Origin of the sequence: Pyxidicoccus fallax (assembly GCF_012933655.1) — a bacterium.
Classification (GTDB): Bacteria; Myxococcota; Myxococcia; order Myxococcales; family Myxococcaceae; genus Myxococcus; species Myxococcus fallax.
Map to the genome: position 1 here is coordinate 1 of NZ_JABBJJ010000066.1, position 43,734 is coordinate 43,734.

Annotated in this window: 9 protein-coding genes; all 9 read right to left on the bottom strand. The window is 72.9% G+C overall.

The window, feature by feature from the left end; translation table 11 throughout:
- On the bottom strand, positions 1 to 796 hold a 796-nt coding region (locus tag HG543_RS16215; RefSeq protein ID WP_169345679.1), incomplete at its 3' end, for a hypothetical protein.
- 27 nt (positions 797 to 823) lie between these two features.
- Positions 824 to 1,294: a Crp/Fnr family transcriptional regulator gene (locus tag HG543_RS16220; protein WP_169345680.1), complete on the bottom strand. Its 471-nt coding sequence runs from the start codon at positions 1,292 to 1,294 to the stop codon at positions 824 to 826.
- 38 nt (positions 1,295 to 1,332) lie between these two features.
- Positions 1,333 to 1,848 (bottom strand): gamma carbonic anhydrase family protein, encoded by a 516-nt coding sequence (locus tag HG543_RS16225; RefSeq protein ID WP_169345681.1) that lies wholly within the window; start codon positions 1,846 to 1,848, stop codon positions 1,333 to 1,335.
- Positions 1,849 to 1,892: 44 nt separating this feature from the next.
- Positions 1,893 to 3,281 carry a tRNA (N6-isopentenyl adenosine(37)-C2)-methylthiotransferase MiaB gene (gene miaB, locus HG543_RS16230; protein WP_169345682.1) on the bottom strand — a complete coding sequence of 463 codons (1,389 nt, stop codon included), beginning with the start codon at positions 3,279 to 3,281 and terminating at the stop codon, positions 1,893 to 1,895.
- Between the two features lie 73 nt (positions 3,282 to 3,354).
- The gene (locus HG543_RS16235; RefSeq protein WP_169345683.1) at positions 3,355 to 3,876 is read right to left on the bottom strand and encodes a hypothetical protein; all 522 of its coding nucleotides are present in this window, start codon (positions 3,874 to 3,876) and stop codon (positions 3,355 to 3,357) included.
- 183 nt (positions 3,877 to 4,059) lie between these two features.
- On the bottom strand, positions 4,060 to 5,220 hold the full coding sequence (locus HG543_RS16240; RefSeq protein WP_169345684.1) for an acyl-CoA dehydrogenase family protein: 1,161 nt from the start codon (positions 5,218 to 5,220) through the stop codon (positions 4,060 to 4,062).
- A 32-nt stretch (positions 5,221 to 5,252) separates the two neighbouring features.
- Positions 5,253 to 16,895 (bottom strand): type I polyketide synthase, encoded by an 11,643-nt coding sequence (locus tag HG543_RS16245; RefSeq protein WP_169345685.1) that lies wholly within the window; start codon positions 16,893 to 16,895, stop codon positions 5,253 to 5,255.
- 4 nt (positions 16,896 to 16,899) lie between these two features.
- Positions 16,900 to 32,919 (bottom strand): non-ribosomal peptide synthetase/type I polyketide synthase, encoded by a 16,020-nt coding sequence (locus HG543_RS16250; protein ID WP_169345686.1) that lies wholly within the window; start codon positions 32,917 to 32,919, stop codon positions 16,900 to 16,902.
- The gene (locus HG543_RS16255) at positions 32,916 to 43,718 is read right to left on the bottom strand and encodes a type I polyketide synthase (RefSeq protein WP_169345687.1); all 10,803 of its coding nucleotides are present in this window, start codon (positions 43,716 to 43,718) and stop codon (positions 32,916 to 32,918) included. The genes HG543_RS16250 and HG543_RS16255 overlap by 4 nt, the downstream gene beginning before the upstream one ends.
- Positions 43,719 to 43,734 lie beyond the last annotated feature (16 nt).

Genomic DNA, 43,734 nt, shown 5'->3' on the forward strand with positions numbered 1-43,734 from the left:
CCGCCACCCGGGCCTCGCGCAGCGCCGCCGCCCCGCCCGTCCACCGACTCTCCAAGCGTGGACCCATGCGGGACGAAAGCACCGCTCGTGCGAACTCCCGGACCACCGGCTCCATTTCGGGCCTCTGGGTAGCAGGACCCACCACCAACACCCACCCGCGCTCCGTCTCCACCCGCCGGATGCTGCCCTCGGCGTCGAGCAGATTAACCACCACTCGCAGGGCGGGCTTGCCTTCCGGCAGTCCCAGGAGTCGGGCCGCCTGTTGAATGGGCGCATCCAACATTGGCAGCCAGGCCCTCTGTTCCGCGCGGTACAGGTCCAGGGTGTCCGCGCGCAGCTCCGCCACCGGCCACTCCGCCTCCACCTGGGCCAGCAGCGCCTCCAGTCCGTCCAGGCTCCGGGCCGCCCCGGACGCCTGCGGGCCGCCGAGCAGCCGCGCCAGGTAGGCCTCCAGCGGCACGGGGTGGGCGTCGAAGAAGGCCTGGGCCCGGGCGAGCACCGCGGGAGAGGCCGTCACCAGCGCCTCGCGCACGCGGGTGCGGGCCGGGCCGTAGCGGTATGCGGGCACCGGGTGCTCGCGGTACCGCGGGCCCGCGTCGTACCCGAGCCGGTTCAGCAGGGCGAACAGGGTGAAGACGCGGACATCCGCGCGGACCTCCAGCCCCGCCGCGGTGTACACGCTGGAGAACCAGTCCTCCGCCGGGGCCGACGCCACGGGGGCCGGAGCGCGCGTCTGCGCGTACACGGGCCCGGAAGCTCCGAGCAGGCTGAAGATGGCCAGGAGGTGGGCACGCATTCCGTGCCCGACGCTAGCACGACCCCGTCAGACGGCCGGCGCCTTTCCAACCAGCGTGCGCAGCATGTCCCGGTTGTCGCGCGCCTTCTGCCCGAAGTAGCTGACGATGCCCATCAGCAGCTTCACGCAGGCCTGCGGCTTGGAAGCCAGAAGCTTCTGGAAATCCGAGGCTCGAATCTCCAGGGCGGACACGTCGGTGACGGCGGTGGCGGTGCACAGCCGCTCGCCCTTCTGGACGAGGGCCAGCTCGCCGAGGGGCTCTCCGGCGCCCACCTCGCCCAGGGGCACGTCCTCGCCCGAGGCGCTCCTGGCGCTCAGGCGCACGGTGCCCTCGCCGACGATGAGGAGCGACTCGCCCGTCTTGCCCTCGGCGAACAGAGTGGTTCCCTTGGGGAAGGCCCGAGCCACCGCCACTCCGGCGAAGATCTGGATGCCGGTATCGGTGAACCCCTTGAAGATCGGGCACGCCTTGAGCGTGGTCGCGGGCACGAGAGCCATGCGGGGAACTCCTAACACGGGGCGCGGGACCCCGCGAGTCACCGGCGGACGCGGTGCTCCGCGGCAAGCTGCACGTACCCCTCGGCGGACTTGCGGAGGAACGCCCGCTCCTCCTCGGTGATGGGCCGCTTCACCTTGGCGGGCGAGCCCACCACCAGGGAGCCCGGAGGCACCTTCGTCCCGGGTGTCAGCAATGCCCCGGCGCCGATGATGCACTCGTCCCCCACCTCGACGCCGTCCATGAGGATGGCGCCCATGCCGACGAGCACCCGGTTCCCCACCACGCAGCCGTGGAGGATGACGCGGTGACCCACGGTGACGTCATCGCCCACGTGGGTGGAGTGCTTGTCGGTGGTGACGTGGATGACGGTGAGGTCCTGGATGTTGGTGCGCTGGCCGATGCGGATGGGATTGACGTCCCCGCGCACCACGGCGTTGAACCAGACGGAGGAGTCCTCGCCCAGCTCCACGTCGCCGATGACCTGGGCGGAGTCCTCCACGAAGCAGCTCGGGTGTACGCGGGGGAGCCCCCCGCGGAACGGCCTCAACGCCATGAGTAGACCTCCTGCGCGACGACGGGACGGCGGAGGCGGACGACTCAGGCCTCCGCGACGACGTGGAACGGCGAGGCGGCGGGAGCCACCGGCAGCGGCTCCACGGTGGGCAGCGACAGCACGGACACCTGGTTGCCGGCGAGCTGGTTGGGCGTGGCGCGCTCCACCTTCACCTTGACGATGGCGCCCGCGGGGGCGTCGCCGTCGAAGTTGACGGTGCGGTTCTCCGGCGTGCGGCCGAAGCGCTTGGTGGCGTCGTAGCGCGAGTGGCCCTCCACCAGCACCTCCACCTCGGAGCCCACCAGCGCGGCGGTGATCTCCCCGCTGATCTTCCGCTGCAGCTTCTGCAGGCGCTCCAGGCGGGCGATCTTCACCTCGTGCGGCACGGGGCCCCACTCGTTCTCACGCAGGGCCGCGCCCGTCTTGGGACGGGGGCTGAAGACGAAGGAGAACTGGTTGTCGTAGCGGACCTGCTCGGTCAGCTTCATCGTCATCTCGAACTCTTCCTCGGTCTCTCCGGGGAAGCCCACGATGATGTCGGTGGTGACGGCGATGCCCGGCCGCGCGGCGCGCAGCTTCTCCAGCCGCTCCAGGTACTGCACCACGGTGTAGTCGCGGCGCATCATCTTCAGGATGCGGTCGCTGCCGCACTGCACGGGCAGGTGGAAGTGCGGAGCAATCTTGGGCTGGGTGCGGAAGGCTTCGATCAGCTCGTCGGACAGGTCATGCGGGTGGCTGGTGGTGAAGCGCACGCGCTCGATGCCCGGCACCTCGGCGGTGCGCAGGAGCAGCTGGGCGAAGGAGATGCCGCCCGCGTACGAGTTCACGTTCTGGCCGATGAGCGTCACCTCGCGCACGCCCACCTTGGCCAGGTCGGCGACTTCCACGAGCACATCCGGGAAGGCGCGGCTGACCTCGCGGCCGCGGGTGTGGGGGACGACGCAGAACGAGCAGACGTTGTCGCAGCCCTTCATCACCGTGACGAACTCGGTGACCTTGCCGCGGGACGTCTCCGGGTCGGCGCGGGGGAAGACGTACTCCTCCGAGTGGACGAAGGCGGCCTCCACCACGCGCGCGCGGTCCTCGGAGACGCGGCCGATGATGTCCGGCAGCTTCGCGATGTTGTCGGGGCCGAAGACGAAGTCCAGGTACGGCACCTTCTTGAGGAGCTTGTCCTTCTCCTGCTGCGCCACGCACCCGCCCACGCCGATGAGCGCGCCCCGGCTGGCCTTCACCGGCTTGTAGCGGCCCAGGGCGGACAGCATCTTGTCCTCGGCCTTCTCGCGGATGGCGCAGGTGTTGAGGATGATGAGGTCCGCGTTGTCGGGCACCGGAGTCGGCTCGTAGGACATCTTCGCCAGCACCTCGCTCATGCGGAGCGAGTCGTTGACGTTCATCTGGCAGCCGAAGGTGTGGATGAAGTAGCGCTTCATGGGGGAACCCTGAGGAAGAACGTGCCCTTATGCGATGGCCGGGGCCGGAATGCAACCCGACGGACGGCCCGGCTCATCCCCGACTGAGCAGGCGCGTCAGGCGGGTGTGGAGGTCCAGCAGCTCCGGCTCGCGGGAGCGCAGCAGGGCCAGGGTGTCCGCGCCGTAGCGGCGGGCCAGGGCCTCGGTGGCGGTCTCCTGCTTCGTCAGCTCCTCGCGGAGCTTCTCGCGCAGCTCCTCCACCGTGGCGCCCGTCTGGCCCTCGATCTGGCGGAGCTTGTCCTGAAGCTTCTGGGCGGCCCAGCGCCGGCCGCTGAAGGCACGGAGGATGGCGGTGCCCTGCTCCGCCTTCTTGGAGTCCAGGCCGGAGGCCGTCAGGGCCTCGGAGTGGGCGCGGACGAGCGCCTCCGTGCCCTTCCCCGCCTCGGCGTGGGAGACGTAGGTACGCAGGTAGCGGACCAGGGAGTCGAGCAGGGCCCCGTCCACCGGCAGGTACGCCATGCGCAGCGTGCGGTCGTCGGCGGCGTCCAACTGGGTGGAGCGCTCGAAGTTGGGGACGTCCTGATAGCCAGCGTCGTCGAAGAGGGAGGGTGCCATGGGAGTTCGTTCCTGCCGCTTCTAACAGCCACGAAGCGCGGTTGTACGCCCTACCTGGACTCGAAGGCCCGGCGCGTCAAGCACGGATTTTCCCGCGAGTAATCCCTATTCCACACTCCGGGTGCGACCTCCGGACACCCGGAAGGGGCGAGCACGGGCCACGTGCCCGCCCCCTTTCCGCGCTCAGGCGCCCTTCTTCGCCATGCCCGGCAGCACGTGCCGGTGGAAGAGGAGGTCACGCAGGACGTCGTCACCGCCCTCGACGATGGAGACGTAGCGCATGTCCCGCACGAGCTTCCCGATGAGCGAGTCCTCGGTGTAGCCGAGCCCGCCGAACATCTCCGAGCCCACGCTGGCGATCTTCCAGCCGAGCTGGCCGCAGATCATCTTCGCGACGATGACCGACTTCAGCGACCCGGCGGACAGCATCGCGTCCGGCTCGTTGGCGAGCGCGTCGTACTGCCGCGCGGCCGTCTTGCAGGCGCCGCGCATGACCTCGATCTCCATCTCCATCTGACCGAGCTTCGCCGCGAAGACGTCGTTGCGCAGGAGGGTCCCCTCCTTCAGCGCCTTGTCCTTCGCGTACTCCAGGCACAGGTCGCGGATCCGCCGGGAGATGCCGATGGCCGTCGCGGCGATCAACGTCCGGCTGGGGTTCAGCCCCACCTCCAGGATGCGCACGCCATTGGGCTCGAGCGCCGCGTCCAGCGGTACGCGGCAGTCCTGGAAGCTGACCTGGTAGTTGGCGGAGCCGCGCACGCCAATCACCGGCCAGCGGCGCTCGACCTTCACGCCGGGCAGCGACTTGGGGTTGCGCAGCAGCAGCGCCTTGAAGCCGGCCGTCTCGTCCGGCGCCTTGGCGATGACCATCCACCAGTCCGCGAAGCCCGCGTTGGTGGAGAAGTACTTCTCCCCGTTGATGACGTAGGTGTTGCCGGCGCGCTTCGCGGTCGTCGAGAGGTTGAGCAGCTCGCTGCCCGCGACGCGCTCGCTGCCGAGCGTGGCCGAGGTGATGCCGGCCTCGCCCATGGGACGCAGGAAGCGCTCCTTCTGCTCGGGGCTGCCGAACAGCGAGACGGCGCTGGAGCCGATGACGGCGATGAAGAGCGTGAAGGCCAGGCCCGCGTCGCCGTAGGCCAGCTCCTCGACGATGTCGACGCTCTCCTCGAGCGAGAGGCCGTGCCCACCGTAGGCCTTGGGCACCCACCAGTTGGCGAGCCCCAGGTCCTGGAACTCGGTGTAGCCGCGCACCGGCGGGTTGGGCAGCGAGTCGTACACCTTCTCGTTGCCGAGGACCCGCTCCTTCACGAACTGCTTCACCTGCGTGATGACTGGACTGGTCATGGTTTCTTCGAGGCCGTGATGCCCGGCCATCCTCAAGGTTGGGACATGCGGTGGGAGTGGCTGAGGCCGCTGACGGCCGCCTCGGCACCCGCCGGAACCATCCGCATCGCGAGCAGCTCATGGAGGTGCGTGTCGACGAGCTGCATGATCTCGGCGTTGCGCTCCACGATGAAGTCGTGATCTCCGGAGAGCAGGTGCAGGCGGAAGCGGCCCGAGGTGTGCTGCTCCAGTGCCTGGACGTGCTGCAGGCTGACGAGCGAGTCGTCCGGGCTGGCGATGGCGACGATGGGCGCGGTGACCTTCGAGTGCGGCTCCGCCGAGCCGGCGGGCACCAGGCCCATGGTGTCGGCGATGCTCCGGTCCGCGCGGCCGTCGGAGTGGATCTGCTCGGCGGGCCGAGCGTACCCCGCGACGTTGCGCATGAAGAGCTTCGCCGCCAGCTCGCCCACGATGGTGTCGTCGGCGGACTGCAGGAGGGCCACGCTGCCGCCCACCATGAACAGGGCCAGCGGATCCGGCGCCCCGGAGCGGGTGGCGAGCTCCACGGCCGCGCCCATGACGTACCGGACGCCCAGGCTCATGCCGACGAGCGCGTACGGCACGTCGGAGAGCCCCTGGATGAGCGCCGCGGCCTCCTGGACGTAGCGCCGGCCCGGAGCCTCCTCGGAAGCGAGGCTGCGGTCGTGCCACAGGGCGACGACCTCCACGTCACCCCACTCCGGCCGCTCCGCCCAGGCGCGGAAGGCCTCGGGGGAGCCGCCCACGCCGTGGAAGCAGAAGAGCCGGGCCCTGGGCTTCACGACGGGACGGGGACGGATGACGTGGACGAACGACTTGCCCTTGGCCTCCGGCTCGCCGTTCGCGTCGACCTTCACGAGGCCTGCCTCGTCGAGCAGCCAGCGCGTGATGGCCCGCACCGTCGGGTAGCTCCACCCCAGGGCCGCCGGCGTGGCGACGTCCAGCGTGGCCTCGATGCGGTTGCGCAGCTCCAGGCCCATCAGCGAGTCCATGCCCAGGCTCCGGAGCGGAGCGTCGACATCCACCCGGGCCTCGGGCAGGCGCAGCACCCGGGCCACCTGGGCGCGAAGCACGTCGTGCAGCAGCTCCACCCGGGCCTCCGGCTCGGCGGCGGCGAGGCGCTGGAGGACAGCGGGGTCTCCGGCACGCCGGCTTGCTCCCGCGCGACGGGCCGCCAGCAGCCGTGACAGCACGCGCGAGGACGTCAGCGCCGGATAGAACTCCACCCACTTCGGCACGTCGATGGGCAGCACCGCGGTCTGCGTGCGGTCAGCCTCGATGAGGCGGCCGAGGGCGGACAGGCCCTCGGCGGGAGTCATGCTGCGGATGCCGCGAGACGCGAAGCGCGCGCCGCGGTTCTCCTGCGCCGCGGCCTGACCCACGTCGGAGAACGCACCCCAGTCGATGCTCAGCGCCGGGAGGCCCTTCGCCCTGCGGTGATGCGCGAGGGCATCCTGGAAGGCGTTGGCCGCGGCGTAGTTGCCCTGACCCGGCGAGCCCATGAAGCCCGCCGCCGAGGCGTACATGACGAAGAAGTCCAGCGGCGTCCCGAGCGTCAGCTCGTGCAGGTGCAGGGAGCCCAGGACCTTCGGCGCCATGACCGTGCGCATCCGCGCGGGGGTCTGCTGCGCCAGCAGTCCGTCATCGAGCACGACCGCCGCGTGGATGATTCCGCGCAGCGGCAGCCCCGACGCGGCCACCTCGGCGAGGACGCGCTCGACCTGCGCGCGCTCCGCCACGTCCGCGCGGGCCACCGTCACGCGGGCGCCCTTCTCCCTCAGCGCGGCCACGGCCGCCTGCTGGGCGGGGCTCTCCGCGCCGGAGCGGCCCACCAACACCAGGTGCCCCGCGCCCTGCTCCACCAGCCAGCCGGCTAGGCTGAGCCCCAGTCCACCGAGGCCGCCGGTCACCAGATAGCTGCCGTCCGCGCGGATGGGCACGCGAGGCCGGGCCGGGACGAGGACCTGGGCGGATGCATCATCGAGCGTGAGCGCCACCTGCTCCACGAGGTGCCCCTGCTCCAGCTTCCGGAACGCATCAGCGGCCCGGGAGATGGGGAAGGACTCCTCCGGCAGTGGCCGCAGCACGCCCTGGGCGAGCAGCTCCGACACCTCCTTCAGCAGGGCCGCGAACCGCGAGGGACGCCGCTCGGCCAGCCCCCCGAGGTCGACGGTGCTGAAGGTGCTGCCCTTCTCGAGCAGGGCGGGACTCAGCGACGGGGTCGCCCCCAGCGCGATGAAGCGGCCATCGGCGGCCAGGGCCGGGAGGCTCGCGCCCGTGGCTCCGCCCGACAGGACGATGTCCGCGCCCTCGCCCTGGGTCGCCGCGAGCACCTGCTCGGCGAGGTCCGGGGCGTTCGCGTCCATCACCTTCATGACGCCCTGCTCTCGCAGCCACGCACGCCAGGCGTCGGTGGCCGCGGTGGCGAGCACCTCCGCGCCGAGGTGACGCGCGACCTGCACGGCGGCCAGAGCCGCGCCACCCGAAGCCGCGTGGATGAGGACCCGCTCGCCCGCCCGGAGATGACCCAGGTGGACGAGGCCGTACCACGCCGTCAGGAACGCGGACGTCTGCGCCGCGGCCTGGGCGGCGCTCAACGTCGCGGGACGCGGCGCCACCCGCCGGGCATCGACGGTGACGTGGGTGCCGAGGCTGAACGGCGCGACGGCGACCACCTCCTGGCCCACCGCGAGAGCCTCCACGCCCTCACCCACGGCGACGACCCGGCCGGCGAAGCCGCCGCCCCTCGCCACCGTCTCCTTGCGGACGTCGACGGCGTCGAGCCCCGCCGCCTCGACGGCGAGTTCGACCTCGCCCCGAGCCGGCGCGCGCCGCTCCGTGGCCCGGAGGACCAGGTGGTCCAGCTCACCGGGCGCGTCGTTCTCCAGCCGGAAGGGCTGGTTGCCCGCGGGCGCGAGCTGCTCCCGGGCCGTCTCCTCCAGGGGCTTGTGGATGATTCGCGCCACGTGCCGCGTCCCGGCGCGGAAGGCAATCTCCTCCTCGGCGTCGTCGCCGAGGAGCTCGGCCACGAGCCCTTCGACCTCCTCCTCGGGCCGCGCCGGATCCAGGTCGACCCGGGCGCAGCGCAGCTCCGCGTGCTCCGCGCCGATGGTGCGGGCCAGGCCGAGCAGCGGCGACTGCGTCACGCTGACCTCGCCCGCGGAGACCGCCTGCGCTCCCCGGGTGACGAGCCACAGCCGCGGGGCATTGCTCGCGCCCATGGCCGCCAGGGCATGCACCGTGGCGAGCACGCTGTCATAGCCGCGCACCAGTCCGGCCTCGACCGTCCCGACGTCGAGCCCGGAGCCCACGTCGAGGCTCCCCAGGTGCACCACGGCCGTCGGGGCCTTCCCGTCGAAGGCCTCGGCCAGCTTCAGGTCTCCGGTCTGGTGGACGACCGCGTGGCCCGCGGCCTCCAGCGCGCCGCGCAGCGACACGCCGAGCCCACCGCCCGAGCCGAGCAGCAGCCAGCGACCCGCCTTCGCCTTCGCCGCGGGAATCGCGGAGGGCTCCCAGACGAGCTCCAGGTACTTGTCGTCGTCCTCGCGCCGGGTCGCCGTCTGCGCCAGCCGCTGCACCACCAGCCCGGTGATTTCGGCGACCACCGCGCCCGTGCCGTCCACGATGCGCACGTCGACGCTCCGCCGGTCGGGGACCTGGGGTCCCGGGCTCAGGCGTGCATGGCTCCACAGCTCACCCGACGGACGCTTCCACAGCCGCAACGCGCCCACCTCCGCGAGCACCCACGGGGTCTTCTCCGTGGTGGCCGCGACGGCGCCGCCCATCGCCTGGAAGCAGGCGTCCAGCAGTGCCGGATGGATGCGGTACGCCGCCGCCGAGCCGGCCGCCTCGGGCAGCCGCACCCGGCCCAGTGCCTCACCCTCCCCTGGCCACAGCTCGGTGAGGCCCTGGAAGGCGGGCCCGAAGCCGAGCCCCGGCTCACTGAGGGCGGCGTAGATGGTCGCAGCGGGGATGCTGGCTCCGAGCCGGGCGCGGAGTGCTTCCACGTCCAGCGTCTCCGGAGCCTCGGCGTCCTGGACGCGTCGCACGGCCGCGCGGGCGTGCACCCGGAAGGACATGGCGTCCGAGCCCGGCACCTGGCTGGCCACCTGGAAGCGCAGCCGTCCGGGCTGCTCCTCGGTGGTCACCACCTGCACCGGCACCGGAGCGTCGCCCGGGAAGGCCAGCGCCTCGGCGAACACCGCGTGGGTGACCTCGATGGGCCCGTCACCCAGGGCCTCGGCCCCGGACGACAGCGCCATCTCCAGGTACCCCGTCCCCGGGAAGATCACCGCGCCCTGCACCCGGTGGTCTCCGAGCCACGGCAGGCGCTTCGGCTCCACGGTCGTCTCCCACAGGCGCGTGCCCGCCTGCGTCGAGACCGCCACGCCCTCGCCCAGGAGCGGATGACCGCCCGCGTGAGCACGGCGGCCGCCGCGCACGGGCGCCTCGTCCGGCGTCTCGATCCAGTACCGCTCACGCTGCCAGGCGTACGTCGGCAGCGCCACGCGACGGCCACCGGCCGGGAACTGCCGCTCCCACGCCACCGGGTAGCCCTGCGTCCACAGCGCGCCCAGCGCCTCCAGCAGCGCGCCACGCTCCTCCTGCCCACGACGGAGCGAGCCCACCACCGCGCCGTCGCGCTCGGACGCGCGCCGCATCTCCTCCACCGACGTCGTCAGGATGGGATGCGGGCTCATCTCGATGAAGAGCCCGTGCCCGCCCTTCAGCAGCTCCTGCACCGCGTCCGCGAAGCGCACCGGCTGGCGGAGGTTGTCCGTCCAGTAGTTCGCCAACAGCTCCTCGCCCTTGACCAGCTCGCCCGTCACCGTCGAGCGCATCGCCACCGTTGCCTTCTTCGGCGACAGCTTGCTCAGCGCCGCCAGCAGATCCTCGCGCAGCGGCTCCACCTGCGGACTGTGGCTCGCCACGTCCACCTTCACGCGCCGGCAGAAGACCTGCTTCGCCTCCAGCGCCGCCAGCACCTCGGCCAGCGCCTTCGGGTCTCCGGCAATCACCGTCGAGCGCGGGCTGTTGCTCACCGCCACGCTCAGCCGGTCCTCGTAGCCGCTCAGCGCTGCTTCCGCCTCGGGGCGCGACAGCTCCACCACGGCCATCTCGCCCTGGCCGCTGATGCGCCGCAGCAGCACGCTGCGGCGGCAGATGATGGCCACCGCGTCTTCCAGCGACAGCGCGCCGGCCACGTACGCCGCCGCCACCTCGCCCATGCTGTGGCCCACCACCGCGTCGGGCTCCACGCCCCACGCGCGCCACAGCGCCGCCAGCGCCACCTCCACCGCGAAGAGCACCGGCTGCACCACGTCGATGCGGCCCAGCTGCGACGTCGCCTCGTCCGCCGCCAGCTCCTTCAGCAGCGACCAGCCGGCCTCGGCCTGGATGGCCTTGTCGCAGGCCTCCAGCGCCTCGCGGAAGGCGGGCTCTTCCGCCAGGAGCTTGCGGCCCATGCCCAGCCACTGCGAGCCCTGGCCCGGGAAGACGAACACCACCTTGGGCACGCTACCGCTCGGCAGTCGGCCCTGCACCGCGCCCGCCAGCATCTGCCCCTTCGCGGCGGACTCCAGCGCCTCGCGCAGTCCCTCGCGCGAGCTGGCCACCACCGCGAGCCGCTGCTCCATCGCGGCGCGCGTCGTGGCCAGGTTGAAGGCGACATCGCCCAGGCCCTGCTCCGGGTTCGCCTCCACGTGCGCCGCCAGCCGCGCGGCCTGCGCCTCCAGCGCACCCTGGCTGTTGGCCGACAGCACGAACAGCTCCGCCGAGCGCTCCGGCGCGGACGGCACGGGCTGCGGCGCCGGTGCCTCCTCCACGATGACGTGCGCGTTCGTCCCGCTCAGACCGAACGCGCTCACGCCCGCGCGACGCGGACGCCCGCCCTTCGGCCAGGGCACCGCCTGCCGGGGGATGGCCACCGGCAGGGCCTCCCACGGCACGTGCGGGTTCAGCTCGCCGAACGCCGGCTGCGGAGGAATCTGCTCATGGCCGAGCGCGAGGACCGTCTTGAGCAGACCGGTCATGCCCGCCGCCGCCTCCAGGTGTCCGACGTTCGCCTTCACGGCACCCAGCCAGAGCGGCCGGTCCGAGGGGCGGCCCTGCCCGTACACCGCGCCCAGCGCCTGCACTTCAATCGGGTCGCCCAGCACCGTCCCGGTGCCGTGGCACTCCACGAAGTCGACCTCGGCCGGAGGCACCCCGGCCTGCGCCAGCGCGGTCCGCTCCACCGCCTGCTGCGCCGGGCCGCTGGGCACCGTCAGTCCGCTCGCGGGGCCGTCGTGGTTGATGGCCGTGCCGCGAATCACCGCCAGGATGCGGTCGCCGTCGCGCTGCGCGTCACTCAGGCGCTTGAGCACCATCACGACGCAGCCCTCGGCGCGCACGAAGCCGTCGGCCTCGGCGGAGAAGGTCTTGCACTTCCCGTCCGGCGCGAGCACGCGCATGCGCGACGCCGCCACGAAGGCCTCCGGCGAGAACAGCCCGTTGACGCCGGCCACCAGGGCCTGCTCGCACTCGCCCATCCGCAGGCTCAGGCAGCCCGTGTGGAAGGCGACGAGCGACGACGAGCACGCCGTGTCCACGACGAAGGCCGGGCCATGCAGGCCCAGGAAGAAGGACAGCCGTCCCGCCGCGACGCTGCCCAGGTTGCCGGTGGCGCCATACAGGCCATGCGAGTCATCCCGCAGCCGCCACGCGTACTCGTTGGGGCCCACGCCCGCGAAGACGCCCGTCTGGCTTTCGCGCAGCTTCGTCGGGTCCAGTCCCGCGTGCTCCAGCGCCTCCCAGCTCACCTCCAGCAGCAGCCGGTGCTGCGGGTCCAGCGCGATGGCCTCGCGGGGCGAGATGCGGAAGAAGGCCGCATCCAGGCCCGGGACCTCGCGGAGGAAGCCGCCCTTGTTCATGTAGGTACGGCCGCTCGCCTCCGGGTCGGGGTCGTACCAATCCTCCTTCTTCCAGCGCTCGGCCGGCGCCTCGTCCGTGACGATGGCGCCCGAGGTCATGAGCCGCCAGAACGACTCCAGGTCCTCGGCCCCACCCGGCAGCCGGCAGGAGGCGCCCACGATGGCGATGGGCTCCTCGTGCGCCACGGTCCGGGAGGTCTGCACCTCCACCCGGTCCTCCAGGTGCAGCACGTCCGTCACCAGGTGCTTGACCAGCCGGTCCACCGTCGGGTGGTCGAAGGCCAGCGTCGACGACAGCGACACACCCAGGCTCTGCTGCAGGCGGTTGCGGATCTGCACCGCCATCAGCGAGTCCAGGCCCTGGGCCTGGAAGCCGCGCCCCACGTCCAGCTCGTTCGGATCCGTGAAGCCGAGCACCCCAGCCACGCTCCCGCGCACGAGCTCCTGCAGGGCCACGCGGGCCTCCGCGACGGACATGCCTCGGAAGCTCCGCTCCACCTTCTCCGCCGGTGCCGCCGACGCGGAGGTCGACGCGCCGCTCTCCGCGGAGGCGAGGGTGTTGAGCAGGTTGCGCCGCCCACGGGCCGCGTACACCGGCGCGAAGCGCGTCCAGTCCATCCGCGTCACCGTGCGCTGCACGGCGCCGGTGGCCCAGAGCTGCTCGAGCGCGGTCAGCGCGTTCGCGGTGGACATCGGCAGCACGCCAATCTCGTCCATGCGCTCGCGGAACTCCGCGCTCGCCATGCCACCGTCGGCCCACAGGCCCCACGCGATGCTCATCGCCGGCAGCGACTGAGCGCGGCGGTGATACGCCAGCCCGTCCACGAAGGCGTTGGCCGCGGCGTAGGCACCCTGGCCATAGCCACCCCACACCGCCGCGCCGGACGAGAACAGCACGAACAGGTCCAGGGACTTCTCGCGCACCAGTCGGTGCAGCAGCCAGCCACCCGTGACCTTCGAGCGGAGCACCGACTCCAGCTCGCGCTCGCCCGTCTCCAGCATCGGAATCGCGGGACCGATGCCGGCGGCGTGCACGACTCCGCGCAGCGCGGGGTCCATCTCCGAGATGAGCGCGGTCATGGCGTCCACATCCGCCGCGTCCACCGCCTTCACCGTCACCCGCGCGCCCTGCTCTTCCAGCGCCTGGATGGCGGTGATGCGGGCCCGCACGTCCGCGGGCTGCTCCTCGCTCCAGGTGGCCCGCTCGGGGAGCCCGTTCCGGCTGGTCAGCACCAGGTGCCGAGCGCCCCGCTCCACGAGCCAGCGCGCCACGAGCAGACCCACGGCGCCCAGGCCGCCCGTCACGAGGTAGCTGCCCTCCGCCGACAGCGAGACCGGCGCGGCCTCCTTCTCCGGCGGCCTGCGGACGAGCCGCGCGGCATGCCGACGCCCACCGCGGAAGGCGAGCTGGTCCTCCGAGTCCGGCGCCAGCAGCTCCGTCACCACCGAGTCCACGTCGGCCGGATTGCCGGCGGGGTCCAGGTCGATGAGCCCGCCCCAGCTATTGGGGTGCTCCAGCGCCGCGACGCGGCCCATGCCCCACAGCGCGGCCTGCGTGGGCGAGACCGCCGTCTCACTGCCCACGGCGCAGCCACCGCGAGTCACCACCCACAGGCGCGGCTGCTCGGGCCGCGAGGCGAAGGCCTTCAGCAGGCCAACCACCGGCGCCACGGCCTTCTGCGTCACCGACTCGATTTCACCGGGCGACGCCGAGTCCTCCACCCGGGCATCCAGGCCGCCCAGGTAGACGACACCGCGCAGGTCCGCGTGGCCCTCGACGGCGCGATTCGCCTGCTCGGTGACGGCCTCGATTCCCTCCGGGGCCTGCATCACCGTGCACGACTGCCCACGCGACCTCAGCGCCGCGGCCACGGACGTCCCATCCGTCCCCGCGTCCGTCAGCACCAGCCAGTGGCCGTCGCTGGTGGGCGAGGCGTCGGCACGCGCCACCTCGGGCCACTCGATGCGGTAGTACCAGTCCGCCGCGGTGACGGCCGCCGGACGGGCCTGTCCGGGCCGGGGTTCGAGCCAGTACCGCTCGCGCTGCCAGGGGTACGTCGGCAGCGGCACGCGCTGGCACGTCTCCGGGAACAGCTTCTTCCAGTCCAGCGCCCGGCCCTGCACCCACAGCGCGCCGAGGCTCTCCAGCATCGCCGGACGCTCCGGCTGCCCACGGCGCAGCGAGCCGACCGCCGCACCCGGCTTCTCGGCCGACTGGAGCATCTCCTCCATCACCGGCACCAGCACCGGGTGCGGGCTCATCTCCACGAACAGCCCGTGCCCCTCCTCCAGGAGGGCCTGCACCGTGGTGGCGAAGCGCACCGGCTGGCGGAGGTTGTCCGCCCAGTACCCGGCCAGCAGCTCCGGCCCGGCCACCCGCGCGCCCGTCACCGTCGAGCGCATGGGGATGGCCACCTGCCGCGGCTGGAGCGCGGAGAGCGCCGCCAGGAGGTCGTCGCGCAGCGGCTCCACCTGCGGGCTGTGGCTCGCCACGTCCACCTTCACGCGGCGGCAGAAGACCTTCTTCGCCTCCAGCGCGGCCAGCACCTCGGCCAGGGCCGCGGGCTCACCCGCGATGACGGTGGATCGCGGGCTGTTGCTCACCGCCACGCTCAGCCGCCCCTCGTAGCCGGCGAGCGCGGCCTCCGCGTCCGAGTGCGACAGCTCGACCACGGCCATCTCGCCCTGGCCGCTGAGACGCCGCATGAGACGGCTGCGGCGGCAGATGATGGCCACCGCGTCTTCCAGCGACAGCGCGCCCGCGACGTGGGCCGCGGCGACCTCGCCCATGCTGTGGCCGACCACCGCGTCCGGCTCCACGCCCCACGCGCGCCACAGCGCCGTGAGCGCGACGGACATCGCGAAGAGCGCCGGCTGCACCACGTCGATGCGGCCGAGGTTCGACGCGGCCTCCTCGGCCTGGAGCTCCGCGAGCAGGGACCAGCCGGCCTCCGCCTGGATGGCCTTGTCACACGCCTCCAGCGCCTCGCGGAAGACGGGCTCCTCGGCCAGCAGCTTGCGGCCCATGCCCAGCCACTGCGAGCCCTGGCCCGGGAAGACGAACACCACCTTGGGCGCCACGGACGAAGCCGCGCGGCCACGCACCGCGCGGGCCGGCGTCTGCCCCTGCGCCGCCACGTCGAGCGCCTTGAGCAGCTCCTCGCGCGAGCCCGACACCAGCGTCAGCCGGTGCTCCATGGTGCTGCGCGTGGTCGCCAGGCTGAAGGCCACGTCCGACAGCCCCTGCTCCGGATGGGCGTCGAGGTGAGCGCGCAGCTTCGCGGCCTGCGCATCCAGCGCCGCCGCGCTCTTGCCGGAGAGCACGAGCAGCTCCGCCGAGCGCCCTGGGGCCGCCGCCATGGCCGGAGCCGCGGGCGCCTCCTCCAGCACCACGTGGGCATTGGTCCCGCTGATGCCGAACGAGCTCACGCCCGCCAGGCGCGGCCGCTCCGTCCTCGGCCAGGGCTGGTTCTCCGTCGCCAGCGCCAGCGCCGTCCCCTCCAGGCGGATGCGCGGGTTGAGCGTGCGGAAGTTGAGGTTCCTCGGGATGCGCTCGTTGCGGAGCGACAGCACGGCCTTGATGACGCCCGCCACGCCGGCCGCGCCCTCCAGGTGGCCGATGTTGGTCTTCAGCGCGCCCAGCACGCAGTGGCTTCCATCCGCGCGGACGGGGCCCAGCACCGCGCGAAGCGCCTCGACCTCGATGGGGTCACCCAGCGACGTGCCCGTGCCGTGGGTCTCCACGTAGCCGATGTCCGAGGCCTCCGCCCGGGCATTCTTCAGCGCCTCGCGCACCAGCGCCTCCTGCGCGAGTACGTTGGGCGCCGTCAGTCCCGTCGAGCGGCCATCCTGGTTGATGGCCGAGCCGCGAATCAGCGCGAGGATCGGGTCCCCATCGCGCTGGGCGTCGCTCAGGCGCTTGAGGACGACCACGCCGCAGCCCTCGCCTCGGACGTAGCCATTGGCCGAGGCGTCGAAGGTCCGGCACCGCCCGTCCGGCGACAGCGCCTGGGTGCGCGCCATGGCGTCCATCGAGTCGGGCGACAGGAGGATGTTGACGCCCGCCGCCAGCGCCAGGTCGCTCTCGCGCGAGCGCAGGCTGCGGCACGCGAGGTGGACGGCGACCAGCGACGACGAGCAGGCGGTGTCGACGGTGAGGCACGCGCCGCGCAGTCCCAGCGTGTAGGCCAGGCGGCCGGCGGCGACGCTGAGCATGTTGCCGGTGGTGCTGTATGCGTCGCGCTCCTCGCGGGGCTGCGGCCCGACGGTGCTGAAGAGGTACTCGGAGGAGTTGGCGCCGACGAAGACGCCGGTGCGGCTTCCGTCCAGGGACATGGGCGGGACGCGGGCGTGCTCCAGCGCTTCCCAGGTCACCTCCAGCAGCAGGCGGTGCTGCGGGTCGAGCGGCCGCGCCTCACGCGGCGAGATGCCGAAGAAGGCCGCGTCGAAGCGGTCCACCGGCTCGGTCAGCAGCCCCGCCCAGCGAGGCATGTCGTCGCCCGGCTGGACGCCGACCAGCGACCAGCGCGGCTCCAGCGACGTGACGGCGTCGCGGCCGGAGTCGAGCAGCTCCCAGAAGGACTCCGGCGTGTTGGCGCCGCCGGGGAAGCGGCAGCCCATACCGACGATGGCGATGGGCTCGGTCTGCTCCTGCTCCAGCGTGTCGAGCTCGGCTCGGGTCTCGCGAAGGACCTGCGCGGCCTCGCGCAGGCGCTCCAACAGCATGGTCTCACGTTGCGTCGTCATCGAATTACTTCCTCTTCCTCTTCGCGAGAGCGAACTCTTCATCCAGCAGCGCGAGCAGTCCGGCCTCGTCGAGCTGCGCGACTTCCTGAGCTATCTGCGTGGGCGCCTTCTCCGGCTCCGGTGCCGGTGGAGGCGTCACTTCGGCGGCCCCGGGGCCGCCCACGAGTCGAACCAGGTGCTCACTGAGCGCCGCCACCGTGGGGTAGGTCCACAGCAGCGTCGCCGGCACGGTGATGCCGAGCGCGGCCTCGATGCGGTTGCGCAGCTCGAGCCCCATCAGCGAGTCCATGCCGAGGCTCGTCAGCGGCGCGCCCATGTCGAGCCGGGCCTCCGGCAGGCGCAGCACCTGCGCGACGTGCGCGCCGATGCAGTCCTGCACCAGCGCCACCTTCGTGCGAGGGTCCGCCGCGGCCAGCCGCTGGAGCAGGTCGCGGTTCCCCTCCCCCCTGCCCGTGCGCGAACGCTGCGCCGCGGCCAGGCGCGACAACCTGCGCGAGGACGCCGCCGCCGGGAAGAACTCCACCCACCGCCGGATGTCGAGCGGCACCACGGCGACCTGCGCGCGCTCGCTGTCCAGCAGCCGCGCCAGCGCCGTGAGTCCCTCGCCGGGACTCAGGCCGCGGACGCCGCGGCTCTCCTGCGCCGCGGCCATACCCACCTCGGCGAAGGTGCCCCAGTCGATGCCGAGCGCCGGCAGCCCCTGTGCCCGGCGGTGGTGCGCCAGCGCGTCCAGGAACGCGTTGGCCGCGGACGCCGTGCCCTGCTGTGGCGAGCCCAGCAGGCCCGCGCCGGAGGCGTACAGGACGAAGAAGTCCAGCCGCGCCTGGCGCGTCAGCTCGTGCAGGTGCAGTGCGCCACGGACCTTGGGCGCCATCACCTTGCGCAGCCGCGACTGCGTCTGCTGCGCCAGCGGTCCGTCATCCGCCACACCGGCGGCGTGGAGGACTCCGCGCAGCGGCATTCCAGACGCGGCGATGTCGGCCAGGACGCGCTCGAGCTGTGCCCGCTCGGCCACGTCCGCCTTCGCCACCGTCACCTTCGCGCCCAGCGCCTTCAGCGCCGCGATGGCGGCCTGCTGCCCCGGCGTGGACGCGCCGGTGCGCCCCACGAGGACCAGGTGACCGGCGCCCTGCTGTGCCAGCCAGCCGGCCGCGCCCAGGCCCAGGCCTCCCAGGCCACCGGTGACGAGGTAGCTGCCATCGCTCCGGATGGACGCGCCCGATACGGCCGGGACGCGGATGCGCACCTCCGCCCCGTCCACCGTCAGCACCACCTTCCCCAGGTGCTGCGCCTGCACCATCTTCCGGAAGGCCTCGGGGGCCTGGGAGATGGGCAGCGAGGTGATGGGCGGCGCGGTGAAGACCTTCGCCTCGAAGAGGCGGGAGACCTCCTCGAACAGCGCGCGCACGCGGGCGGGCTGCTTGAGCAGCATGCCCCGCAGGTCCACCAGCGAGAACGACAGGTTCCTCAGGAACGGAGGCAGGCCGAGCTGGCTGTCCCGCTTGCCCAGTTCCACGAAGCGGCCGTCGTCGCGCAGCAACTCGAAGCTCCGGTCGATGAGCTCGCCGGAGAGCGAGTTGAGCACCACGTCGACGCCCTCGCCTCCCGTCCATTCGCGCACGTCCGTGACGAACCGGTCCGAGCGCGAGTCACTCACGTACTTGATGCCCAGCGACTCCAGGTACGCGCGCTTCTCGGGCGTGCCCGCCGTGGCGTAGACCTCGGCGCCCACGTGCTGGGCCCAGCGCACCGCCGCCAGCCCCACGCCACCGGTGGCCGCATGGATGAGCACGCGCTCACCCTTCTGCAGCCGCGCCACGCGCGCCAGCGCGTACCAGGCCGTCACGCAGGCAATGGGCATCGCCGCGGCCTCGACCGCGGACAGCCCCGACGGACGCGGCAGCACCTGCACCGCCGAAGTCGTCACATGCGAGGCCACGGCGCCGTTCGCCAGGGCGATGACGGGCTGCCCCACGGACAGCCCCGTCACACCCTCGCCCACGGCGACGATGCGGCCGGCGCACTCGCCCCCGAGCACCGTCGGGCCCCGCGCGTCGTCGCGGACCACGCCCGTGGCCAGCAGCACGTCGAGGAAGCCGAGCCCCGCCGCCTCGACGGCGATCTCCACCTCGCCCGGGCCCGGAGGCCGGCGCTCGGTGGCGCGGAGCACCAGATGTTCGAGCACGCCCGGCTCGTCGCTCTCCAGCCGGAAGGCACGCTGCCCCGCCGGTTCGAGCTTCTCGCGGCGCGTGCCCTCGGGCGCCTTCTGGACGAGCCGTGCCACGCGCCGCTCACCGCCGCGGAAGGCAATCTCGTCCTCGGCGTCGTCGGCCAGCAGCTCGGCCACGAGCGCATCGACCTCTCCATTGGGAAGCGACGGGTCGAGGTCGACGCTCGCGCAGCGCAGGTCCATGTGCTCCATGGCGAGGGTGCGGCACAGGCCCAGCACGGGCGCCTGCGCCACGGAGACCTCACCGGCGCCCACCGCCTGCGCCCCGCGCGTCAGCACCCACAGCCGAGGCGCATCGCGGAAGCCCGCGCTCGTCACCGCCTGCACCGTGGCGAGCACGCTGTCGCCACCGCGCACCAGCGCCGCCTCCACCGTCGCGAGGTCGAGCCCACGACCCGCGTCGAGGCTGCCGAGGTGCACCACCGCCGTCGGCGCCTGCCCGCCGAACGCATTCGCCATCACCGAGCGGAGGCCCGTGCTGCTGGCCTCGTCGACAGGCGCGAGCTTGACGGCGTGACCCGCGGCCTCCAGCGCCGAACGCAGCGCCTCTCCGAACGCACCGCCGCCCAGGAGCAGCCAGCGGCCCGCCGTCAGCCGGGGCTTGCCGACAGCGGCACGCTCCCAGTCCAGCTCCAGGAACGTGTTGTCCTCCTCGCGCCGGACCGCGACCTCTGACCGCCGCTGGACGACCAGCCCGGAGAGCTCGGCGACCACCGCGCCCGTGGCATCCACGATGCGCAGGTCCACACCGCGACGGTCCACGGTCTCCGTGCCGCCGTCGACACGCCGTGCGTGGCACCACAGCTCACCGGACGGGCGCTGCCACAGCCGCAGCGAGCCCACCTCCACCGGCATCCAGGTGGCCCCTTCGCCCTCGCTGGCGAAGATGCCACCCGTCACGTGGAAGCACGCATCCAGCAGCGCCGGATGCAGCCGGTACGCCGTGCCCGAGCCCGCCGCCTCGGGCAGCTGCACCCGGCCCAGGGCCTCGCCCTCGCCGCGCCACAGCTCGGTCATGCCCTGGAAGGCGGGGCCGTACTCGAGCCCCGTCGCGCTCAGCTTCGCGTACGTCTCCGTCGCCGCGACACCGGCGCCGAGACGGGCGCGCAGGGCGGCCACGTCCAGCTTCGCGGGGGCCTCCGCGCCCTGGGCGCGTCGCAGCGCGCCGCGAGCACGCACCCGGAAGGACGTCGCGCCCGAGCCCGAAGCCCGACTGGCCACCTGGAACCGCAGCCGTCCGGACTGCTCCTCCGTGGTCACCACCTGCACCTGGACCGCCGCGTCGCTCGCGAGGGTCAGGGCATCGGCGAACACCACGTTGGCGAGCTCGAGCGGACCGTCGCCCAGCGCCTCGGCGCCGGACGACAGCGCCATCTCCAGATAGGCCGTGCCCGGGAGCACCACCGCGCCCTGGACCCGGTGGTCTCCGAGCCACGGCAGCCGCTGTACGTCCAGCGTCGTCTCCCACAGGCGCGTGCCCGCTTGCGTCGAGATCGTCAGGCCCTCGCCCAGGAGCGGATGTCCGCCCGCATGGCCCCGGCGACCCGCGCCCGTGACGACGCTGACCTGGGCCTCGACCCAGTACCGCTCGCGCTGCCACGCGTAGGTCGGCAGTGCCACGCGCCGGCATCCGGCCGGGAACTGTCGCTCCCACGCCACCGAGTAGCCCTGCGTCCACAGCGCGCCCAGCGTCTCCAGCAGCGCGCTCCGCTCGTCCTGCCCGCGACGCAGCGACCCCAGGGCCGCGCCGTCCTTCCCGGATGCCCGGCGGATCTCCTCCACCGGCATCGTCAGGATGGGGTGCGGGCTCATCTCGATGAAGAGCCCGTGACCGCCATCGAGCAGCTCCTTCACCGCGTCGCCGAAGCGCACCGGCTGACGGAGGTTGTCCGCCCAGTAGCTCGCCACCAGCTCCCCGCCCTCCAGCAGCTCGCCCGTCACCGTCGAGAGCATCGCGACGGTCGCCTGCTTCGGAGCCAGCTGGCGCAGCGCGGCCAGCAGGTCCTCACGCAACGGGTCCACCTGCGGGCTGTGGCTCGCCACGTCCACCTTCACCCGCCGGCAGAAGACCTTCTTCGCCTCCAGCAGGGTCAGGACTTCGGCCAGGGCCGTGCTGTCGCCGGCAAGCACCGTCGAGCGCGGGCTGTTGCTCACCGCCACGCTCAGCCGGTCCTCGTACCCCACCAGCGCCGCCTCGGCCTCGGCGCGCGACAGCTCCACCACGGCCATCTCACCCTGGCCGCTGATGCGGCGCAGCAGCACGCTGCGACGGCAGATGATGGCCACCGCGTCTTCCAGCGACAGCGCGCCGGCCACGTACGCCGCCGCCACCTCGCCCATGCTGTGGCCCACCACCGCGTCCGGCTCCACGCCCCACGCGCGCCACAGCGCCGCCAGCGCCACCTCCACCGCGAAGAGCACCGGCTGCACCACGTCGATGCGGCCCAGCTGGGAGGTGCTCTCGTCCGCCGCCAGCTCCTTCAGCAGCGACCAGCCCACCTCCGCCTGGATGGCCTTGTCACACGCCTCCAGTGCTTCACGGAAGGCGGGCTCCTCGGCCAGCAGCTTGCGGCCCATGCCCAGCCACTGCGAGCCCTGGCCCGGGAAGACGAACACCACCTTCGGCACGCCACCGATGGGCAACCGTCCACGCACCGCTCCGACGGGCGTCTGTCCCTTCGCGACCGCTTCCAGCGCGGCGCGCAGCCCGTCACGCGAGCCGGCCACCACGGCGAGCCGCTGGTCCATCGGCGCACGCGTCGTGGCGAGGCTGAAGGCCACGTCGCCCAGGCCCTGCTCCGGATTCGCCTCCACGCGCTTCGCCAGCTGCGCCGCCTGTGCCTCCAGCGCCCCCTGGCTCTTGCCCGACAGCACGAACAGCTCCGTCGCGCGCGCGGGTGCCGCGGGTGCCGACGGCGCCATGGGCGCCTCCTCCAGCACCGCGTGCGCGTTCGTTCCGCTGATGCCGAACGAGCTGACGCCCGCGCGCCTCGGCGTGCCGTTGCGCGGCCACTCCACCGGCTCGGCCGCCACCTTCACCGGCAGCTCCGCCCACGGAATGTGCGGGCTCGGCGCGTCGAAGTGCAGGCTCTTCGGGATGCGCCCGTGCCGCAGCGACAGCACCACCTTGATGATGCCCGCGACACCCGCCGCCGACTGGGTGTGGCCGATGTTGGACTTCACCGAGCCGATGACCACCGGCTTGTCGGCGGCACGCCCCGGCGCCAGCGCCGCGCCCAGGGCCTGCACTTCAATCGGGTCGCCCAGCTTCGTGCCCGTGCCGTGGCACTCGACGTAGTCCACGTCGGCCGGAGTCAGTCCCGCCTGCTCCAGCGCGCGGCGGATGACCGCCTGCTGCGACGGGCCATTCGGTGCCGTCAGGCCATTGCTGCGACCGTCCTGGTTCACCGCCGTGCCGCGAATCACCGCGAGGATGGGGTCGCCATCCCGCTGCGCATCGCTCAGCCGCTTGAGGACGATCATGCCGCAGCCTTCGCTCCAGCCCGCGCCGTCGGCGCTCGCCGCGAAGGGCTTGCAGCGTCCGTCCGGCGCCAGCCCGCGCAGCCGGCTGAACTCGACGAAGGACGCGGGCGTCAGCATCACCGCCACGCCGCCGGCCAGCGCCGTGGAGCACTCGCCGTTGCGCAGCGCCTGGCAGGCCAGGTGCACCGTCACCAGCGACGACGAGCACGCCGTGTCCACCGTCAGGCTCGGGCCCTTCAGTCCGAGCACGTACGAGATGCGTCCCGACGCCACGCTCGCCGCCGCGCCACTGCCCACGTAGCCATCGAGCGCCTCGAGGCCCCCGCCGCCGAGCGTGGCGTACTCCCGGTAGATGTGGCCGACGAACACGCCGGTGTCGCTGCCCATCAGCTTCTCGGGCGACAGGCCCGCGCGCTCCAGTGCTTCCCAGCTCGTTTCCAGCAGCAGGCGCTGCTGCGGGTCCATCGCCGTCGCCTCGCGCGGCGAGATGCCGAAGAACGCGGGGTCGAACTGGTCGATGTCCGAAAGGAAGCCGCCCGAGCGCGTCGCCATCTTTCCGGGCGCATCCGGGTTCGGGTCGTACAGCGCGTCCACGTCCCAGCGCGTGCGCGGCACCTCGGTGATGGCGTCGAGGCCCTCATCGAGCAGCCGCCAGTACGACTCCGGGTCGCTGACACCGCCGGGGAAGCGGCAGCCCATGCCGATGATGGCGATGGGCTCGTCGGAGGACGCCCTCGGAGCCGCGGTGACCGGACGAGGCGCCTCGGCCTCCTTCACCACGAGGATGTCCTGGAGCAGCCACTGGGTGAGCGCGTCGACGGTCGGATAGTCGAACGCCAGCGTCGCCGGCAGCGAAGCACCGACCCGGCGGCCGAGCGCGTTGCGCAGCTCCACCGCCATGAGCGAGTCGAGCCCCAGCTCCTGCATTGGCCTGTCAGCCGGCACCGTGTCGAGCGACAGCACGCGGGCGACCTCGGCCCTCACGGCGGCCCTCACCTCCTCGGCGCGGCGTGCCGGCGGCAGCCCCGCGAGGCGCGCCGACCACGTCTCCTTGGTGCTTCCCGTGCCCTGCGGCGCCGACGCGCGCACCAGCGCCCGCCAGAGCGGAGGCACCGCCGAGCCCGACGTCAGGGCCCGACCGGTGGCCTCCAGGTCCAGCCGTACGACCGCGAGCTGCTCCTCGGACCGCGACAGCGCCTGGCCCAGCAGCGCCACGCCCTCGGCGGCCGTCAGCGCCTGGATGCCCTTGCGCGCCAGGCGAGCCTGGTTGCCCGACGCCATGCCGCCCTCGGCCCACGCGCCCCAGGCCAGGCTCTGCGCCGGCAGCCCGCGCGAACGGCGGTGCGCCGCCAGCGCGTCCAGGAACGTGTTCGCCGCCGCGTAGTTGCTCTGTCCCGCCGCGCCGAGCAGCCCGGAGACCGACGAGAACATCACGAAGAACGCGAGGTCCGCCGACGCCGTCAGCTCGTGCAGGTTCCACGTGCCGTCCACCTTCGGGGCCAGCACCCGCGCGAAGCGCTCCGCGTTCTGCTCCGCCAGCACGCCGTCATCCAGCACGCCCGCCGCATGGATGACGCCGCGCAGCGGCAGCTCCGCCGGAAGCGCCCGCAGCACCGCCGCGAGCCCCTGCCGGTCCGCCACGTCCACCGCGGCCACCGTCACGCGGGCGCCGAGCTTCTCCAGCTCCGCCACCGCCTCGGCCGCGCCCGGCGTCTCCAGGCCGCGACGCCCGGTGAGCACCAGATGCGCGGCGCCCTCGGTCGCCAGCCACTTCGCCACGTGCAGGCCGAGCGCGCCCAGCCCTCCCGTGACCAGCACGGAGCCGTTCGCGGGAGGCCGGCTCGGGCGCGGCGGCATGAGCGCGAGCTTGCCCACGTGCTTCGCCTGTCCCATGAACCGGAAGGCGGTCTCCGCTTCGGTGATGGGGAAGGTCTTCACCGGGTGCGGGCGCAGGTGGCCCGCGGCGAAGGCGGCGGAGATCGCCGCCAACATCTCGCCGATGCGGACCGGACCGGCGTCCGCCATGTCGAAGACCTGGTAGCTCACGCCCGGGTACTTCGCGGCGACCGCGGCCGGGTCGCGCAGGTCGGTCTTGCCCATCTCGAGCATGCGACCGCCGGCCGACAGCAGCGACAGGCTGGCGTCCACGAACTCGCCGGCCAGCGCGTTCAGCACCACGTCCACGCCCTTGCCGCCACTGGCCTGCCGCAGCGCACTGGCGAACTCCACCGTGCGCGAGCTGGCGAGCTGTGTCACGCCCAGCGAGCGCACCACGTCCCACTTCGAGGGGCTGGCGGTGGCCACCACCTCGGCGCCCAGCATCCGGCCAATCTGCACGGCCGCCATGCCCACGCCGCCGGCCGCCGCATGCACCAGCAGGCGCTCGCCGGGCTTCAGCGCGCCCAGGTCGTGCAGCGCGTACCACGCGGTCAGGAAGGCGATGGGAATCGTCGCGGCCTGTTCGAAGGACAGGCCCGCGGGCACGGGCGCGACGAGCCGCGCGTCCACCGTCACGAACCGCCGGAACGTCCCGGGGGCCATGGCCATCACCGCGTCGCCCACGGAGAGTCCCTGGACGCCCTCGCCGATGGCCACCACCTCGCCGGCGCACTCGCTGCCGAGCGGCCCGGCCTCGCCCGGGTACATGCCGAGCGCGTTGAGGACATCGCGGAAGTTGAGGCCCGAGGCGCGGACCTCGAGCTGCACCTCGCCCGGTGCCGGAGCCCGGCATTCCGCGGGCGCCAGGTGCAGCGCATCGAGCGTGCCCTTCCGGCGGGTCTGGAGCTGGTAGTCCTCGGTGCCGGGCATGGCATCGTCGGCCGACTTCGCGCGGACCAGCCGCGCGGCGTGGCGGCGCCCCCCGCGCCAGGCGACCTGGTTCTCATCGCTGCCCGAGCCGAACTCACGCACCAGCGCATCGACCGCGCCGGCGCCCGGCGTCACATCCACCAGCGTGCAGCCCAGCTCCGGGTGCTCCTGCGACACGGTGCGGCCCAGGCCCCACGCCGTCGCCGTCGCGACGTCCACGGCTTCGTCGGACTCGACCGCCACCGCGCCCGGCGTCACCCACCACAGCCGGACCGGCTTTCCGCCTCGCAGCGCCTGCACCACCGCGAGCCCTTCGGCCGCGACCCGCTGCGCCGCCACGGGCGCGGCCTCTCCGGTCCGGCCCTGCCACAAGCACACGACTCCGGCGACGGCGGACTCGGCCGCCAGCGCCGCCGCCACCCCCGAGGGCGGAACGACGACGCCGCGCCCCAGCCGTGCCACCAGCTCCGAGGCGAGGCTCGACTCCGGCGAGGCGACGACCACCCAGCTGCCCTCGGCGCGGACCGGCGGCGCCTCGGCCAGCGGCGTCTCGCGCCACTCCAGGCGGTAGAAGGCCTCGACGGGCGCATCGCGCTTCACCCGGCGCAGCGCTTCCTTGTCGGCCTGACGGAAGCGCAGCTCCTTCACCTCCGCGACCACGGTTCCGGAGGCATCGGTCAGTGTGACGTCCGCCATCACGCCCGCGCCGCGCTGCAGGCGGACATGCACCCAGGCTGCTTCCGCGCCCGGCTGGTGGACGAAGAAGCCGCCAATCTCGAACGGCAGGAACAGCTCTTCCTTCTCCGAGGCAGGCGTCGCCGCCGCCACGGCCTGCAACGCGGCGTCGAGCAGCGCGGGGTGCACCCCGTAGCCCTCCGCCCGTGCGCTCTCCGGCAGGACAATCTCGGCGAGCGCCTCGCTCTCACCGCGCCACAGCGAGCGCATGCCCTGGAAGGCCGGGCCGTACGCCAGGCCCCGCTGGGCGATGGTCGCGTACGTCGCGGCCACGTCCAGTGCCTCGGCACAGCGGGCCCGCGCACCGGCGAGGTCCAGCGGAGACGCCACGGTCTCCTTCGAGGACACCGTCGCCGTCGCGTGCTGGGTCCAGCCCGTGCCCGAGCCGCCCTCGGCGGGCCGGCTGTACACGGCGGCGTTCAGCACGCCTTCCGTCTCGGTGAGCACCACCTGGAGGCGCCGGGCCCCCTTCTCCGCGAGCATCAACGGCGCCTGCAGCACGAGGCCCGTGACGTGCACCGGGCCGGTCGCCTCATGCGAGGCCGCCGCGCGCACCAGCTCCGCGATGGCCGCTCCCGGCACCACCGTCTGTCCCGCGACCCGGTGGTCTCCCAGCCACCCCTGCGTGTCCAGTCCCACCACGGACTCGAACACCGCCCGCGTCCCGGCGACCGGCAGCTTCACTCCCAGCAGCGGATGGCCCGTCGGCTCTCCAGCCTGCGCCACCGAGGCCTCGGACGACACCACCTGGAAGCGCTCGCGCTGCCACGAATACGTCGGCAGCCGCACCCGCTGGCCGCCCGACGGGAACACACTCGCCCAGCGCGGCGCGCCTCCCGTGGCCCAGAAGCCGGCGAGCCCCTCGAGGATGCTCGCCGCCTCGTCACGCCCGCTGCGCAGCGATGCCACCACCTCCGGCTTCGCCTCCGGCAGGCACGCGGGCACCATTCCCAGCAGCGTCGCCTTCGGGCCCACTTCCACGAAGACGCCCGCGCCCGCCTCGTCCAGCGCCTTCACTCCATCCGCGAAGCGCACCGCCTCGCGCACGTGGCGCACCCAGTACGCCGCCGTCCCCACCTCCCCGCCCGCCAGCTTCCCGCTGACGTTGCTCACCAAGGGCAGCGTCGCCGCCTGGTACTTCACCTTCTCCGCCACCTGCTGGAAGCCCGCCAACATCGGGGCCATGAGTGGCGAGTGGAACGCGTGCGACACCGTCAGCGCCTTCGTGCGCACCCCGCGCCCGGAGAACTCCGCCGCGATGGCCTTCACCGCCTCCGCTTCTCCCGCGATGACCACCTGCTTCGGCCCGTTCACCGCCGCGATGGACACCGTCGCTGCGTGCGGCTTCACCGCCGCCGCGACTTCCTCCTCGGCCGCGGCGATGGACACCATGGCTCCACCCGAGGGCAGCGCCTGCATCAGCCGCCCACGCGCGGCCACCAGCCGCACCGCGTCCTCCAGCGAGAAGACTCCCGCCACGTGCGCCGCCACCAGCTCGCCGATGCTGTGGCCCGCCACCAACTCCGGCTCCACGCCCCAGCTGCGCCACAGCGCCCACAGCGCGTACTCCACCGTGAACAGCGCCGGCTGCGTGTAGCCCGTCTGGTCCAGCAGCCCCGCGTCCGCGCTGCCCGGCTCGGCCCACATCACCTCGCGCAGCGGCCGCTCCAGCTTCAGCTCCCCGTCGAACAGCGCCACGCACCGGTCGAACGCCTCGCGGAAGGCAGGCCAGGCCGCGTGCAGGCCCCGGCCCATGCCGGCCACCTGCGCCCCTTGCCCCGTGAACAGGAATGCCACCTTGCCGCGCACCGAGGAGGTCGCGCCGCGCACCACGCCCGTCGGCGTCTCGCCCTTCGCGGCCGCATCCAGCGTCTCGAGCAGCGCCTCGCGCGAGCTGGCCACCACGGCGAGCCGCTGCTCCATCGCGGCGCGCGTCGTGGCCAGGCTGAAGGCCACGTCGCCCAGGCCCTGCTCCGGATTCTCCTTCACGTGCGCGGCCAACCGCGCCGCCTGCGCATCCAGCGCGGAGGCGGTCTTCGCCGACAGCACGAACAGCTCCGCCGCGCGCTCGGGCGCCGACGGGGCTGCCTTCACCTCCGGCGCCTCCTCCACGACCACGTGCGCGTTGGTGCCGCCAATCCCGAACGAGCTCACCCCGGCGCGCCGGGGCGACTTCCCGGTCGACGGCCAGTCGGTGAGCTGGGTGCTCACATAGAACGGGCTGTCCGCCAGCCCGAGGTTCGGGTTGGGGCGCTCGAAGTGGAGGCTCGGGGGAATCTGCCGGTGCTTCAGGCTGAGGACCGCCTTGAGCAGGCCCGCGATGCCCGCTGCGGCGTCCAGGTGCCCGAAGTTGGACTTCACCGTGCCGAGCGCGCAGAAGCCCTTGCGCTGGGTGCTCTGCCGGAACACGCGCGTCAGCGCGGCGACCTCGATGGGGTCGCCCAGCGGAGTCGCCGTGCCGTGCGCCTCCACGTAGCCGATGTCCTCCGGCGTGACGTTCGCCGCGGCGAGCGCCTGGGAGATGACCTCGGCCTGGCCCGCCACGCTCGGCGCGGTGTAGCCGACCTTCGCCGCGCCGTCGTTGTTGATGGCCGAAGCCCGGATGACGGCGTGGATGGTGTCCCCATCCGCCAGCGCGTCCTCCAGGCGCTTGAGCAGGACCACGCCCACGCCGTTACCGAAGAGCGTGCCCTGCGCCTTCTCGTCGAAGGCGCGGCAGTGCCCGTCGGGCGAGAGGATCAACCCCTCCTGGTACGGATAACCGGTGACCAGGGGCAGCGTGATGGAGACGCCGCCCGCGAGCGCCATCTCGCACTCCCCGTCCAGCAGGCTGCGGCACGCGAGGTGCACCGCGACCAGCGACGTCGAGCACGCCGTCTGCACCGTGAGGCTCGGGCCCTTGAGGTCGAGCTTGTAGGACACACGGGTGGCGAGGAAGTCGGCGCCCGTCGAGTAGTACGACTGGAGGAACTCGCCGACGTTGGCCGCGCGAGACTCGTGCATCCGCAGGCCGTTGATGCCGCTGGCACCGGCGAAGACGCCGATGCGCGGGCCGTTCGCCTCGGGGATGGTGCCGGCGCTCTCCAGCGCCTCCCAGGCACACTCCAGGAAGACCCGGTGCTGCGGGTCGATCTGCGCGGCCTCACGGGGGCTGTACTTGAAGAAGGATGCGTCGAACTCGTCCGCCCCGCGCAGCACGCCCTTGGCCTTGACGTAGGTCGGGTCGCTCAGCAGGTGCGGCGCCACGCCGGCCGCGCCGAGTTCCTCCTCGGTGAAGAACGAGGTGCTCTCCACGCCGCCCGCGAGGTTCTTCCAGAACGCGTCGAGGTCCTCCGCGCCGGGGAAGCGGCCGGAGAAGCCGATGATGGCCACGCCGGACTCGGACGTGGAGGCGCGACGGCGGGCACGGACCGGTGCCGCCGAGGTCTCCGACGCCGGAGCGAGATACCGGGCCAGGGAGGCAATCGTCGGATGCTCGAACAGCTCGACGATGGAGACCTCCCGTCCCGTCGCCTTGTGCAGCAGCGCGCTGACCTGCGACAGGAGCAGCGAGTGCCCGCCGACGTCGAAGAAGTTGTCGGTGAGGCCCACCGCCTCCACGCGGAGCACTTCCTTCCAGATGGCCTGGAGGGTGCGCTCCAGCTCGTTCCTCGGAGCCACGGGCGCCTGCACGGCCGAGGGCGCGGCGGAGGCCGGCGCCGGCAGCTTCTGGCGATCCACCTTCCCGTTGGGCGACAGCGGCAGCGCGTCGAGCACCACGAACGCCGACGGCACCATGTGGTCCGGCAGCGTCTGCTTCAGGTGGTCGCGCAGCGAGCCCTCGTCCGTGCTCTTGTCACCGAGCACCACGTACGCGACGAGGCGCCGGTCGCCCGGTACGTCCTCGCGCGCGACGACCACGCACGCCTTCACGGCGGCGTGCGAGCTCAGCGTGGTCTCGATCTCCCCCAGCTCGATCCGGTAGCCGCGGATCTTCACCTGGTGGTCGATGCGCCCGAGGTAGTCGAGCAGGCCATCCGGCCGGTAGCGGCAGAGGTCGCCCGTGCGGTAGAGCCGCTCACCCGGGGTGAACGGGTCGTTGATGAAGCGCTCCGCGGTCAGCTCGGGGCGTCCGCGGTACCCGCGCGCGACGCCGATTCCGCCGATGTACAGCTCGCCCGGCACTCCGACGGGCACCGGCTGGAGGTCGCGGTCCAGCACGTAGACCCGGGTGTTCGCCACGGGCCGGCCGATGGGCACCAGCCCGTCGGTCGGGGTGAGCGGGTGGGCGCACGAGTAGATGGCCGTCTCGGTGGGGCCGTAGCCGTTCAGGACGTAACCGGCGCGCGCGGCGAGCTGGTTGCACAGCTCGGGCGTCACCGCTTCTCCGGCCGTCAAAATCTTGAAGGTCGGCGTGCCCTGCCAGCCGGAGGCGAGGACGATCTGCCACCGGGACGGCGTGGCCTGCATCATCGTGGCGCCGGACTCCTCCAGGCGGCGGCGCAGCGCGCGCGCGTCCATGCCGAGCATCCGCGACGCGACCTCGACCCGCGCGCCGACGAGGAACGGCAGGATGAGCTCGAGCGCCGCGATGTCGAAGGACAGGCTGGTGACCGCGAGCACCCGGTCCTCGGCGGACAGCCGGGTCCGCCGCGCCACGTCCATGAGCAGGTTGAGCACCGAGCGCTGGGTGATTTCAACGCCCTTCGGACGCCCCGTGGAGCCGGACGTGTAGAGGACGTGGACCAGCGTCTCGGGGCTCGACGCCGCCGGGAGGTCCGTCACCGGGCGCGCGGCCAGCTCCGCCGCGTCGGCATCGAAGCGCACGACGTGGGCGGAGTGCGGCGGCATGCGCTCGGCGAGCCGCGCCTCCGTCACGAGCACGCGCGCCTGCGCGTTGTCGACCATGTAGGCCAGGCGGTCCGCCGGATACGTCGGGTCGAGCGGCACGTACGCTCCGCCCGCCTTCAGGATGCCGAAGAGGCCGATGACCATCTCCAGCGAGCGCTCCACGCACAGCCCGACCAGCACCTCCGGCCCCACGCCGAGCGCCCGGAGGTGATGCGCCAGCTGGTTGGCGCGCTCATTCAGCTCGCGATAGGTGAGCTGCCTTCCCTCGAAGACGAGCGCCACTGCGTCCGGCGACTTCTGGACCTGGGCCTCGAACAGCTCGTGGATGCAGCGCTCGCGCGGGAACTCCGCGGCGGTCTCGTTCCACGTCACCAGGAGCTGCCGCCGCTCCGCCTCGGTCAAGAGCGGCAGCTGGGACAGCCGGACCTTCGGGTTGGCGACGAGCCCCTCGGCCAGCACCCGGAAGTGGCCGGCGATGCGCTCGATGGTGGCGGCGTCGAACAGGTCGGTCGCGTACTCGATGGTGGCGGAGAGCGCCCCCTGCGACTCGATCATCGTGAGGCCGAGCTCGAACTTCGCGGTGCCCGCGACGGCGCCGTCGGCCCGCTGCGTCTTCATGGAGCACGTGAGCCCCGGGAGGTTGAAGTCCGGGAAGTGCACGTTCTCGAGCACGAAGCTCGCGCGGAACAGTGGGTTGAGGTCGCGGCCGCGCGAGGCACCGGCGGCGTTCACGATGCGGTCGAAGGGAACTTCCTGGTGCTTGAGCGCGTCCTCCGCCACGCGGCGCAGCCGGTGCATCAGGGTGACGCCATCCGGGTCGCCCGACAGGTCGCAGCGCAGCACCAGCGTGTTGACGAAGAAGCCGACGAGTTCCCGGAGCTCGTTCCGGTCTCGGCCCGCGGTGGCCGTGCCGATGCCGAAGTCCGCCTGCTGGGTGTAGCGGTGCAGCAGCGAGGCCCAGACGGTCAGCAGCGTGACGTACAGCGTGCACGACTCGCGGCCCGCCAGCTCCTTGAGCTTCGCGGAGAGCTCCGCCGGGAGCGCGAACGAGTACGCATCACCCGCGTACGACGGGCCCTTGGCGGGCGAACGCTGTGTCGGCAGGTCGAGCCGGGGCAGCGCGGCCAGCGTCTCCTTCCACCAGGCCTCCGCCTGCTTCTCCTCGTCGCCCTGGAGCGCCGTCTCCTGCCAGCGGGCATAGTCCGAGAAGCGGACCGGCAGCTCCGGAAGCGCCGGACGCGTGCCCGCGCGGAAGGCCGTGTAGAGCTCGGCGAGGTCGCGGAAGAAGACGCCGCTGGACCAGCCGTCGGTGATGATGTGGTGCTGGCTGACGAGGAGGACGTGGTCCTCGGTGTCCAGCGAGACCAGCGTCGTCCGCATCATCGGGCCGCGCGCGAGGTCGAACGGGCCCGCGGCGTGCTCCGCCGAGCGCCGGCGCAGCTCCGCCTCGCGGGCCTCGGGGGCGAGGCCGCGCAGGTCGATGACGGGCAGCTCCCAGGTCCCGGCGGGAGTGACGACGAGGCTCGGCCGCCCCTCCACCTCGGGGAAGATGGCGCGCAGCATCGCGTGCCGCTCGACGAGGGCGCTGAGGCTCGCGCGTAGTGCCCCCACGTCGAGGACGCCCTTCATGCGCAGCTCGAAGTGGAGGTTGTACAGCGCGCTTCCGGGCACCAGCCGGTCGAGGAACCAGAGCCGGGCCTGGCCCGCGGCCAGCGGGCCCGGCTCCGTGTCCGCCAGGGGCTGGCGGAGGATGGGCGCGCGGGAGGCGGCGTCACCCGCCTTGAGGAAGGCGATGAGCTCGGCCTTGTGCTCGACGATGGCCTGACGGAGCTCCGGCGTCAGCGCGCCCTTGGGGGCGTTGAACGCGAGGTTCTCGCCATCGACCCGCAGCATCACGCCACGAGCCTTCGCGGCGAACAGAATCTCTTTCAGCGTCACAGCGTACCTTCCTCACGCTCTTCGTTCGTCGCGCTCGGCGACGGTTGCGATTCGAATCTCACCGCCGCACGGAGCTGCTCCTCGAGGAGCGGCTCGACCAGCGACGCAATCGTCGGGTACTGCCACTGCAGGTCCACCGGGAGCGGGAAGCCGAAGCGCGCCTCCAGCCGGTTGCGCAGCTCCAGCCCCAGGAGCGAGTCCATGCCCAGGCTGGCGAGCTGTGCCTCCGCGTCGAGCTGGCTCTCCGGGATGCGCAGCACCTGCGCGACCTGCGTCTTCAGGAACGTCTCCATCAGCCGCACCTGCTCCGAGGGCTCGGCGGTGGCGAGCCGCGCGAGCAGCTCGCGGTCCACCTCGGCGCTGTCGCGACGGGACGCGCCCTCGGAGAGCCGTTGCAGCACCAGCCCGTCGAGCTCCGCGACCACCGCGCCGGTGCCGTCCACGAGCCGCAATTCCAGGCTCCGCCGCTCCGCCTGCTCCGGCCCGGTGGCCCGTGCGTGGCACCACAGCTCGCCCGAGGGGCGCTGCCACAGCCTCACCGCGCCGACCTCCACCGGCACCCACGTCGCCTCACTCCGGGTGGCGGCGCGGAAGCAGGCGGCCAGCAGCGCCGGATGCAGCCGGTCATGCGTGGCCACGCCGGCCCCCTCGGGGAGCCGTACCTGCGCCAGCGTCTCGCCCTCACCCTTCCCCACCGCGTCGAGGCTCACGGCAGCCGGAGCCTCCGCGCGCTCGGGCCGGCGCAGCACTCCGCGGCAATGCACCCGCCACGCGGCCTTGTCGGCGCCGGGAGCGAGGCTCGCGACCTGGAACCGCAGCCGTCCGGGTTGCTCCTCGACGGCGGCGAGCTGCACGGGGAGTTCGACTTCCTCTGTGAATGACAGTACCTGCGCGAGCTCCACGCCGGTGACTTCCAGGGGGCCCTCGCCCAGCGACTCGGCTCCCGCGGCCAGCGCCATCTCCAGGAACGCGGAGCCCGGCACCTGGACCTCGCCGTCGAGCCGATGGTCACCGAGCCACGGCAGCCGCTCGGCGTCCACGGTCGATTCCCACAGCCGCAGGCCCGGCTGCATCGAGACCGTCCGCGACTCACCGAGCAGCGGGTGCCCCGCCGCATGGACTCGGGGAGTACGGGTAGCCGCACTCCGGGCAGAGATCTCAATCCAGTGACGCTCACGCTGCCACGAATACGTTGGCAACCGCACACGCTGGTTGCCCGACGTGTAAACGCCAGCCCACGAGATTTTTCCACCCGCGGACCAGAGGCTTCCGAGCGCTTCGAGCACGCTCTCCGCCTCCGGACGCGCGGTGCGAAGGGACGCGACCAGGGTCGTTTTCGCCTCGGGGATGCAGGACGGCACCATCCCCAGCAGCGTGGCCTTCGGCCCCACCTCCACGAAGAGGCTGGCGCCCGCATCGTGAAGTGCCTTCACACCGTCCGCGAAGCGCACCGCCTCGCGCACGTGGCGCACCCAGTAGCCGGCCGTCGCCAACTCCGCGCCCGCCATGCGGCCGGTCACGTTCGAGACCACCGGCATCCGCGGCTCGCGGTACTTCACCGCCGAGGCGATGCGGCCGAACTCCTCCAGCATCGGCTGCATCAACGGCGAGTGGAACGCGTGCGACACCGTCAGCGCCTTCGTGCGCACCCCGCGCCCGGAGAACCCGGAGGAGATGGTGCCCACCGCTTCCGCCGCACCCGCGATGACCACCTGCTTCGGCCCATTCACCGCCGCGATGGACACCTGCTCCGCATATGGCGCCAGCGCCGCCGCGACCTCCTCCTCCGCGGCGCCGATGGACACCATGGCCCCGCCGGACGGCAGCGCCTGCATCAGCCGCCCGCGCGCGGCCACCAGCCGCACCGCGTCCTCCAGCGAGAAGACTCCCGCCACGTGCGCCGCCACCAGCTCGCCGATGCTGTGGCCCGCCACCAGCTCCGGTTCCACACCCCAGCTGCGCCACAGCGCCCACAGCGCGTACTCCACCGTGAACAGCGCCGGCTGCGTGTAGCCCGTCTGGTCCAGCAGCCCCGCGTCCGCGCTGCCCGGCTCGGCCCACATCACCTCGCGCAACGGCCGCTCCAGCTTCAGCTCCCGGTCGAACAGCGCCACGCACCGGTCGAACGCCTCGCGGAACACAGGCCAGGCCGCGTGCAGGCCCCGGCCCATGCCGGCCACCTGCGCGCCCTGCCCCGTGAACAGGAACGCCACCTTGCCACGCGACGACGACATCGTGCCGCGCACCGCGCCCGACGGCGTCTGACCCTGGGCCGCGGCCTCCAGCGCCTCGCGCAACGCCTCGCGCGAGCTGGCCACCACGGCGAGCCGCTGCTCCATCGCGGCGCGCGTCGTGGCCAGGCTGAAGGCCACGTCACCCAGCCTCAGCTCCGGGCGCGCCTCGACATGCGCGGCCAGCTGCGCGGCCTGGGCCTCCAGCGCCGCCGGAGTCTTCGCCGACAGCACGAACAGCTCCGCCGCGCGCTCCGGTGCGGCCGGCGCCGTCTCCACCTCCGGCGCCTCCTCCAGGAGCACGTGCGCGTTGGTGCCACTCAGGCCGAACGCGCTGACGCCCGCGAGGCGCGGCTGGTTCGTCCTCGGCCACGGCACCGACTCCGTGGCCAGCGTCAGCGCCGTACCCTCCAGGCGGATGCGCGGGTTGAGGGTGCGGAAGTTGAGGTTCTTCGGGATGCGTCCGTTCCGAAGGACCAGCACCGCCTTGATCAACCCGGCCACGCCCGCGGCCGCCTCCAGGTGGCCGAGGTTCGTCTTCACCGCGCCCAGGACACAGCGGCTTCCATCCTCGCGCTCCGGTCCCACCACGGCGCGCAGCGCTTCGATTTCAATCGGGTCACCCAGGGAGGTGCCCGTGCCGTGCGTCTCGACATAGCCGATGGCACGCGCGTCCACTCGGGCGCTCTGGAGCGCCTCGCGCAGCAGCGCTTCCTGCGCCAGCACGTTGGGCGTCGTCAGACCCGTCGACCGGCCATCCTGATTCATGGCCGAGCCGCGAATCATCGCGAGGATGCGGTCCCCGTCGCGCTGGGCGTCGCTCAGACGCTTGAGGACGACCAGGCCGCAGCCCTCGCCGCGGACGAAGCCGCTGGCCGCGGCATCGAAGGTCCGGCAGCGGCCCTCGGGCGACAGCGCCTGGGTCCGCATCATGGCCTCCATCGTGTCCGGCGAGAGCAGCATGCTCACGCCGCCCGCCAGCGCCAGGTCGCTCTCCCGGGCCCGCAGGCTGCGGCACGCGAGGACCAGGGCCACCAGCGACGACGAGCACGCGGTGTCCAGCGTCAGGCTCGGGCCCTGCAGGCCCAGCGTGTACGACAGGCGTCCGGCCGCGATGCTGAGCATGTTGCCGGTCGTGCTGAAGGCGTCCCGGTCCGCCGTCTGGTGGCGCGAGATGAAGTGCAGGTAGTCGTTGGAGCCGGCACCGACGAAGACGCCCGTGCGGCTGCCCGCGAGCGACGGCGGGACGATGTTGGCGTCCTCCAGCGCCTCCCAGGCGACCTCCAGCAACAGGCGCTGCTGTGGGTCGAGCGACTGCGCCTCGCGCGGTGAGATGCCGAAGAACGCGGCATCGAAGCTGTCGACCTTGCTGGTCAGCAGCCCCGCCCAGCGAGGAGCGTCCTCGCTCGGACGGGCGCCCACGAGCCGCCAGCGCGCGTCGAGCGGCTGGACGGCGTCACGCCCGGCGTCGAGCAATTCCCAGTACGCATCCGGCGAGTTCGCGCCGCCGGGGAAGCGGCAGCCCATGCCGACGATGGCGATGGGCTCGTCGATGGCCAGAGCCTGCTCCTCGACCTTCACCGCCTGGACCCGGGTGGCTTCGGCCGGAGCCGCCGCCTTCTCGACGCCCTTCGCCTTCACGGCCTCGGGAGCCTGGGGCGCGGGTGTGGCGCTGAAGCTCAGGAGTCCCAGCACGTGCTCGGTCAGGGCCTCCACGGTGGGATAGGTCCACAGCAGCGTCGCCGGCACGGTGATGCCGAGCGTGGCCTCGATGCGGTTGCGCAGCTCGAGCCCCATCAGCGAATCCATGCCGAGGCTCGTCAGCGGCGCGCTGATGTCGAGCCGGCCTTCCGGCAGGCGCAGCACCTGCGAGACCTGCGCGCCCAGGCTGTCCTGCAGCAGGGACGCCCGCACGCGAGGCTCGGCGGCGGCGAGCCGCTCCAGCAGCTCGCGATTGCCGCTCCGGGCCGGCCGCCTGGCGCCCGCGCGCTGTGCCGCCGCGAGGTGCGTCAGCCGACGCGAGGAGGCCGCCGCCGGGTAGAACTCGATCCACTGCCGGATGTCGAGCGGCACCACGCCGACCTGCGCGCGCTCGCTGTCCAGCAGCCGCGCCAGGGCGGAGAGGCCCTCGTCGGGCGTCAGGCTCCGCACGCCGCGAGAGACCATGCGCGCCGCCCGGTTCTCCTGCGCCGCGGCCAGACCGACCTCGGCGAAGGTGCCCCAGTCGATGCTGAGCGCCGGCAGTCCCAGCGCCCGGCGGTGGTGCGCCAGCGCGTCCAGGAACGTGTTGGCCGCCGCGTAGTTGCCCTGTCCCGGCGCGCCCAGCAGGCCCGCGCCGGAGGAGTACAGGACGAAGAAGTCCAGCGGCAGCTGGCGCGTCAGCGTGTGCAGGTGCAGCGCGCCCTGGACCTTGGGCGCCATCACCTTGCGCAGCCGTGCCGGCGTCTGCTGAACCAGCAGACCGTCATCCAGCAGACCGGCGGCGTGGAGGACTCCACGCAGCGGCATCCCGGACGCGGCGATGTCGGAGAGGACGCGCTCGACCTGCGCCCGCTCGGCCACGTCCGCCTTCGCCACCGTCACCTTCGCGCCCAGCGCCTTCAGCGCCGCGATGGCGGCCTGCTGCTCCGGCGTGGACGCACCGGAGCGTCCCATGAGGACCAGGTGACCGGCGCCCTTCCGCGCCAGCCAGCCGGCCACGCTCAGGCCCAGGCCACCCAGGCCACCGGTGATGAGGTAGCTGCCGTCGCCGCGAATGGTCGCGCGCGAGTCGGCCGGGACGCGGACGGACACCTCCGTCCCGTCCACCACGAGCACCAGCTTCCCCAGGTGCTGCGCCTGAGCCATCTTCCGGAAGGCGTCGGGCGCCTGGGCGATGGGCAGCGTCGCGATGGGCGGCGCGGTGAACACCTTCGCCTCGACCAGACCGACGAGCTCCTGGAACAGCTCGCGCACGCGGGCCGGCTGCTTGAGCAGCATTCCCCGCAGGTCCACCAGCGAGAACGACAGGTTGCGGAGGAACGGCTGCAGGCCGAGCTGGTTGTTGGCGTAGTAGTCGCGCTTGCCCAGCTCCACGAAGCGGCCGTGGTCGCGCAGCAGCTCGAAGCTCTTGGTGATGAGCTCACCGGAGAGCGAGTTGAGCACCACGTCGATGCCCTCGCCGCCCGTCCACGCGCGCACGTCCGTGACGAACCGGTCCGAGCGCGAGTCGCTCACGTACTTGACGCCCAGCGACTCCAGGTACGCGCGCTTCTCGGGCGTACCCGCCGTGGCGTAGACCTCGGCGCCCACGTGCTGGGCCCACTGCACCGCCGCCAGGCCCACACCGCCCGTGGCCGCGTGGATGAGCACGCGCTCACCCTTCTTCAGCCGAGCCACGCGCTCCAGCGCGTACCAGGCCGTCAGGTACGCGATGGGCATCGCGGCCGCCTCGACCGCGGACAGCCCCGCGGGCCGCGGCAGCACCTGCAGCGCGGACGTGGTGACGTGGGAAGCGAAGGAGCCCCCCGCGAAGGCCATCACCGGCTGACCGACGGACAGGCCCGTCACCCCCTCGCCCACCGCGACGATGCGGCCGGCACACTCGCCGCCGAGCACCATCGGGCCCTGCTGGGCCGCGCCCTGCCCGTCGTTGGGCATCACGCCCATGGCCAGCAGCACGTCGAGGAAGTTGAGCCCCGCCGTCTCGACGGCGATCTCCACCTCGCCCGGGCCCGGAGGCCGGCGCTCGGTGGCGCGGAGCACCAGGTGGTCCAGCACGCCCGGCTCATCGATTTCGAGCCGGAACGGACGCTCACCCGCGGGCTCGGTCTTCTCCCGGCGCTCGCCGTCCGGCAGCTTCTGGACGAGCCGCGCCACGCGCCGCTCACCGCCGCGGAAGGCAAGCTCGTCCTCGGTGTCGTCGGCCAGCAGCTCGGCCACGAGCGCATCGACCTCTCCGTCGGGAAGCGACGGGTCGAGGTCGAGGCTGGCGCAGCGCAGCTCCGAGTGCTCCATCGCGATGACCCGGCACAGGCCCAGCACGGGCGACTGGGTCACCTGGAGTTCACCGGCGCTCGCCGCCTGCGCGCCGCGGGTCAGGACCCACAGTCGCGGCGCATCGCGGAAGCCCGCGCTCGTCACCGCCTGGAGCGTCGCGAGCACGCTGTCGCAGCCACGTCCCAGGGCGGTCTCGACGGAGTCCGCATCGAGCACACCGCCAGCCTCGAGGCTGCCGAGGTGCACCACCGCCGTCGGAGCCTGTCCACCGAACGCCTTCATCAACAGCGCGCGGAGACCGTCCGTGCCGACATCGTTGATGGGCGCGTGCTCGACGGCCTGCCCAGCGGCTTCCAGGGCGCTCCGCACGCGGGCGCCGAGCTCCTCGCCGCCGCCGAGCAGCAGCCACCGGCCGGAGTCGATCTTCCGGGGGGGAACCGCCGCCGTCTCCCAGGCGAGGTCCAGGAACCAGTCATCCTCCTCGCGGCGCTTCGTGCCGGAGACCAGCCGCTTCACGACCAGGCCCAGGACCTCGGCCACGGGAGTGCCGTTGCCGTCCACGATTCGCAGATCGGCGCTGCGCCGATCCGGAGCGGACGGCGCCTGGCTCGAGCGTCGCGCGTGGCACCACAGCTCGCCGGCCGGGCGCTGCCACAGCCGCAGCGAGCCCACCTCCACCGGCATCCAGGTGGCCCCCTCGCCCTCGTTGGCGAAGACGCCGCCCGTCACGTGGAAGCACGCATCCAGCAGCGCCGGGTGCAGCCGGTACGCCGTGGCCGAGCCCGCCGCCTCGGGCAGCTTCACCCGGCCCAGGGCCTCGCCGTCGCCCTGCCACAGCTCGGTCATGCCCTGGAAGGCGGGGCCGTACTCGAGCCCCGTCTCGCTCAGTCGCGCGTACGTGCCTCCCGCCGCGACACCGGCGCCGAGCCGGGCGCGCAGGCCCGCCACGTCCAGCTTCGCCGGGACCTCGGCGCCCTGGGCCAACCGGAGTGCGCCACGGGAGTGGACCCGGAACGACGCGGAGCTCGAACCCGGCACCTGGCTGGCCACCTGGAACCGCAGCCGACCGGGCTGCTCCTCCGTGGTCACCACCTGCACCGGCACTTCCGCGTCCGCCGCGAAGGCGAGCGCCTCCGCGAACACCGCATTGGAGACCTCGAGGGGGCCGTCACCCAGGGCCTGGGCCGCGGACGACAGCGCCATCTCCAGGTAGGCCGCGCCCGGCAGCACCACCGCGCCCTGCACCCGGTGGTCTCCGAGCCAGGCCAGCCGCTGCAGGTCCAGCGTCGTCTCCCACAGGCGCATGTTCGCCTGCGTCGACACGGCCTGCGCCTCGCCCAGGAGCGGGTGTCCGCCCGTGTGGCCGCGGCGGCTCACGGTCGCCGTGCTTCCGGACGACGTCTCGATCCAGTACCGATCACGCTGCCACGCGTAGGTCGGCAGCGACACGCGGCGGCCCCCCGTCGGGAACTGACGCTCCCACGCCACCGGGTAGCCCTGCGTCCACAGCGCGCCCAGCGTCTCCAGCAGCGCGCCACGCTCGTCCTGTCCACGACGGAGCGAGCCCACCGCCGCGCCGTCCTTCCCGGACGCCCGGCGCATCTCCTCCACCGGCATCGTCAGGATGGGGTGCGGGCTCATCTCGATGAAGAGCCCGTGGCCACCATCGAGCAGCTCCCGCACCGCGTCCCCGAAGCGCACCGGCTGACGGAGGTTGTCCGCCCAGTAGTTCGCCAGCAGCTCCGGGCCTTCCACCAGCTCGCCCGTCACCGTCGAGCGCATCGCCACCGTCGCTCGCTTCGGCGCCAGCCGGCTCAGCGCCGCCAGCAGGTCCTCACGCAGCGGCTCCACCTGCGGGCTGTGGCTCGCCACGTCCACCTTCACCCGCCGGCAGAACACGCCCTTCCCCTCCAACGCCGCCAGTACCTCCGCCAGCGCCTTCGGGTCTCCCGCGAGGACGGTGGAGCGCGGGCTGTTGCTCACCGCCACGCTCAGCCGGTCCTCGTACCCCACCAGCGCCGCTTCCGCCTCGGCGCGCGACAGCTCCACCACCGCCATCTCGCCCTGGCCGCTGATGCGCCGCAGCAGCACGCTGCGACGGCAGATGATGGCCACCGCGTCTTCCAGCGACAGCGCGCCGGCCACATACGCCGCGGCCACCTCGCCCATGCTGTGGCCCACCACCGCGTCGGGCTCCACGCCCCACGCGCGCCACAGCGCCGCCAGCGCCACCTCCACCGCGAAGAGCACCGGCTGCACCACGTCGATGCGGCCCAGCTGGGAGCTGCCCTCGTCCGCCGCCAGCTCCTTCAGCAGCGACCAGCCCACCTCCGCCTGGATGGCCTTGTCACACGCCTCCAGTGCCTCACGGAAGGCGGGCTCCTCCGCCAGCAGCTTGCGGCCCATGCCCAGCCACTGCGAGCCCTGGCCCGGGAAGACGAACACCACCTTCGGCACGCCACCGCTGGACAGCCGGCCGCGCACCGCTCCCGCGGGCGTCTGTCCCTGTGCGGCGGCTGCCAGGGCGGCACGCAGGCCTTCGCGCGACGTCGCGACCACGGCGAGCCGCTGCTCCATGCTGGCCTGGGTCGTCGCAAGGCTGAAGGCCACATCGCCCAGGCCCTGCTCCCAGTGTGCCGCCACGTGCTCGGCGAGCCGTGCGGCCTGCGCGTCCAGCGCGGCGTCGCTCTTGGCGGAGAGCACCATCAACTCGGCGCCACGCTCCGGCGCCGACGTCATGGGCTCGACCTCGGGAGCCTCCTCCAGGACGACGTGCGCATTGGTGCCGCTGATGCCGAACGAGCTGACACCCGCGCGCCTCGGCGTGCCGTTGCGCGGCCACTCCACCGGCTCGGCCGCCACCTTCACCGGCAGCTCCGCCCACGGAATGTGCGGACTCGGCGCGTCGAAGTGCAGGCTCTTCGGGATGCGCCCATGCCGCAGCGACAGCACCACCTTCATGATGCCCGCCACGCCCGCCGCCGCCTGCGTGTGCCCCAGGTTCGACTTCACCGAGCCGATGACCACCGGCTTCTCGGCGGGACGCCCCGGAGCCAGCACCGCGCCCAGGGCCTGCACTTCAATCGGGTCGCCCAGCGTCGTGCCCGTGCCGTGGCACTCGACGTAGTCCAGCTCCGCCGGGCTCACATCGGCCAGCTCCAGCGCACGGCGGATGACGGCCTGCTGCGACGGACCATTGGGCGCCGTCAGGCCGTTGCTACGCCCGTCCTGGTTCACCGCCGAGCCACGAATCACCGCGAGGATGGGGTCGCCATCCCGCTGCGCGTCGCTCAGTCGCTTGAGGACGATCATGCCGCAGCCCTCGCCCCAGCCCACACCGTCGGCGCCCGCCGCGAAGGCCTTGCAGCGCCCGTCCGGCGACAACCCACGCAGCCGGCTGAACTCGACGAAGGACGCGGGCGTCAGCATCACCGCCACGCCGCCGGCCAGCGCCGTGGAGCACTCGCCGTTGCGCAGCGACTGGCAGGCCAGGTGCACCGTCACCAGCGACGACGAGCACGCCGTATCCACCGTCAGGCTCGGGCCCTTGAGTCCGAGCACGTACGAGATTCGGCCCGAAGCGACGCTGGCCGTATTGCCGGTGGCGACGTAGCCGTCGAACGACTCCAGCCCGCCACCGAGCGTGGCGTACTCCTGGTACGTGAGGCCCACGAACACGCCGGTGTCGCTGCCCATCAGCCGCTCGGGCGGCAGGCCGGCACGCGTCAGCGCCTCCCAGCTCGTCTCCAGCAGCAGGCGCTGCTGCGGGTCCATCGCCGCCGCCTCGCGGGGCGAGATGCCGAAGAACGCGGGGTCGAACTGGTCGATGTCCGACAGGAAGGCACCCGAGCGCGTCGTCACCTTTCCGGGCGCATCCGGGTTCGGGTCGTATAGCGCGTCCACGTCCCAGCGCGTGCGCGGCACCTCGGTGGTGGCATCGATGCCGTTGTCGAGCAGCCGCCAGAAGGACTCCGGATCGCTGATGCCACCCGGGAAGCGGCAGCCCATGCCGACGATGGCGATGGGCTCGTCAGACGTCGCCCGGGAAGCGGCCTTGGACGACCGGGTCTCGGGCTCGTTCATGACGAGGACTTCGTCCAACAGCCACTTCGTGAGCGCATCGACGGTCGGGTAGTCGTAGGCCAGTGTCGCGGGCAGTGATGTACCCACGCGACGACCGAGCGCGTTGCGCAGCTCCACCGCCATGAGCGAGTCGAGCCCCAGCTCCTGCATCGGCCGGTCGGTCGGTACCGCGCCCGCCGTGCTCAGCGACAGCACGCGCGCGACATCCGCACGCACGGCCGCGCGCACCTCTTCGGCACGACGCGCCGCGGGCTGTCCCGCGAGCCGCGCCGCCCATGTGTCCTTGGCGCCAGTCGAGGTCTGGGGCGCGGGAGCGCGCACCAGCGCCCGCCAGACCGGAGGCACCGCCGAGCCCAGCGCGCGGCCAATCGCCGGCAGGTCCAGCAGCGCCACGCCCAGCTGCACTTCCGCGCGTGCCAGCGCCTGGCCCAGCAGCGCCACGCCCTCTTCCGCCGTCAGCGACTGGATGCCCTTGCGCGCGATGCGCGCCTGCGGCCCCGCCGCCATGCCCGTCTCTTTGACA

Excerpts from the sequence above, each read along its gene's own strand:
- HG543_RS16220 (WP_169345680.1), bottom strand. The coding sequence starts at position 1,294 with ATGGCTCTCGTGCCCGCGACCACGCTCAAGGCGTGCCCGATCTTCAAG.
- HG543_RS16225 (WP_169345681.1), bottom strand. The coding sequence starts at position 1,848 with ATGGCGTTGAGGCCGTTCCGCGGGGGGCTCCCCCGCGTACACCCGAGC.
- miaB (WP_169345682.1), bottom strand. The coding sequence starts at position 3,281 with ATGAAGCGCTACTTCATCCACACCTTCGGCTGCCAGATGAACGTCAAC.
- HG543_RS16235 (WP_169345683.1), bottom strand. The coding sequence starts at position 3,876 with ATGGCACCCTCCCTCTTCGACGACGCTGGCTATCAGGACGTCCCCAAC.
- HG543_RS16240 (WP_169345684.1), bottom strand. The coding sequence starts at position 5,220 with ATGACCAGTCCAGTCATCACGCAGGTGAAGCAGTTCGTGAAGGAGCGG.
- HG543_RS16245 (WP_169345685.1), bottom strand. The coding sequence starts at position 16,895 with ATGACGACGCAACGTGAGACCATGCTGTTGGAGCGCCTGCGCGAGGCC.
- HG543_RS16255 (WP_169345687.1), bottom strand. The coding sequence starts at position 43,718 with ATGGCGGCGGGGCCGCAGGCGCGCATCGCGCGCAAGGGCATCCAGTCG.